The sequence below is a fragment of the Actinoplanes sp. DH11 genome, assembly GCF_020873875.1.
Taxonomy (GTDB): Bacteria; Actinomycetota; Actinomycetes; order Mycobacteriales; family Micromonosporaceae; genus Actinoplanes.
In genome coordinates this window covers 228,546-286,216 of sequence record NZ_JAHWGU010000003.1, presented here as the reverse complement: position 1 = coordinate 286,216, position 57,671 = coordinate 228,546, and the positions used below count along the sequence as shown (strand labels likewise).

The following is a 57,671-nucleotide window of genomic DNA, read 5'->3' as shown; positions in this document are numbered from 1 at the left end:
CGCTGTACCGCGAGCGCTCCCGCCGGTTCTTCCGGCGGCGCCCGCGCCGAGGCTGCCGCCCATGGTGCACAGCCATGATGATCAGGCATTCCAGAACCAGCAAGACGCCGCCGATTCCCAGCACAACGACGGGAACAAGGCCGGGCATCGCACCCATCAGCTTCCCCTTCCCCACTCGCTCCGACCGCTACCGTGGGTGGTAGCGAGGACACTGGAAAGCATGTTCTGATCGACATGGACCTATCGAGGGCCTGACCCGGACCTCTCGTGGACCTGTGGCGGACCTCTGGCGGACATCCGTTGAAGACCCGCCGCTTCGCGCGCGATGGTCGATACAAGGGAGTTCTTAGAAGAGGGGGAGAGCACGGTGGCCAGATCGCACCAGGAGCCCCGAACGCTGCTGGAGTACCTGATCCGGCAGCGGAACCGGACCTACGAGGAACTGGCAGCCGAGTTCTCGCAACACGACGGGCGTGCAGCTATCAGCGCCCGTCACCTCGGCCGACTCGCACGCGGTGAACGCGTGACGGCCGGAGCCGCTCCGGCGACACGTCGCGCCTTTCAGGCCATGTTCGGCCGGCCGCTGGACGATCTGCTCCGGCCATGGACTCCCGAAATCGAACCGTCTGCGCCGGGGACCGTCAGCTCGCTAACGCTGCCGTCCGGCGATGAGAGGAGCCTTCTCGCCATGGCCGCCGAACGCGCGCGTCGCTTCGCGATGCTGACCTCGGAAACCACCAGCCCTGAAGCTATCGACCAGCTCAGGGAAGATGTCCAGCGCCTATCGCTGGCATACCCCCAACGTCCACTGACCGAACTGCTCGGCGACCTGGTCGAGACTCAGGACACCCTCTTCGTGTTGCTGGAGCGCCGCCAGGAGCCACAGCAGTCGCGGCAACTGCACTTCCTCGCCAGCGTCACCTCCGGGCTGCTGGCGAAGGCCTCACACGATCTCGCGGACCCTCACGCCGCCATGCTCCAGGCGCGAACCGCGATCCTGTGTGCCGACCGCGCCGACCACAACGGCCTCCGTGCATGGCTCCGCGGCTTGCAGTCACTGGTCGCCTATTGGGCGGGCCGGCACGCCGAAGCAGCCCGGTACGCCGAAATGGGCATCCAGTTTGCAGAGCGGACCACAGGCACCACCTCGGTTTGGCTGCCGGTCAGCGCGGCACGTGCGTACGCCGCACTCGGCAACGCCGAGCGAACCCTCACCGCTATTCATGCGGCAGAAGACGCGTGGAACCGCGTCCAGCCCGACGAGATGGACGAGCTGGGCGGCATCTGCACGTTCAACCAGCCGCGAACGCTGTACTACGCGGCGGACGCACTCGCCTGGCTGCCCGACCAGGCGCGCGAGACGCAGGACTTCGCGACGCGAGCAATCGAGGCGTACTCCGACCGCACCGACCCGTCATGGGCCTTCGGCGATCAAGCAGGCGCGCACTCCGACCTCGCGATAGCCAGAGTCGCCGAACGGGACATCGAAGGAGCAGCCGAGGCCCTGACGCCAGTCCTCGAACTCGCACCCGACAAGCGCATGAATGGAATCGTGCACTCGGCCCAGCGAGTTCACCAGACTCTCACCCACACAGGCCTGGCGTCGGACGCACGAGATCTGATCAAGCACATCGAGGACTTCACCAGTACGCCGATGCGAGCGCTGCCCCGGTAGTGCAGGATCAGGTCATGTACCCCGTGACTCTCACCGGCCGCGTCGTCACCCTCCGAGAATTCCGGGAGGACGACGCGGCCTCTTCGTTGTCCGTCGTGGGAGACGACCGCGTTACTCAGTGGCTCTCATTCGACAGCCGAGGCCCAGCCGAGGCCGAGAAGATGATTCACGGGGCGGTCGCACGAGCCCGGCTCGAGCCACGCAGCGAATACTACCTGGCGGTCGAGCATGATGGCGAGTTCGTAGGCTTCGCACGCCTGGGCTTCAACGGCGTAAAAGCCGCCAAGCTGGGCTACGCGATACGGGCCGACCGGTGGGGCAAAGGGTTCGCTACCGATGCGGCCTGCACGATAATGGCGTTCGGTTTCAACAGGTTGGGCCTCCACCGAATCTCGGCCGCGATCGGCCCTGAGAACTTGGCGTCCGTTGCCGTGGTCGAGCGTCTTGGGATGACATACGAAGGCCGCATCCGCGACCACGTATTCACCAACGGCGCATGGCGCGACTCGTTGCTCTACTCGGTGCTGGAGAACGAGTGGATGGACACCGAGGCGACACCGGCCCCTGCTGTTTAGATTTCGGAAAACGAAGACAAAGCGCCGGCCACAAAGCTTGGGCGGGGGCGCTGAAGCGATACCAGGGGCCACCGAGAACCAGGAAGGCATCCGCAAATTCCGGTGACGGCACCGCGCCGAGGCGCGGACGACGAAGCTCCAATTGGATGCAGATCGGTCCTTCTAGAGCAAATGCCTGGTCGCATGCGACCAGACATTTGCCATTTTCGCACCGGTCAATCGCTATATCACATCGAGAACTCACAGTCACGGCCTGAGTAAAATTTCTGACAACACTCCAGTTAGGTGCGTCGATTGCAGGACAAGGGCGCGCTCGTTGCCCAATACTATAACGTCTGTCAGCTACTCCCACAGCCGCGACATGAAAGGCTGTCTTACCGATGAACGCGTTACCATCACAAGCCGAACGGTCAGCTGATGCGGCGACTAGGCTTGGCGCCTTTAGCTCCATCAACGTGACGAAGGTCCGGAGCGACGTAGCCGAGATCCTCGACAAGTTCGGCCGACTAGGCATTTTCGAGCAGTACACTAAGCATGACATGAGCCATGTCGACGGAATGCTGAAGCTCTACGACTGGCTTATACCAGATGGAACGCGACAAATTATGACGCCGGCTGAGTGGCTACTCCTAACGCTCGGCACATATTTCCACGATCTAGGCCTGATCGTCACTTCCGCCGAATATAGCCGACGATCGGAAACGGCGTTCCTTGACTATAAACAAGAGTTCGGAGACGCTGAGGATAGCCAGAGTAGTGACTATCGGGCACAAGTTAACCAGTTGCGAGGAGAAGTATTAGAACGCTTCCTGTATCAGGAGTTTGTCCGTACTAACCATGCCAAACGAATCCGCGGTTGGATTACGGGAAATCCCGACGCCACACTCGGCTTTGATCAGGGACTCGTCGATCATATATCAGCCACTTTTGCGGACATGCCAGCTGTTTTCGTGAAAGACTTGGCGCTCGTATGCGAAAGCCACCATTTAGATGACCTACACGCTACTTCGAAATATAAGGTCGACCGCCCTTATGGGTCTGATCCACAGGAGGCGGCCAACGTTCAGTATGCCGCCATATTGCTGAGGACTGCGGATTTACTTCACATTACCAGTGACAGGGCTCCATCTATCGCTCTGCGGCTAATCAACCCAACAGATCCCATGAGTCAGACTGAGTGGAGCAAGCAGAACGCAGTAACCGCAGTGCGACCAGCCATTGCTCTGATGGAGGACGGTCGCGCTGACAGGTCAGCTCCGCGCGACACGATCGAAGTTCACGCCGAATTCACCGACGAGAACGGGTTCTTCGGCCTTACTTCATACCTTCAGTACTCCGATAGGGAAATCGCGCAAAACTGGCGGTGGGCAGCAGCGTCAAATGCCGAATTGGATGTCCCACACGAATACCCGTGGCGGCAGGTCAACGCTGACCACGTGATCGCGGATGGCTTCATCGCTGAGCCCTTCGAGTTTCAGATCGACCAGTATAAAGTGCTCGAACTACTCACTGGCCACACTCTCTATAACGACACGAACGTTGTCGTGCGTGAGCTAGTGCAGAATTCTATTGATGCCGTGCGCCTGCAGGAGCATGTACTTAGCGATCCCCACTACCATCCCACAGTGGTTGTCAAGTGGGACCCTGAAGAGCGGACCATCGAAGTTTCGGACAATGGAACCGGTATGACACAGGGGATCATCGAAAACAATTTCCTAAAAGTGGGTGCCTCTCGCTACCAAGAACCGCAATTTATGCGGCGATACCCTGAGTTCAACTCTATATCCCGCTTCGGAATTGGAGTCCTGTCGGCTTTTATGGTCGCCGACGAAGTAAGAGTTGTCACAAGTCACCTTGACGAGGACCGAGCCCGCGAGTTGACCCTCCGATCAGTGCATGGTAAGTACCTTATTCGCTTACTCCCTAAGGATAGTTCGAACGTCTCGGATACGTGTAAACCTCACGGCACGTCGGTTCGTATGCGGATACGACCGAGTGCGGACCTCGAAGACGTCGAAAGAATTTTGGCGCATTGGGTGCAGATTCCTGGATGCCGGGTCCTATTCCAGAGGAAGGGCGGGGATCTGGTTTCCGTCGGATTTGAAAATGTCGATTCAGCTTTGGCCGCTCAAATAGGCGAGCCGCTTGTGCCTGGCAAGCTTGAGATTCGCACGGTTCGGCAAGAAGGCTTCGAAATAGCATACCTGGTCATGTGGGATCCCTGGTTCGAGGAATGGAATCTCGCCGTAGCATCGCGCCTCCAGAGTATTTATGAGGAGCCGCTAGAGGGAGGAATTTGCGTTGAAGGTATCCGGGTTACCTCAGTGGCTCCTGGATTTCGGGCGAATGGTTCTGGTGTACCAGCCATCGTCAATGTTGCAGGGGTAGGTAACCTGCGCACCAATGTGGCACGTACTGACATCGAGCCTTCGCCAGCCCTAGACGATCTCTACAGGTTTATTTATGGAGCATATGCCAAGCATATCAACCAAGAAGTCGCTAGGATGCAATCCAGCGGATACTCCGCAACCCGAGCCGGCACGGAAGCTAACCACCTAGTTTCTCCGATGGTTGGGAGCCTTCCTGCCAATGAACGAATGCTGGACGAGGCTGTCTCCTCCGTAGCTGCCTTCGTCGTAGAGACCGCAGAGCGGCGACGCCTACAATCACTGCAAGAGCTGGAGGTGCACGACGAGCTAATCTCTTTTGACGGTGTAATGACGCGGAACATAGAGAACTTCTTAGCATCGATTCCTTCAAGAGCCACGGCGCGAGATCTCCTTTCCTTCGCTCAGATCGACGTGGAGTTACCAACGACAGAAACACCCTATATTTGCAATTGGACTCCAGCGACAATTTTTGGCCGATGGTTTGCTGAACGATGGCACATTGACGACCTTTCCAGTGGCCTTGGAGGATCCACGGTTGAGTTGCACTGGCGTAGGAGTAGTAGGGAAAGTAGCGATAGCAAATGGATTAAAATCACAAAACGTAATGCGCCTCAGAGTCTACAGGGATCATTTGAAGTCGTAGCTCGTATCGCTCGGCAGGGCGGCTGGGGTGTCGACGAAATATGGGTTGCAGGGAAGAGATTTGAAAATCTGGGCGATTTCCCCTATGGCGGTGTCCGCATCGACGGTCTCTCGTTGATTTTCCGTGACACCATTGAAGGAATCGACTTTGAGACATATCTCGAAGGTCGAGAGCGCGACTTCCTGATTGGTTTAGTGTACTTCGTTATCTCTTACAAGAAGAGGGAACGGCGCTACACTTACTCACTTATGCAGGATAATGAGCGAGGGGCCTCTAACTCCTTCATTCGGGATGTCCTCGCCTATTTAGATGCGGCTGGAGTTATGCGCTTCGCCAGTACTGAAGAAATGATCAAGCTTATCGCTCAGCTCAGTATCAATCTGTATGAATCGTCCCGCGGCTATCGAGGCCCATGGTCTGGAGTTCCGTCATGACCCTTGGATCCGGCTCCTTGGAGCATGCGGAAGCTGATAAGGGTGAGGCGAGGACCGTGGATGACGGCCGGGACTTTGAGCTTGAGCGGTATAAGTTTATTCTACAGCAGCTGCACACGGTTAACGAGAATGTGCATCGATTCCTAGGGCTTTTTCAGGCCATCGCTACCGGGCTGCTGACAGTAGGCATAGCGCTTTTCGTTGGGTACAAGAAGTGGGATTTGGCACCTGACATCGCTGCAACAGGGATTGAAGCAGTGATGTGGCTGATTACCTTAACTGCCGGTTTCACTCTGTTGCTAGTGGTGGCTGGAGTCTTTAGCTGGATTGACTATAGGCGGGAGGAGTGCCAGCTACTTGAAAGACATGTCAGATTGAATGCGCGATCGGCGCCGCGCCTTAGCAACTTCTGGAGGTGGTACGAGACTTACGTAGTCTTGTTCATTCTTTTGGCTATTGTTTTTCTATGGTTCTACGTCAACGCTGTTATTTTACCAACAATCGTGAGCTCGGCGTAGGGGCGTGTCAGGGTATCGGCAAAGGCGGATTCAAAGTCGGTCAAGTTGAGAAAGGCCCCTATGATGCGCGACCTACTGGGGTGCCGCAGGGGCGACCCGGGAATCGACATACGCTTTAACGCTGTTTCCTTTCTACGACACCAGTCCGTGCATTCAGCGTCGTGCCGGGCGGGAGAGCTATGACTCAAGCTGAAGTTCCACCTTCGAGCCGGACACCTTGAAACCAGACAGTGGTCTGGGGGAAGGATGTCCGGGTGCCCCGCCCTTCGAAGTACTCCGAGGATTTCCGTCGGGACGCGGTCGAACTGGTCCGGTCCTCGGGCCGCACGCTGCGCGACGTCGGCCGTGAACTTGGTGTCAATCACGAGACCCTGCGCGGCTGGGTCAACGCCGGGCCGGTGAGAACTTTCTCTACGTCTTCAAGGCGGCCTTCGGCCGCACGTCGTCCGACCCTGCCAGCTCCGCCTTATGCCTTCGGCAACGGCGGGCCGGCAGTCGGACATACGGAAGCCCGCGCCGCTTGGAACTCGGCACGGGCTTCCGGGGACTCGGTTGTATCAGCCAGGCTCGGCGCTACGCGGAGTCGGTCGAGCCCGCGTCATCGCAGCGAAGGCGATCCTCTCAAGGCGACGCTGGATCGCGCTCGGCTGCCGCTCGAACTCCGCCGCAAGCTGGTCGATTGTGCGCCCGGCCAGGTAGGCCGCAGCAAGGTCAGCGTCGAGGCGAGGCGTCCACGGGTCGTACGCTTTGCGGTGGCGTTCACGGACTTCTGCGATACCTGGCCTTTCGGTGGCAGCGTCATACCCTGCGTCGGCATCCGGTCCGCGCGCCGCGTCGTAGATCCAATCGGGCGTGCCTGCGGGCTCTTTATCCCAATCAGGTTCATCCATGCTCATCAAATTACATCGCCCAGAGTATCCGTTCGATTGCTCACCGCTACGAGTGCGTGTCGGACACTGCCGAGCCTCCGGACGCAGACCGCGCCTCCGGCGGGCAGGATCTCCGACCCTGCACCCGGATATGGCCTCCGGCGGCCAGGGCTTCCCGCCCTGGACCTGGGCAGCTCTGGGATGCCCGAACCGGCACGACTTCCCCTCGCACACCGGAGGCGAGCCAGACCGGGCCTTGGCCGGGAAGGTCGTTCGTCCGGTGGGGCGCTCCACCTTCCCGGCCAAGGCCCGGCCCGGCTTGGGCGTGGCCTGCGCGACGGGATGCCGGAACCGGCTGGAGGGACGCCCCGTCACGTAGGAAAAGCGATCTCCGCTGGGCCGTCGCTGGGCCGTCCGGGCCGTGAGCGGGCCGTCAAACGCCGCCCGACACTGACTTACGTCGACTAGAACTGACGTATCAAACAGCAGGTGAACGCAGGCGTACACCACCCCCACCAGGCATGTGATCAAGCGCCGGGGAAGTACACCGCCTACAACCAGCCCCCGCACCCCAGCTTCTTCATCGGCGACGGCATGCGCACACCGCCCCGCCCCACCATCCGCCAACCCTGACCAGCACATCCGCCTCAGGCCCGGCGCGCTCCCACCAGGCGCGGGGCCTGAGGCGGTCCCATTAGGCGCCGGGCTTGGCGCGCTCCCAGCAGGCGTCGGCCTTTGGCGCGCTTCCAGCAGGCGCCGGGCCTGGCGCGGCGAACGGTTCCCAAGCTTCCCGCGATCCCCGGCCCTCATGGTCGCCAACCTTCGCGATCCCAGCTTCGCGATCCCAGCCTTCGAAGTCCCGGCCAGCCGAAACCACGACAGGTGATCGACTGGCAGCGGACCGCTACTCGGCCTTGGCAGAAGGGGCTCGCCTTCACCGCTCTTCGACGAGTCGCTCCCGCAGAAGAAGGCGACGTTGACGAATAGCGCTAAAAGCGGCAGAACCCTCGGCCGCCACCGGCGAGTAGCCGCGATTCGCGGCGCTGTTGATCTGCTAGCGCCACGAAATCGCTGTGATCATGGGGCTTAAACCGCGATTTCGCATCGCTAGCAGATCAACATGTCGACATGGACGGTGCTTCCGGCGCCACCGGGGGCCAGAACGGGGGCATGGGTGTTCGACGCCGGCAGCCACGTTATGCAGAGAACGACGTCGGGCCTGGCTCGGTCCCGGTCAGCGACCCGCGACAGGGAGACGGCCCGGCGACGTTCCGAGCCCGGTGACATCCCCCGTTCGACGATGCCCCCGGCTGCCCTGCGCGGGCGGCAGAAGGCGGGAAAGGACGGGTGATCGACACGCGCGCAGAGACGGTGCGCAGCGCGGGAAGACGGTGAGCAGCGCGGGAAGACGGTGAGCAGCGCGGGAAGACGGTGAGCAGCGCGGGAAACGGGGCGCAGCGCGGGAAGACGGTGAGCAGCGCGGGAAACGGGGCGCAGCGCGGGAAGACGGTGAGCAGCGCGGGAAGACGGTGAGCAGCGCGGGAAACGGGGCGCAGCGCGGGAGACGGTGACGGGCGGCCGGCGGCGTGATGATCAGCTGACGCGGAAGGTGGCGGCCTGGCGGCCGCCCGCGCTGGAATCCGGGCCGAACGGGTCGATGAGCAGCAGGCGGTTCGCGTGGCGCAGGTAGTGGTTCGGGGCGCCGCAGGACCGGACCGAGGACCGGGCGGCGTCGGCGAGCCAGGCCGCCGGCGCGGCCCGCTTCGGGTCAGCGGCCGGAGAGGACGACGAACTCGGCGCGGCCGCTGGCGGTGCCGGATTTCTGCACCACGACCAGGTCGGGGCGGGCGTCGGCGTCCCAGTCGGTGACCAGCAGCTCGTGCCGGTCGTCGGCGGCCACCGGGGCGCTGCCGCGCAGCAGCTGGCGCCGCAGGGCGGCGGCGCCGTCGAGGACGCGGATGTCGGTCGCCGCGCCCGACTTCTTCATCACGACCACGTCGGGCCGCTTGTCGCCGTTGAAGTCGGCCGTCGTCACGCGCAGGCCGTCGGCGGCGGGCTCGGACGTGGCCGTCACCGGCAGCAGCGCCTGCTGGAAGCCGGTGGCGCCGTCGAGCACCTGCACCTCGACCTTGCCGCTCGCCGTGCCGGTGGTCTGCGTCGCCACCAGGTCGGGGCGGCCGTCGGCGTTCCAGTCGGCGACCGAGAACTGGGTCCGGTCGTCGGTGGCCGGGAGGGCCGTGGCGGTGTCCAGCAGCAGGCTCCGGGAGAAGGAGGCCACGTCGGCGACGCGCACCTCAGTACGCCCGCTGGCCGTGCCGTTCTTCTGCACCACCATCACGTCGGGGCGGTTGTCGCCGTTGACGTCGGCGACGGCGTAGGCATGGCGCACGTCGGTGGGCGCGATCACGGTGGCGGTGCTCAGCAGCAGGGACGCGAAGTTCGTGGCGCCGCCCATGACGCGCACGTCGGTCTGGCCGGTGACGCTGCCGGAACCGTTGACGATCACCAGGTCCGGCCGGCGGTCGCCGTCCCAGTCGGCCATCGCCAGCCCGTGCCGGCCGTCGATGCGGCCCAGCTCGGTGCCGGCCCCGGCGAGAACCTTCTCGAACGGACCTGCCGGCTTCTTCGGCGGCGCGGACGAAGCCGGTGCGGACGAACCCGGTCCGGACGGAGCCGATCCGGGCACGGCTGATCCGGGCACGTCCGGAGCTGTCAGCGCGGGCTCACCCGCCGGCGTGCTGCCCGGCCGGGTCCACAGGTAGGCCACGATCTGCTGGGCGTCGTGCACCTCCGGCGCGTACGCCCGGGGGAAGGCCGACACCTGCACGCGCTGGCAGATGGCCGCGATGTCGCCGCTCATCCAGCTGTCGCGCGGGTATTTGCGGAGCATCGCGTCGAGGAACTTGTCGGTGGCGTAGCCGGGGTCGACCAGCTGCGCCGGCCGCCCCCACCCCTGCGACGGCCGCTGCTGGAACAGGCCCAGGCTGTCGTGGTCGAGGGCCACGGTGTGGTTGCTCAGCGTGCTCTCCGCGATCGCCGTGGTCACGGCGATGACGGCCGCGCGCATCGGCAGCCCACGGTCCCGGACCCGGTCGACGATCATGCGGGCGCAGGCGATCCGGCGGCTGTTCACGGCGGAGCCGAGGCGCCGGCCGTTCATCAGTGGCCGCAACGCGTCGGCGGCCTTGCGGTCGGCGGCCGTGGCGTTGGGCCGGCAGGTGTTCGACGGAACGGCGGCGCGGGAGGTCACCGGCTCGGCCGCCCGTGCGGACGCGGGCACGCCCAGCGACGCGGCGGCAACCGCCAGCGTGAGCAATAGTTGCGGCGTGTGCCGCCGGTGCGCCGACCCCACCCAGTCCGCTGCCATATGGTGTTGCAACCTCCGCTGACGCCCGACGTGCTGCCCCAATCTGTCACAGGTCCGGGTGCACGCGGAAGACGTGGTTCCTGCGATGTTCCTGAATTTCTTTCGAGTGCGGGTCGCGGGGACCGCTCAGACCTTGTCCCGCCTGCGGAGCACCCAGAACAGCCCGCCGCCGACGGCGAAGGTGACCAGGACGCCGAGGACGCCGGAGAGCCCGGTGGAGACGTACTCGTTGTCGATGCCCTTGATCCCGTAGTCCGCGAGCGGGCTGTCGCCGAGCTGGTGCTCGCCCTCCTGCTGGGCCATGCAGGTGCCGCCGGTGATGTTGTCGTCGGCGTCGAAGGTGCAGCCTTCGCGGGCGGCGTGGTCGAGGCCGTCCGGGCTGCCGGAGGCGAAGCTGGACACCACGCCGGCCAGCAGCAGGGCGACGAGCAGCCCGCCGATCAGGAACAGTCGCTTCCTCATGCGGTCACCTTCGCCGTCGTCGTCGCGGGCAGCTTGCGGAAGTGGCGCAGCGCGTAGACCAGGTCGGGACGGACCCGGGCCACGGTGACCACGGTGGTCGCGGCGATCAGACCCTCACCGACGCCGATCAGCACGTGCACGCCGGCCATGGTGGCGGCGATCCCGGTCAGGGAGAGCTCGGTGGTGCCGCCGAGCGCGTACTGCAGGACGAAGCCCATCGCGGCGACCACCACGCCGATGATCGACGCGATGAAGGCGGTGGCACCGAGCCCGCCCGGGTTCTTGGGCAGGATCCGCAGCAGGGCGGCGACCAGGACGTACGCGGCCGCGGTCCCGATCAGGGCCATGTTGGTGATGTTCAGCCCGATCGCGGTGAGCCCGCCGTCGGCGAAGAGCAGGCACTGCACGATCAGTACGGTCGACACGCACAGCGCGCCCACCCACGGGCCGACCAGGATGACGGCGAGGGTGCCGCCGAGCAGGTGACCGGAGACACCCGGCAGAACCTGGAAGTTGAGCATCTGCACGGCGAAGATGAACGCCGCGACCAGTCCGGCCATCGGTGCCAGCCGGTCGTCCAGGTCGGTCTTGGCCTTGCGCACGCAGACCGCCAGGCCGGCGACCGCCACCACCACGAAGATCGCCGAGACGGGACCGTTGATGATCCCGTTGGCGATGTGCATCGCCTGTGTGTCCATGTAGCCCTCCTGTGGCCTGCCGGGCGACGGACCCGCTCAGCGCAGCATAAGGACACTCTCAGGTTGTTGCCAATATTGTGCAACAGCACCGTGACGTGAAACCTAATTCCGATCTTCGGGCTGGGAAGAGCCGGGCTGGGAGGAGGGTGCGGACGCGGCGGCGAGGAATGCGTTGTACCGGGCCAGGTCGTCCTCCGCCCCGTCGGCCTCGGCACGGTCGGCGGCCCGGTCGACGCGGGCCTGTTCGCGTTCGTCGGAACGGATCCACTGCCGTACCAGAAGAAGCATGATGACCACCGCGGGGATCTCGCCGAAGGCCCAGGCCAGGCTCGCACCGAGATGCTGGTCGGCGAGCAGCGGCTCGGCCCACGGCGGATGGACGGCGGTGTACCAGCCGGCCGCGATCACCGTCGTCGACTGGAGCAGCACGAACCCGAAGAAGGCGTGCGCGACCATCGCCAGGAAGTGCACGACGACGAGCATCGCCGGATGCACCCGGCGGCGACCCGGGTCGACGCCGATCAGCACCCAGAACAGCAGGTACCCGGCGAGCACGAAGTGCCCGAGCATGGCGAGGTGCCCGAGGTGGGACCGCATCAGGGTGCCGAGCAGGTCGCTGAGGTAGAGGCCGTACAGGCTCGCCACGTAGATGCCGAGCGCGACGAGCGGGTGACTCAGGACCCGCAGCGGGCGGCTGTGCAGGACGGTCAGCAGCCACTCCCGCGCGCCGCGGACCTGCGGGTCCCCGGGCCGGCGCAGGGCACGCAGCGCCAGGGTGACCGGTGCGCCGCCGACCAGCAGGATCGGCACCGCCATCGACAGCACCATGTGCTGGACCATGTGGACGCTGAACAGCACGTAGGCGTACCGCGCCACCCCCAGCCCGGTGACCGCCCCGAGCAGCAGCATCCCGGCGAGGAAGGAGGCGGTGCGGGCGACCGGCCACGGGTGCCCGGCGCGGCGCATCCGCAGCACCCCGGCCAGGTAGGCGAGGATGCCGGCCACCACGACGGTCAGGAAGAACATGTCGGGCAGCGGGTCGCCCAGCATCCGGGTCGCGGTCGGCGGCCCGGGTTGCGCGAAGCCGAGCAGTTCCACCAGCGGATCCGGTTCCACGAGTTCCTGCGGCACCGGGGTGGGGCTGCGCGAGAGGCCGACGGCCAGCCCGATCGCCGCGCCGAGCACCACCAGTTCACCGGCGGCCAGGCGGAGGAAACTCCCGCGCCGGCCGGACCGCAACGCAGGCAGCGTGCGGCGGCGATGCGCCGCACCGAGCACGCCGACGAGCAGCAGGGCGAGGACCTTCAGGAGTACGAGTACGCCGTACCGCGAGCCGGCCAGAGCCTGCCAGGATCCCACCCGCACCGCGGCGCTGACGGTCCCGCTGATCGCGGTCATCGTGAAACAGGCGAGGGCGAGCCGGCTGTACCGGGCCGCCGTCTCCGCGAACCGGCGGTGCCGCCGGACCAGCAGCAGACCGGCGAGGCCGCCCACCCACAGGGTCGCGGCGAGCACGTGCAGCGCCAGGCTGCTGACCGCGATCTGGTGGTTGCCGGCACCCGAGGCGTGCCCGGTGAAGACCGGCGGCAGCACGGCGACGGCGGCGAGCACGGCGGTGACCGCGGCCAGGCTCCGGGACACCCCGCACCGGCTGAGCACCGCCACCGCACACGCCAGCCCGGCCTGCAGCAGCAGCGCCTGCCCCTGCGAGATGGAGAGCGCGAAGCTCAGCACGGCCGGCCGGCTCAGCTGCCCGACCGGGACGGCGAGCACGTCGGAGACGGTGAACACGACAAGCGCGATCGTGGTGGCCGCCCAGCCCAGCGCCAGCCAGGTGGCGCGCCGCAGCAGCAGCCAGCCGTGCGCGGCCACGCTGGGCCCGTCGCCGGGCAGCAGGAACGCCGCGGTGACGGTCACGCCGGCGGTCAGGACGCCGAGCACCCGGGACAGGGTGGTGAGCACCGGCAGCGTCCACTCGGTGACCGCGCCCGCACTCGGGATGCCGGGCAGCACGGTGTCGTCCACCGCCTGACCGAACCGCAGCGCCGCCACCAGGACCAGTCCGGCCGCGCCGGTCGCCGCCACGGCGACGGCCGGTGTTCTCCACTCACTTCGCACGCCCAACAGTCGGTCGCCGGGCCCGGTTGGTTCCCGGCGTGATCCATGCCTCGGGCAACCTTTTGGCGCCGGGGAGCCACTGAACTGTCGAACGCACACTATTCATCCATGGTCGTCTATATTGTGCGCACGGTCCGGCCTCCCACCCCAGAGGCAAGACCCGAATTGTTAGCGCTCACGGAATCGAAGGATCCCCATGTCCACATCCCCGCCCCATCCCCGCCGCCGCTGGCGGGCCGCCCTCATCGGCCTGGTCGTCACCGTGCTCGGCGGCGCCGGCGCGGCCGTCGGTCTCCAGCAGGCCGGCGCGGCCACCATCAACACCGCCGCCTGGTACGTCTTCGTCAACCGGCACAGCGGCAAGGCCATGGACGTCTACAACCTGGCCACCGGCGCCGGCGCCGGGATCGCCCAGTTCACCCGCAACGACGGCAACTGGCAGCAGTGGCAGTTCGTCGACGCCGGCAGCGGGTGGTACAAGATCAAGAGCCGGCACAGCGGGCTCATCCTGGAGATGCCGAACGCCACCGACGGCACCCAGCTGGTGCAGAACACCGACAACGGCACCAACCGGCAGCAGTTCACCCTCAAGGACTCCGCGAACGGTGACGTCCGGTTCATCAACCGGCACACCGGCAAGGCCCTCGACCTGTGGGAGTGGTCCACCGCCGACGGCGGGATCATCTCCCAGTTCGCCGACGCCGACGGCGCCAACCAGCGCTGGCAACTGGTCCAGGTCGGCACCGGTGGCGGCAGCACCAGCGGCTGCGGGACCGGCACCTTCCAGTCCGAGGTGACCGCCAGCGGCAGCACCTGGACCGCCCGCAACGCCGCCGGCAGCGCCGTCTACACCGGCACCGACTTCCGGGCCGCCGTGCAGGCCGGCATCGGCAGCCTCACCGCCGGTCGCACCTCGATGCAGCGCGTCGTGGTCCGCGGCAACGGCTCGATGACCGCCGGCAGCCGGATCTCGCTGGCCAGCTGGACGTCGCTGTCGGTCTGCGGAACGATCAACGTGACGGGTTCGGGCAGCGGCGACTACGCGCCGATCTACGCGCGCGGCGTCAGCAACATCGAGGTGCCGTACCTCAACCTCACCGGCGCCCCGATCTACGGCATCTTCCTGCGCAACGTGTCGAACGTGTGGCTGGGCCAGCTCGACATGCGGCTCAGCGGCGGCCTCGGCGTGCGGATCGACAACCGCGGCAACACCGCCGAGTGGACCCGCAACGTCCGGATCGACAACGTGTACGTCTCCGGCGCCGGCTCGCACGCGGTGGAGACGTACGGGGTCGACGGCATCACCATCGGCACCGTGACGGCCCGCGGTGTCGGCGAGTCGGGCCTGCTGCTCAACCAGACGATCAACGCGACGGTCGGCACGGTCGACGCGGAGAACGCCGGGACCGGCACCGGGTACGCGGCCTTCCGGATGGCCAACCGCAACGGGCGGGTCGGTGACGCGTACCCGAACAACATCAAGGTGGGCACGGTGAAGGCGCGTGGCGGTGGCCGGGGTGTCTTCTGCGTCTCGGAGAGCGGCGGCTTCACCATCGACCGGGTCGACATCGCCAACACCGGCAACAACGCCGTCCTGGTGGAGAACTGCTACAACGGCGTGCTCGCCGGGGTGTCCGGCACGGTCAGCGGCGGCGGCGAGATCCGGCTGTCGTCGCGCACCGAGTTCCCGGCGTCGAGCGGCATCCGGTTCCAGAACCTGTCGGTGAGCAACACCAACGTGACCTGGAGCCCGTGCACCGGCAGCAACAACACGATCAGCAACGTGACGCGGACGAACTCGTCGCTGAGCTGGTGCTGATCTGGCCTTGACCGGCGCGACATGACAACATGGTTGTCATGTCGACGGATCGCGGCACCGCCCTGTACGACGTGCTCCGCGAGGTCCGGCCACTCGTGCTCAACTCGGCACGAGTGGTCGAGGCCGCGCTCCGGCCCACCGGCGTCACCATCGGCATGCGGGCCGTGCTGGAAGTCCTCACCGAGCACGGCCCGGCGACCGTGCCGGCCATCGGCGACCGGCTCGACCTGACCCGGCAGGGCGTGCAACGGCACGTCAACGACCTGCTCGCACTCGGCCACGTGCGGACCCGGGAGAACCCGGCCCACCGGCGCTCGGTGCTCGTCGAACCGACTCCGGCCGGCGCCGCGCTCCTCGGCCGCATCCGGGCCGACGAACTGCGGCACCTGGGCTCGATGGCCGCCGAGTGCGGGCCGGCCGAGATCGCGGCCGCGCTCACCGTGCTGCGCGCGCTGAACCGGGACGTCCGGCGGCGGGCGGTGACGCCGTGATCCATGAGATGACCACGGCGAACCGTTTGATGATCGCCGACTTCCTGGACGGACTCGACGACCGGCAGTGGGCCGCACCCACCCTGTGCCAGGGGTGGACGGTGCACCATCTGGCGGCGCACCTCGTCCAGCCGATGCTCGTCGGTTTCGGCCGCTTCTTCGTCACCTCCCTGCGGTACCGCGGCGACACCGCCCGGACCGTCGACCACATCACCCGCCGGCTGGCCCGCCGGTCGCGCACCGAACTGACCGGCCTGCTCCGGTCACACGCCGGCGACCGGGTCGACCCACCCCGCGTCGGGCCGATGGGCCCGTTCGCCGACACGTGCCTGCACCTGCGCGACATCGCCCGCCCCCTGGGCCTGGCCGCCGACGTACCCCCGGACCACTGGCGCCTCCTGCTCGACCACCTGGTCTCCCCCGCCGTGGCACCGGACCTGGTGCCACCCGGCCGGCTGGACGGGCTGACCCTGACCGCGACGGATCTGGGATGGAGCAGCGGCCCGGCGGCCAGCGGCCCGGCGGGCGGGCGCGTGCCCACCGGCTCAGGCCAGGCGCCCGTGGGCACCGGCCCGGGCGAAGCGCTCGCGGCCACCGGCCCGGGCCGGCCGCTGGCGGTCATCGGTCCGGGCGAGGCGCTCGCGATGGCCGTCACCGGGCGGCGGGCCGCCCTCGCCGACCTGCGCGGGCCCGGAGTCGCTCGTCTCTCAGCCTCCTGACAGCTCGCGGCCACTACGGTCCGCAACCGTGAATCTCGCAGCCGTCCCCAGCCCGACCACGGCGGTGTGGCATCTGGGACCGTTCCCGGTGCGCGCCTACGCCCTGTGCATCATCGCGGGCATCGCGGTCGCCGCCGTGATCATGGAACGGCGCCTGCGCGCGTGGGGCAGGTGATCGGGCGGCTCGGCAACTGGTTCAACAACGAGGTGTACGGCCGGGTGACCACGCTGCCCTGGGGTCTCGAAGTGCACGACCTGCGCACCGGGTCAACTCTGCCGGGGTTGTACCACCCGGCCTTCGCGTACGAGGCGCTCTGGAACCTCGCTGTGGCGGCCCTGGTGTGGCGGCTCGACGCGCGGTTCCGGTTCCGGCGGGGCCGGGCGTTCGCGCTGTACGTGATGGGCTACACGGCCGGCCGCTTCTGGATCGAGTTGCTGCGTGCCGACGCGGCGAACACCATCCTCGGCATCCGGGTGAACGTGTTCACCGCCGCCACGGTGTTCCTCCTCGCCGCACTCTACTTCGCCACGACGGCCGATCGCCCCGGCGTCGCTCCGGGCGGCGGCGCGGTGACCCTCGATGAGGCTCAGTCCCGGAAACCACCACCCCCGTTGACACTCCACACCTGACCGCTCACCCAGCTCGTGTCGTCGCTGAGCAGGTAGGCGATGGTCGACGCCAGATCGTCGGGCACACCGAGCCGCGGCACCGTCACACCGGCGCGCATCTGCGCCTTGAACTCCTCGCTCATCATGGCCAGCGCGGTCTCGCTGAGAACCGCGCCCGGGCTGACCGCGTTCGCCCGGATCCCGTCCTTGCCGTAGGCACTGGCGATGTGCCGGGTGAGTGCGTTGATGCCGGCTTTGGACGCGGCGTACGCCGGACGCGTCGACTCACCCACCCACGAGGCACCGGACGTGGTGTTGACGATCGCGCCGCCGCCCGCCGCGATCAGGTGCGGGACGGCGTGCTTGCTGATCAGGGCGTACCCGATGAGGTTCGCCCGCAGGGTCTGCTCCCACACCGACGGGTCCATCTCGGTGACCGCGACGTCGTTGCCGAGCGTGGCCGGTGACAGGTCCGCCGCCACGTTCGCCACCCCGTCGAGGCCTCCGAGTTGCTTGACCGCCGACTCGACCAGCCCCGCCACCGACGCGGCGTCGGCCAGGTCGAACCGGCCGGCCGTGGCCGAACCCCCGGCGGCGTTCACCTCGGCAGCGATCTCCTGGACCCCGCTCTCGTTGAGGTCACCCAGATGCAGACGCGCCCCTTCCCGCCCGAGCCGCAGCGCGGTCGCCGCCCCGATCCCGGTGGCCGCGCCGGCGACCAGAATGCGTTTACCGTCAAGTCCCCGCACGCCACCCCTCCTGTCCGGCGCATCCAGCAGCCGGCGCCCGGCCGGCCGCGAACGCTCCGTCATCTGCTTGCACAGCAACGTACGCGTGCACGCCTACATCGGAAAGCGTCGATCTCAACGGCTTTCCCCGCGCGTTCATTGCGGCCGCGCCGCATGTCCTGTCAGCCGTACAGGAGATGCAGGATCATCCCCTGATCAGCGTGCGCGAGGTTGTGGCAGTGATTCGCCCACATCCCCGGGTTGTCGGCCCGGAACGCCACCTTCCATACTTCGCCGGGCCGGACGTCGAACGAGTCCAGCAACAGCGGACTCCCCCTCGCTCGCTCGCCGTCACGGGAGAGCACCAGGACGTGATGCCCGTGCAGATGCCACGGATGCACCACCAGCGATCGGTTGACAATCGTGAAGACGACGCTCTCGCCGCTGCGCACCACCTGCGGCGCGATGTCCGGGTCGGCGGCTCCGTTGACGGTGTGCGCATACCGGGGAAGAAACCCGTGCATGTCGAGCCCTCGGTCCAGTACGAGCGTGAACTCGCGGTCCGCCCGAGGCAGCGGATTCGGCACCGAGCCACCGTACGTGAGCAGGTCGAGCACCGGCCACGCCTGCGGGGGTACGGCCACCGGCCCGGTCGACCAGACCACGCGGCCGTCGACGAACAGCCCGACGGGCGTGGCAGGCGCGGTGAACGTCAGGTCGTAGCGCCCGCCGGCCGGGATCAGCACGGCGGTGTTCAGCAGGGCAGACGGCCGGTTCAGGTCGACGCCATCGACAGCGGCGACGCGGAAGGCGGCGCCGGTGAGCGCGTACCGGTGCGTCGTACTGTCCGTGTTGATCAACCGCAACCGCACCGGAGTCCCCGCATCCGCCGTGTCCTCCACCGCTTCGGGCAGCGAACGTCCGTCGAGCGTGTGGACCGGCACGATCACCTCGATCCCCGTACCGCGCGCAGCCGGATCCCTCACCTGCGTCCCGGATGGTTGGACGACAAGGGCGCCGTAGAGGCCTTTCCGCACACCGATGTCCGAGACGGCATGCGTGTGGTACCAGTACGTGCCGGCCTGGTCGGCCTGGAACCGGTAGACGAACTCCTCCCCCGGCAGCACCGCCGCCTGAGTCACACCCGGCACGCCGTCCTGGCTGTTGGGCACGTCGTAGCCGTGCCAGTGCAACGTGACACCGCGATCGATGTCCCGGTTCCGTAGCGTCACCTCGAGCACATCGCCGACGGTGGCGGTCAGCGGCGGCCCGGGAACCTGTCCGTTAAACGCCCACGCCTCGATCTCCCGGCCATCGGCCCGCACCGTCGCCGTTCCGGCCGTCAGCGTGAAACGCCTGGTCGGTTCGGCCACGGCGGGTTCTGCGACACTTCCGTGCGCATGCGGTACCGCTGGAGCAGGTCGCTGCGCCACGACGAGCACCAGGCCGGCGGTGATCACGGCAACGGTCACCACGACGGGCGCCCGCGACACCGCCCGGCCCGGCGGCGGCCCGGCCAGCCGCCAGGTGACCATGGTGGCCCCGCCGACTCCGCCGAAAGCGAGCAGCACGGCAGCGGAAGAGACCGGATAACCGTGCAGGACCGTGACGAGCACGGCAGCCGTTTGCGCATACCCCGCGAAGAGGAGAGCAACCACCGGCGGTCGCCCGCCCTTCACCCAGCGCACCACTCGCGGACCTGCGACAAGCAACGCGGCAAGCGCCAGAGGCCCGGCGATCAGAACCTTCTCCGCTGCGAACCACCAGCCGGCCCGGATCAGCACGATCGTCGTGACGACCCGCGCAAGGATGGCGATCACCGCGACGACAGCCAGCCCGATGGCGAGCCTCCGCCGGGAGGCTGTCCCCGCTCTGCCGTGATCTGCGGTATCCGCAGGCTCGGAGACGCCTGCGGCGCTGAGGGCTGTCGTGGCAGCCGTTGCGCCGGCCGCCAGCCAACTCGCGGCCGCCAGGACCGCAATGACGATGTCCAGGGCGATGATCGATCCGGTGGTCATGTGGTCGTGCCTGTCAGCACAGACCCGGGCACGGGCAGTTTCTGGGCCTCGCGCAGGACACCGACCACGACGTGCACCGCGATGATGCCGTTGAACGCATGCAGCCCCCCGATGATCAGCGACAGGGTCGTGCTGGAGCCGGACGCGTCGGTGAAGGAGTTCGCCAGCATCGCGATGAGCGCCTGCAGGATGACCAGTCCCAATGGGATCACTGTCATGCCGACGACCCGGCCGGGCGCACGCGCCAGCACCGCGAACAGGACGGTGAGCACGCAGAGCGCAGGGATGATCGCCATCCCGGTGACGCTGTGCAGCAGGTAGGCGCCGTCGCCCGCCGGCCTGGTGAACGCGCCGACCGCGGCGAACACGAACTGGAACACGAAGACTGCCAGCAGCACGGTCGTGACCACGACGAGTGCTTTACGCATGGTTCGCCTCCTCAGCGGTGTGCGGGTCGGCCGCCCGGGCGACATGGTCGGTCGCGGTGAACGCGCCGAAGGCAACGATGCGGACCAGGTCAGCGTCCGCCGGGTGGGACAACCGCCAGAGACCCACGTCGCCCAGAGTGATGGCGTCCGGCGCGAACGCGGCGAGCAGGGCGATCCGGGCACCGGGACGGTCGGCGGTTGGCAGGTCGCGGATCAGATCTTCGGCCCACTCCCGCGGCTGGCTCGGATGCCGGCCGTCCTCCCAGCGGACGGTGGCCTCGACGGTTTGCCGAGCCTCCGGGCCGAGCAGGTCGATGGCTCCGGTGGCGGCGTTCCGCAGGGCTGTCCACGCCGCGGTGACGGGGTCGTTGTCGCCGTCGTTCACACCGATCAGCGGCAGACTTCGCCCTGGATCGACTGATTTGCGGGTGGCACGGGCGTAGAGGCGGCCCCCTGCGGCGCGAACCGCCGGCAGACGTTGCAGACCCCCCGGCAACAGGTCCGGCATGAGGAGGGCGGAAACAACTCGGTTGATGAAGTGGAAGGCAAGCAGGGTGCCGACGTGATGTGGACCGTATCGGCCTGTCCATCCGGAGGCACGAGGGCTCCGGCTTGCCTCGGCCCAGAGCGTCAGCTCGGCGTGATCGGGCCGCTGGGGTATGCCGCCGCGGGCCATGGCCTCGGCCGGCTCGTGCGCTCCCAGCGCATGCAGCAGGGTGGCGTGGGCGTCCAGGCAGAACCGGCAGTGGTTGGCGCGGGAGACCGCCGCCGCCACGATCTCGCGCTCGACCCGGCTCGTCCCAGGCGTCACATCCGCCCGCGAATGCGCCGGGTGCGGCACGTCGGCGATCAGCGCCTCCCGGGTCAGCGCCCAGGTGGCGGCCAGTAGCTCCGGTGCCGGGGACAACGCCTGGAAGGTAGGTGCCGGGCCGAGGAAGTCCTCGCGCAACTGCTGGTAGACCTGCGCGGTCCGCCCGGTTGCGGCTCGGGGTGGAGCCGGTGTGAAGAAGCGGTAGGTCATGCCGTCGATGCTTGACCTGGGCCGCCGGAAAGGCGTCCTGCGGCGGAAGGCTCTTCCGGCTCGTCCGGTACTCCCGTGGTGGTACGGCTCGGCTACGCCAGCTGAGGGATGCCCCGCAGGAGCCACCGTCCTACAGTTCGCTCATGCGTCCGGACCTGCCCTACGCCCTCGGCGGCGTCACCCTCGGCGCCGTTCTGCTCGGCAACGCTGCCCTTGCGCCGGATGCCGGTCCGATCGGCGCGATCGACGTCGTCCTGGTCCTGCTGACGACCGTCGCGCTGGCGGCCGGCAGGCGCCTTCCCGTGGTGGCGCTGGGCGTGGTGACCGTGACCATGCTGGCCCTGCACGTCCGGGTGCACGCCGGGGTCACCGCGGCGTTCCCGGTCCTCGCCGTCGTCTACCTGGCCGCATGGCGGGGGCATCGGCTTCCCGCGCTGGTGTCCAGTTTGGTCTTTCTCGGTGGCTTCCTCACCTACGACATCACCGCCGCACCGGACGGCCTGCCCGCACAGCGACTCGTCGAGCGCACCAGCCTGCTGCTCGGCTGGTTCGTGGCGGCCAACGTGGCCGGGTTCGTCGCGCGCCAGCACCGGGCGTTCCTCGAGCAGGCACGGCAACGAGCGGCCGAGGCGGAGCGCACCCGTGACGAGGTGGCGTTGCGCCGGGCCGGCGAGGAACGGCTTCGCATCGCCCGTGACCTGCACGACTCCCTCACGCACAACATCTCTGTGATCAAGGTCCAGGCCGGGATCGCGGTGCATCTCGACCGTAAGCACGGCGCGGAACCATCGGCGGCGCTGCTGGCCATCCAGGAGGCCAGCAGCGCGGCGATGCGCGAGTTGCGGGCCACCCTGGCGGTGCTGCGCTCCACCGACGATCCGGATCGCGTCGGCCTGGCAAGAGTGGATGAGCTGGCCGAGCGGACCCGGGCCACCGGCGTCCCCGTCCAGGTCACCGTCGTCGGTGAACTTGCCGGCCTGCCGGTCGAGGTCGATCAGGCGGGCTACCGCGTCGTTCAGGAGGCTTTGACCAATGTGACCCGCCATGCAGGTTCCGCCAGCGCGCAGGTCCACGTCGAGTCAACACCGCTTGGCCTGACGGTCGCGGTGATCGATACCGGGCATGCCGGCGCGGCTGAGTCGGTCACGCCGGGAGTGGGCCTGCGCGGCATGCGTGAACGGGTGGACGGACTCGGTGGCACACTGCACACTGCGCGTCTGGACGACGGCGGCTTCACCGTGCGGGCCACCTTCCCCCTGGCCGGCGCAACGTGAGCACGTCCCGCCAGCAATCCGCTTTCTCGTGGCGGCGCACCGCCGACAGAAAACCAAAATTCCTGATGGTGGGCGACGCGACGTGATCCGGGTGTTGCTGGCAGACGATCAGTCGCTGATGCGGGCCGGGTTCCGGGCGCTGCTCGACGCGGAGGACGATGTGGAGGTGGTCGGTGAGGCTGCTGACGGCGCGACCGCTGTGAAACTGGCGCGCCAGCTCAGGCCGGACGTCGTGCTGATGGACGTGCAGATGCCCGGGCTCGACGGGATCGAGGCGACCCGGCAGATCGGCGCCGACCCCGACCTCGGCGGCGTGCGGGTGCTCATTCTGACGAACTTCGAGCTGGAGGAGTATGTCTTCGCCGCCTTACATGCCGGTGCCAGCGGTTTCCTGCTCAAGGACGCCGATCCAGCCGAGCTGCTGCAGGCGGTCGCCGTAGTCGCTCGTGGCGAGGCGCTGCTGGCACCGACGGTCACCCGTACTCTGATCAAGGAGTTCGTGACCGGACAGCCGCCGGGCGACCCGGCCGTGGGGCGCGACGTGTTGACCGCCCGGGAGCAGGAGGTCGTCGAGCTGGTCGGCCGCGGCCTGACCAACGACGAGATCGCCAAACGTATGGTGATCAGCCCGCTGACCGCGAAGACACACGTCAGCCGGGCGATGCTGAAGTTGCACTGCCGCGATCGGGCCCAGTTGGTGGTGTGGGCCTACGAATCCGGCCTGATCGCGCCGCGCCGCCGATAATCTCGCAGGAAGCCCCCGCTGGACCGATGCGCTGGGGCCGCGTCGACGAAGCCTTGTCTAGAGTCGGGCGGTATGAGCAGCGTGACCGTGGTCGGGGCCGGCGTCATCGGGCTGAGCGTGGCCCACGAACTGGCCGCGGCGGGCCATCGGGTTCGGATCGTGGCCGCCCGGGACGCGGCGGCCAGCGTGTCGGCGGTCGCCGCGGCGTTGTGGTACCCGCATGACGTTGCGCTGACCGGGGAGGTGCTGGGTGCGGCGCGGTCGACCTACGACCGGCTGGCGCGGCTGGCGCGGGACCCGGCCACGGGCGTACGGATGCGGGCCGGCACGGTGCTGTCCCGGCGGCCGGAACCCGATCTGTCCTGGACGGAGGCGTTGCCGCGGTACGAGACGGCCACGGACCTGCCGCACGGACCGGGCGTCGGCGGCGTGCGGTGCGTCGTCCCGGTGGCGCAGACCGACGTCTACCTGGCGTGGCTGCGTGCATCGGTGCTGGCCCTGGGCGTGACGATCGAGAGCGCCGAGGTCGGGACGGTCGGGGACGTGGGCGGGGACGTCGTGGTGGTGGCGGCGGGGCTGCGGTCGGCGGAGCTTCTCGGGGACGACGACGAGGCGTACCCGATCCGGGGTCAGGTGGTGCGGCTGGCTAACCCGGGGCTGACCGAGTGGTTCACCGACGGTGACAACCCGGCGGGGCTGACCTATGTGGTGCCGCGCGCGCACGACGTGGTGTGCGGCGGCACCGGTGAGGTGGGGTCCTGGGACGAGCGGGTGGATCCGGCGATCGAGAGCGGGATCCTGAGCCGGGTGCGCGAGCTGGTGCCGGCCCTGGCGGATCAGCCGATCCTGTCGCGGGCGGTGGGGCTGCGGCCGGGGCGGTCCCGGGTGCGGGTGGAGGCGGTCGCCGGGCACGGGCGGCCGGTGTTCGCCTGTTACGGGCACGGCGGCGCCGGCTTCACCCTGTCCTGGGGCACGGCCACCCGGATCGCCGAGCTGCTGCGGGCGGACGGCCACAACGGGGCGGACGGTCACAACGGGACGGACGGTCGCAAGGGGGCGCACGGTCACAACGGGGCGCACGGTCAGAACGCGGCGCAGGGCCAGAACGGGACGGACCGTCAGAACGGGACGCAGGCCAACTCGCTGTACAGGTAGTCGATCTGGTCGGGCTTCAGGCTGGCACTGCGGTACATCTTGTGCCGCGGCGTGCCGAGCGTGACCGCGAGCGCCGGCCGATGCCCGGCGAGACGCAGCTCCACCAGCGTCGCCGGCAGCCCGTGCCGGAGCAGCAGGTGGCGGCTGAGCTGCCGGAAGCCGCGCCGGAACACCACCTGGTCGCTGACGTGGATGATCGAGGCGAAGAGCGGCAGGTTCTTCGGGCGGTCCCGGCGGAAGACGACGTAGCACCACCGGTTCCCGTACCGCATCACCACGTGCCGTGCCGCGGCCGCCGCCCGATGGTCGCGGTAGAGCTGGCGTTCGGCGCCGGTCAGGGTTCGTTCGAGGACGCGCGGGTCGGAGCTGACCCGGACCCGGCCGGGCACCGCCGGCCAGGGCAGGTTCGGCACGGCCAGCAGCGTGGTGTCGAGCGTCTCGAACCCGAGCCGGGTGTTGATCGGGACGACGCTGCCGCTCGGCGACAGGTCGGTGAAGTGGTATCCGTCCTGGGCCAGGAGCGCTTTCAGCAGCCGTACGCTGTGGAATCGGTGTTCCGGCAGCACGCACCAACCGGCCAGGTTGCAGAACGCCGCCGGCTGCCCGTCGATGACGCGGTTCGCGTAGAACGCCAGGTACGCCCCGACCACCTCGGTGTCGTCGCGGATCAGCATGAAGCCGTGGTTGGGCGACTCGACCGGCCAGGGCGGGATGATGGATCGGGCCCAGGTGGCGGCGGAGAGCCGGTTGTTGAGGTGACGGTGCAGGAACTCGGCCACCCGCGGCACATCGACAGGCATGATCGGGACGACGCGTACGGTCATCCGGTCAACACTATCGAGGTTCCGGTCAGGACACCGCCAGGGTGAACCCAAGCTTCGGCAAAGGTTTCGATGGCATCCTGTGGCGGTGGACGTGTTGCTGGTCGAGGATGACGACGCCATCGCCGATCCGCTGATCACCGGTCTGGCGCGGTACGGTTTCGCCGCCACCCGGGTCCGCACCGGCGCCGCCGCCCTGTGCGCGGAGCCGGCCGACATGGTGCTGCTGGACCTGGGGCTGCCCGACATGGACGGCATCGACGTATGCCGCCGCCTGCGGGAACGGTCCGCCACCCCGATCATCATGATCACCGCCCGGGGCGAGGAGACGGACCGGGTCGTCGGCCTGGAGCTCGGCGCCGACGACTACCTGTCGAAACCGTTCGGCCTGCGGGAACTGGTGGCCCGGATGCGTGCGGTGGCCCGGCGCAGCGGCACGGCGGGCAGCCGGCCGGGCGCCGGCGGCGAGCAGGTGCTCGGCAGCGTACGCATCGATCGCCGCACCCGCCAGGTCCATGTCGGCGGCGCCCCCGTGGCCCTGTCGCCGAAGGAGTTCGACCTGCTCGCCGTGCTCGCCGAAGACCCGGGTGCCGTCTACTCCCGCCGGCATCTGCTCGACACCGTCTGGGATCCGCACTACTTCGGGCCCACCAAGACCCTCGACGTGCACATCGCGGCGCTGCGCCGCAAACTCGGTGATCCGGCGCTGATCGAGACGCTGCGCGGCATCGGTTTCCGGATCGGCGGCGGCAGCGGCACGGGTACGCGGTGACCCGCCGCATCCTGGTCAGCTACCTCTCGCTGACCCTGCTGATCCTGCTCGCGCTCGGTGTTCCGCTGGGCACCATCTACGGCCGGCACGAACGGGACGGTTTCGCCGCCGACGTGGAGCGCGACGCGGTGATCCTCGCCGAGCAGGCCGAACCGGACATCGCCGCCGGCCGGCCCGCGCCGGTGCTCGCGCTCGCCGGCCGGTACGCGGCGTCCACCGGCGCCCGCGTGCTCGTCGCCGACGCGGGCGGGCGGCTGATGGCGTCCACCGCGGCCCGGCCACCGCCGGCCGACCCGGCCGTCGCGGAGGCGCTGACCAACCGGCACGCGGTGGGGTACCGGCGGGCGTCCGGCGGCGGGACGGAACTGTACGTCGCCGTGCCGGCACGCACCGGCGGAAACGTGCAGGGTGCGGTGCTCCTCACGTACCCCGCTGGCCTGGTCGATGCCCAAGCCACCCGCTTCTGGCTGGCGCTCGCCGCACTCGGCACCCTCACCCTGGGCGTCGTCGCCCTCGCGGGTCTGCTGCTCGCCCGCTGGATAACCCGCCCGATCCGGGTTCTCGAGGACGCCGCCGCCGCGATCGGGCGCGGCGCCGACCTGTCCACCGCCCGCATCGGCCCGCCGGAGCTGCGCCGCCTCGCGGACCGGCTCACCGAGACGTCACGCCGCCTGCACCGGTTGCTCACCGCGCAGCGCTCGTTCGCCGCGGTCGCCTCGCACCAGCTGCGGTCGCCGCTCACCGCGCTGCGGCTGCGCCTGGAGAACCTGGAACCGGGGTTGCGCCCGGCCGGCCCGGAGCCGGGGTTGCGCCCGGACCCGGAGCCGGGGTTGCGCCCGGACCCGGAGCCGGGCGCACGCCTCGCGGCTCCGCGATCGGATGCCGCGCCGGACGCCCGTGCTGATCTTGACGCTGCCATCGCCGAGGTGGACCGGCTCACCGACCTGGTGCAGGGTCTGCTCTCCCTGGCGCACCTGGAGAACACCGTCGCCGACCGCGCCCCCGTCGACCTGGACGCCCTGGTCACCGCGGGTATCGACGGCTGGTCCGCCTACGCCGCCGAGCAGGGCGTGACAGTGGCCCGCTCCCCCGCCCGGCTGGGCACGGCGCTGGCCATGCCCGGCGCGGTCGAGCAGATCCTCGACAACCTGCTGTCCAACGCGGTCCGCGCGGCGCCGCCGGGCACCACGATCACGGTGGGTGCGGCACCGGACCACCACGACCCGGCCACCGTCGAACTCCATGTGGTGGACGAGGGTCCGGGTCTGAGCGAGACCGAGAGGGTACGGGCCTTCGACCGTTTCTGGCGAGCACCCGAGTCCCCTCCGGACGGCTCCGGCCTGGGCCTGAGCATCGTCCGTCAGCTGGCCGAGGTCAGCGGCGGCGAGGCCACCCTGCGGGCCGCGGCCGGCGGCGGCATCGACGCGACGGTCCGGCTGCCCGCGGCCCATGGTGGAGACTGAGCACGCCGCAGCCGCGCCGACGAACGGGGAGACTGATGACCGGACCGGAACCCGACGGCCCCGACCCCGCCCCGGTGGCGGTCGGCGCGGCCGATCAGCGGGCCGTGCGCGCGGCGATGTGGGCGACCGTGCCCCGGCTGCTCGCCGAGCATCGGTACGTCGTCCTCGGCACCGCCGACGAGCGGGGCCGGCCGTGGGCGACACCGGTGTTCTACGCGCCCGACGGTGACCACCGGATCCTGTGGGTCTCGGCGCCCGGCAGCCGCCATTCCCGCAACATCGGCGCGCGACCCGAGGTGGCCCTCACGGTCTTCGACTCGCACGCACCCATCGGCGGGGCGGAGGCGCTCTACCTGGAGGCGACCGCGGCACCGGTCGACGGCGACGCCGCCGCCGCGGCCCTCGCCGTGCTTAACACCCGCCTGCCGGACGATCGGCGGCTGGCACCGGACGACCTGGAACCGGCGGGGACGCTGCGTCTCTACGAGGCCATCGTCAGCAGGCACTTCGTCCTCGTCCGCGGCGGCGACACCCGTTTCGACAACGTCACCGACGGCCGCCTCCCGGTCACCCCGCCCGACCCGGACCACCCTGCGGGCTGACCGACCTTGACGGTCCGGGATGCGGGACCAATCATCGATCGGATGGCACGTTCCCCGTACACGCTCGAAGGCGCGCGCGAGATCCTGTCCGGACCGGACGACACATGGCTGAAGGCGCTGGATTCGCTGCTCGGGGTGGGCATCCTGGCCACCGGCCCGTTCGGCTTGGCCGCCTGGGGATGGGTCGACCAGAAGAACGAGCTGATCACCCTGCTCGGCAAGCTGACCTCGGCCGGGCGGGAGCGGCTGGGCGGGCGGCACTCACCGGAGCGGTACGACGTTCTCGCGGCCACCCACACGGCGCTGGTCCACGGCGCCTTCTTCGCCGCTCTCCGGGAGGTCGCCGGTCCCGCCGTCACGAAGATCGGACTCACCGACGACGAGAAGAGCCGCCTCGTCGAGGGCGCGCAGCCGGAGACCGCGCGGGACGGGATCCAGCGGGCGCTGGCGAGTTCCCGGATTCCGCTGCCGTGGGCGGGGTGCGGGTTCAGCGTCAACCGGGACACGGTGGTGCGGCGGTTCTACGAGGACCTCACCCTGCGCTGCGTCGGCTTTTTCCAGCACTTCGAGGCCTGGCACCGGGTGGACTCGGTCCGGCACACCGACCCCCTGGTGCGGGACGTCGTCGATCGGGCGCTGCGCCGGTACGAGGCCGAGTACAAGGCGCTCGCCGCGGAGGTGCCCGAGTTCGGCATCTGGGCCTCGCTCGGCGAGATCGAGGGCACCCGGTCGGAGGCCCGGCGGGCGGGTGAGTCCCTGAGCCGTCTGGAAGACCTGATGATGTCGCTGTCCGGGCGGGCGGACCGGCCGACGAACCGGGTACGGGACGTCAGCGCCGCCGTCAACCGGGCCGTCCTGGAGGATCCGCTCTTCGCCACGGACGCCACCGACGACCTGGCCGGCCTGCGGATCCCGACGGTGCAGGAGGGCTACCTGACACCGAGGTTCCGCTGGACGGTCATGGCGGAGGACTGCCGGCCCGCGGACGACGACTGGTGGGAGACCGCTCACCGGGGCAACGACCTGGACACCTTCCTGGCGGCCTACTTCGCCGCACCGCAGAGCCACCAGCGGCCGCTTGTCGTGCTCGGTCTGCCCGGTGCCGGCAAGAGCATGTTCACGAAGGTCTGCGCGGCGCGCCTGTCCGGAAGTGACGCCTACGCCGTCGCCCGGGTACCGCTGCGCCAGGTCCCGGACCCGACCGCCCCGATCCACCAGCAGGTCTCCGGTGTGCTCGACAAGGCGACGAACGGCCGGGTCTCGTGGACCGAGCTGAGCGAGGCGTCCACCGACGCGACCCGCGTGCTCCTGATCGACGGCTTGGACGAGTTCATGCAGGCCTCCGGCCATGCCGAGTCCAACTACCTGCAGAACGTCGTCGAGTTCCAGCGCGTCGAACACATCGCCGGCCACCCGGTCTCGGTCGTCGTCACCTCGCGCACGCTCGTCGCCGATCTGGCCCGCATCCCGGTCGGCTGCCTGGTCCTGAAACTCGACAACTTCAGCCCCGAACAGGTCCACGCCTGTCTGGACGTCTGGGACGGCGCCAACCCGGGCCAGCCGTCCCGCATCCCGCCGGCCGAGGCCGTGCTGTCCTACGGGGAGATCGCCCAGCAGCCGCTGTTGCTGCTGCTGCTCGTCCTCTACGGCGCCACGACCGGCCTGCCGGCGGTGGAGAGCGACTCGACGCCCGCACAGATCTACGGTGGCATCCTGCGCCGGTTCATCAAGCGGGAACTGCGCAAGCCGGCCGGTTCCGACCCGGCGGACGCGGACGAACCGCAGGTCCGTGCCGAGCTGTGGCGGCTGGGAGTCGCCGCCTTCGGCATGTTCAACCGGGGCCGGCACTACATCGAGGAGGCCACGCTGCTGGCCGACCTGGACGCGCTGGAGCAGGCGCCACGGCAGCGCACCGTTCAGCGGCGGACCGGGGCACTCACCGCGGCCAGGCGGGTCCTCGGCAAGTTCTTCTTCATCCACGCCGCCGAGGTGGACGAGGGTTTCGAGGGGCGCAGCTACGAGTTCCTGCACGCCACGTTCAGCGAGTACCTGATCGCCTCGCTCACCCTGGGCGAGATCGTCGAGCTGTGGGAGACGCAGAACCGCCCGTCGTCGCAGAACTGGGACGACGACCGCCTCTACGCCCTGCTGTCGCACCAGCTGCTGGACTCCGGTGGCGCCGCCATCCTGCCGTTCGTGACGCAACTGCACGCGACGTTGCCCGAGCCGGTGGGCCGAGGGGTCCGCGAGATGCTGCGAACCCTGCTGCGGCAGTCGGAGGAGAGGTGGGACAGCGGGCGGTTCGCCGCCTACTCACCGTCGGCACAGACACCGCTTCAGCGTTTCGCCGCCTACACGGCGAACCTCGTCATGCTGCTGCTCCGCGTCGACGCCGAACCGGTGACCCTGTCATCCATCGCGCCCGCTGAGCAGGAGCCGACGACGTGGTGGCGAAAAATGGTCGGCGTCTGGCGGGGCTGCCTCGACATCTCCCTGGAGCAGATCGAACCTCTGATCGAGCCAGAGCCAGCGATTCAAAGGGTCACCCACAGTGGTTCTCAACCAATCGTGCACGAGGAGCGGTTGCGGTTCAACAAATTCGAGGCCATGGTGCTGAATGCAGGATTCGGTGTCATCAGCAACCGTTACTTCATCGGCAGCGACGATCGGGAAATCTACTTCGCCGGGTACGCGGCGCGCGCGCTCCTGCACCAAGATCAAGCGTATTTGATTTCCGGAACCGCCACAGCCATGCTGCGATCGAACTTTCTAGAAGTCCGTCCTGATCTACGGCAAATGCTTGTTGCACATGCCGTGAGAAATCCTGAGGGATTCAGTCGAGATGATGCAGTAACACTGCTTAGCTTCACTCATGGAGAACCTTCCAGTCAGACCTGGACGCAGTCCCTCCTCATGGCGCAGTATCCCGCATTGACGAGCGACGCCTATATTTCCGTTCATCTCGCCGCCGACGGGAGCGCCGCCGTCAAGCTCGCCCCCTTGCTGGCCGGCATGTTGATCTGGGATGACGACCGCATGCCGGTGCGCAACATCTTCGACCGGCTGCCGGAGGACCTGCGCAACCGGATCGAGGAGTGTGGCGCCGCCGTCGCTCCCCTACATCAGTCGATCGATCGCCGCCGCCTGGTGCTGCTGGTGGCGGACCTCCTCCTCCCCCTGCTCGAAGCAGCCGACCTGGGCGACATCACCAGACAACTCGGGGTGATCGATCAAGTGTGATCACCAGGTCTCCAGGGTCCGACGCAGGGTGTGGTCGGGTGGCAGGGTCGCGCCGGCGATCGTCAGCGCCCACGCCACCGCCCGGCTCGACTCCGCCGCGTCACCGAGTTTCTCCGCCACGACCGCGATGTTGATCAGTGTTCGGATCAGTTCCGGGTGGTCGGGGCCGAGGCGCGCCGACTTGATGCGTACCGCTTCGGTCAGTCGTTCCAGTGCCAGCGGCAGGTCCCCGCGCTCGGCCGCCAGGGCGCCCAGGTTGGTCAGCGCCACCGCCACCTCGTAGTCGTCGGCGCCCAAGCGTGACCGGAAATGGTCAAGCACGTGCAGGAGCAGGCCCTCGGCGGCGTCGCATTCGCCCGCGGCGAGCAGGATCGGGGCGAGGTTGCCCTCGTCGTACAGGACCGACAGGTGGTCGGCGCCGGCTGTGCGGCGGCGCAGGTCGAGCCCCTCGCGGCCCCAGGTGGCGGCCGCCGCCAGGTCACCGAGGACGAACTCGATGCCGGCCAGGTTGTGGTGCAGCGTCGCCACGTCGTCGGCGTACTCGTCGCCGAACGCGGCGGCGATGGCGAGCGCCTCGAGGTAGCGGTCCCGGGCCTCGGCGTAGCGGCCGGTCGCCTTCAGCAGCAGGCCGTGCGAGTTGCGGACGCGCGCCGCCGCGATCGAGGCCCTGCCGCATTGCCGGTCGACCCGGGACACGAGCGGTTCCAGGACGGCTTCGGCGTGCGGGTAGCGGCCGCGTTCGCGCAGTTCGTCGGCGCGGAGCAGGGCGTCGTCAAGGCTGAGCGTCAACGGGTGCCTCCCCGGGCCGGGCGTAGCACAACAGGAACGCGGCGACGGCGGCGAGCGCGACGGCCCCGTACAGGATCGGGGTGATCCGTCCGCTCGCGGCTGTCGCCGAGGTGAGCAGCGGGCCCACCGCCATGCCGGTCGTCAGGGACAGGCTGGAGAGCGCGTTGTAGCGGCCGCGCAGGTCGTCCGGCGCGATCGCGTTGACCAGGGTGGGCAGGGCGCCGGCGAGCAGGAGTTCGCCGGCGCCGACGAGGACGGCGGCGCACGTCAGCTCGGCGCGGATCGGCAGGGCTTCGGGGATGCAGACGGCCCACGCCAGCGCCCACAGACCGGCCGTGGCCAGCAGGGCGGTGCGGGCGGGGAGGCGGGCGGTGAGACGCCAGGCGATCGGGGCGCCGGCGATGATGGTGACGCAGTTGGCGACGCTGAGCCAGGACAGCGCGGCGGGATCGCCGGCGGCGATGGCGAGCAGCGAGGGTGCGGCGTTGAACAGGCCGTAGCCGACGGTGGAGAGCAACGCGGCCGCGCCGAGCAGGAGCAGCAGGTAGCGGTCACGCAGCGCCTCCCGGTAGCCGCCGGCGGTCCGGCCCTCGACGGGAACGGGCGCGGTCGCTGACCGGCCAGTTATCAGCACCAGTCCGATGCTGATCAGGCAGAACAGGGCTGCTGCCAGCCAGAGCACCGGCATGCGCGGGCCCAGGAACAGCGCGCCCAGCCCGGCGCCGGCGGCCATGCCGATGTTGAACATGACGAACTGAAGGGTGTAGACGCGCTGGTGCCGGTCCGGTGGGGTGAGCACGGCGAGCCGGGTGGCGAGCGCCGGGATCGAGATGGACCAGCCGAGACCGGTCACCGCCACGCCGGCGGCGGCGGCGAACAGGCCGGGGGTGGCGGCGAGCAGGAGCATACCGGCGGCCGCGATCATGAGGCCGAGAACCATGACGGTACGCCCACCGAAGCGGTCGATGAGCACCCCGGCGAGCGGGTTGCCGAGCAGGCTGGTGATCGCTGCCAGCGACACGACGCCGGTCGCCAGTGCCAGGGCGATGCCGCGATGGGAATGCAGCAGGACGATGAGGTACGGCTGGGTGAGCCCGATGCCGAAGGCGGTGGTGAGTTCGCTCGCCAGCAATGTCCGGACACTGCCGGGAAACCCGCTCGGGCTTCCCGGCAGTCGCGTCTTGAGATCGCTCATTTCCCGGCGCGACCGGGAATTCCGGCGCGTCCCAGAACGGCCTCGGAATGGTTGAGCGAAGCGCCCCGGCGGAGCAGCGCCTCCGTGTGGTTGAGGTCCCGGCCCCGGCCGAGAAGCATCTCCGTGTGGTTGAGGCTCCACCCCCGGCGGAGCAGGACCTCCGTGTGGTTCAGCTCCCGGCCCCGGTCCAGGACGACCTCGGAATGGTTGAGCGAGGCACCCCGGCGGAGAACCGTCTCGGAATGGTTGAGCGAGGCACCCCGAACAATTTGAGCAGCCATTTTCTTTGCCTTTCATCGAGACGTCCGATCGATTTCTGGTTCCCACCATAACCAGCGGATCGGACTCTCGAATGCCCCGTTGGAGTGGCCCCCGGAATGGTGAGCGCGGAACGGGTGGCGGTTCACCCCGCCGGGGTCGGCCCGGGATGAGGATGAATGAAACCGAACGGCGGAGGTGGCTACCCCAGCCGCAGGGGATCAGTGCCGGTCGCCGGGGGTCAGTGCGGGCGGCGGGCGTTGAGCCGGGCCGCCTGGCGGGTCAGGTGGTCACGTTCGGCGAGGTTGGAGGCCTTCGTGGCCGCTTCCGCGTAGAGCCGCGCCGCCGTCGACAGGTCGCCGTCGCGCTCGTGCAGGTACGCCGCGACGGCCGTGTAGCGGGGCAGCGACCCGTCGAGGCCGGCCAGCGCGGCCAGGCCGGCACGCGGGCCGTCGGCCTCACCGACCGCGACCGCCCGGTTCAGCCGCACCACGGGGCTGTCGGTCAGCCCGGCCAGTTCGTCGTACCACTCCACGATCTGCACCCAGTCGGTCTCGTCCGCGGTGGGCGCGTCGGCGTGCAACGCCGCGATCGCGGCCTGGGCCTGGAACTCGCCCAGCCGGTCCCGGAACAACGCGGTCTGCAGGATCGTGACGCCCTCGGCGATCAGAGCGGTGTCCCAGCGGCCGCGGTCCTGCTCGGCCAGCGGCACCAGACTGCCGTCGGCCGCGGTGCGGGCGGCGCGCCGGGCGTGGTGCAGCAGCATCAGGGCGAGCAGGCCGTGCACCTCCGGATGGTCGATGACGGCCGCCAGCTGCCGGGTCAGCCGGATCGCCTCGGCGGCCAGGTCGACGTCACCGGAGTAGCCCTCGTTGAACACCAGGTAGAGCACGCGCAGCACGGTGGCGACGTCGCCGGGCTGGTCGAACCGGACATCGGCGACGGTGCGCTTGGCCCGGCTGATGCGCTGCGCCATCGTCGCCTCCGGCACCAGGTAGGCGTCGGCGATCTGCCGGGTGCTCAACCCGCCGACGGCGCGCAGGGTGAGCGCGACCGCCGACGACGGCGTGAGCGACGGGTGCGCGCACAGGAAGTAGAGCCGCAACGTGTCGTCGCGCGCCGCCGCCGGACCGGCCGGCGGCTCCTGGTCGGCCAGGTCCTCGCGCCGCCGGCGCGCCGCGTCCGCCCGGGTGGCGTCGACGAACCGGCGCCACGCCACCGTGACCAGCCAGCCCTTCGGGTCCCGTGGCGGGTCCGCCGGCCACACCCGGACCGCTTCCACCAGGGCGTCCTGCACGGCATCCTCGGCCGCCGCGAAGTCGGCTCCGCGGCGGACGAGGATCCCGATCACGCTCGGGGTGAGCTCGCGCAGGTTCATTCCGTGACGGTCGGCGGCATCGTCAGGAACGGCCGCAGCTCCAGCCACTCGTGGATCGGCTTGCCGCCCGCGCCGGGTGCGGCGGACAGTTCCCCGGCGAGTTCCACCGCGCGGTCGTGGCTGTCCACGTCGATCACCATCCAGCCGGCGATCAGGTCCTTGGTCTCGGCGAACGGGCCGTCGGTGATCGGCGGGCGGCCCGGGCCGTCGTACCGCACGAAGGTTCCCTCCGGGGCCAGCGCCTCACCTCCGGCGTACTCGCCGGTCTCCTCCAGGCGGGCCGCGAAGTCGTTCATGTACTGGATGTGCGCGGAGATCTCCTCCGGCGTCCACTTCTCCATCGGCACGTCGTTGACGGCCGCCGGCGCGCCACGGTAGTGCTTGAGCAGCAGGTACTTCGGCATGGTGGAACTCCTCCGCTTCGTACGACCCATTGTGGCCGCGGTCGGTCTTCGTCTTCCGCAGCGGGGACGGAGCCGGGTCCCGGTTCTCGACATCCCGGCCGGAAAAAGATTCCGGCGATGTCGCTGATCACTGTCACGGCTGGTTGGCGGCGGGTCCGGGTGGGCAATCCGGGGGCGTACGCCCTCGTCTGTCGCCGTCGAAGGAGACCCGCCATGCGTTCCCTACTGATCGCCCTCGGTGTCGTCGCCGTGGTCCTGATCCTGCTCGGGCTCTTCCTCAAGGCCGTGAAGTGGCTCTTGATCATCGGCGTGATCGCCCTGCTCGCCACGATCGTCCTCGGCATCGTGAAGGGCCGCCGCACCCTGCGCTGAGCTGCCGCGTTCAGCAGTGCTGCGGACCCGGCTCGCTCGGCGGCGAGCCGGGTCTCGCCGTGAGCAAGGCTTCGCGATGGCCGCACGGGCCGGCTGACCGCGATCAGAAGCGGCCACCGCCGCCCCGGCGCCCACCGCCACCGCCGCCGCCCGAGCGGCGGGCCCGTGATCCGCTGCCGCCGAAGCCGCCGCCACCCCAGCCGCCGCCACCACCCCAGCCGCCGCCGGACCGCACCCCGCCGGCAACGATCCCACCCAGCACCGCGCCCGCGAACGAGCCCGCGTCGAAGCCACCGCCGTGCTGCCCATAGGGACCGGCGCTGCTCCACGCCCGCACGTCGGCCTGCGCGGAATGCCCTGCCGCGGCCGCCAGGTCCCGGGCCTGCTGGGCCTCCCGCATCGCCGCCGCCGGATCAGTTCCGGACAGCTGCTCCGCCAGGGCGAGGTGCCGGTGTGCCTCGGCGAGCCGGACCCGCGCGTCCGGGCCGACCGCGCCGCGCCGGGTGGCGACGAAGTTCTCGGTCGCGACGACCTCGGCGCGGGCGACGGGCAGGGTCTGGGCGAGGAGCGTACGGGCGTGGGCGTCCCGCTCCGCCTGCGCCTGCACGGCCTCCAGCGCCGTGTCCAGCATCGCGTCGGCGGTCTGCAGCCGCGCCACGATGGCCACCGGGTCGGGCCGGGACACCGCGGCGGCCGTCCGCGCCTCCGCCACCGCCTGCTCCCCCGCCGCGACGGCCGCGGCCAGGCCGGGCGGAACGGTCCCGCCGGGCGCCGGAGCGTGCAGCGCGGCCCGGCCGGCCGCCATCTCCCCTTCGATCTCGGCGATCAGCGCGTCCACCGCGACCCGCGCGGCCGGCAGGTCGGCGGCGGCCTTGTCGACCGCCGCCACCAGCTGCCGCGCCTGCTCGATCGCCTGCTCGGCGGCCCGGACCGCGAGCGCCGCCTCGGCCCGCCCGGTAGCCGCTCCGTCCGCGCCTGCCCCGCCCGCAGCCGCCGCGCCCGATGCGCCCGCACCGGAAACGGGAGCCGCGTCCGACGATCCCAGCGCCGCCCGCGCCCGCCCCAGCGCGTCCCCCGCGAAGGCCAGCCTCTCCCGCGCCTGCTCGACGTTGCCCTCGACCGCGGTGACCGCCGCACCGCTGTACCGGGCCACCAGATCCGCGACCCGGCCCTCCGCGACCGGCAGACTCGCCGTCATCGCGGACAGTTCCCGGTCCAGCTCCGCGGCCACCTCACCGGCCCGCCCTTCGAGGTCCCGCAGCCGGTCGAAGGCCTCCGACTCCGCGTCGAGGCGGGCGTCGGCGTCCCGGCACAGGTCGATGATCCGGGACAGGGTCTCGCGGCGGGTACGCTCGTCCGGCGCCGGTTCCTCCTCCAGGGTCATCCGCAGCCGGAACGCCTCGGCGACGTTGCCGCGCGCCGCGGACAGGGCGGCCTGGAACCGCTCGGTGGCCGCGGCCCCGTACTGTGCGGTCGCCAGCTCCGCCTCGCTCGCACTGGCCCGCAGGTCGTCGTCGAGGTCGATGAGCAGGGCGTTCGCCTGGTTCGTCAGGTCTTGCAGGCTGGGCCCGGCCGGGGTGGGTGCCGCGGCGGGCGTGCGGCGGCGCCGGCGCAGGATGACCCAGACCAGGGCACCGATCAGGATCACCGCGAGGACGAGTACGGCGCCGAACAGCCCCGATCCTCCGTCGCCACTGCCGCCGCCGGCCGCGTCCGCCAGGCCCCGGGCTCCGGCGACGACCGCGCCGGACCAGTCCTGCCGGGCGAGGGCCGGTTCGATGTCGTCGGCGGCGACGCCCGCGAGTTCGCGGTCGCTGATCCGGGAGTCGTCGGGGAAGGAGTACGCGTACGCCCGGTCGGTGGTCGCGACCGCCAGCAGCGCGTCCCGGTCGCCGAGGTCGCTGAGCCGGGCCGTCTCGTCGGTCCACTGCTGGGCCGGTACCCCGCCGAAGGTGCCGACGAAGACCACGAACAGCTGGATGCCGGTGTCCTGCTGCAACTGCCCGAGTGCCGCTTCCACCCCGGGCCGGTCGTCGAGGACCCCGGCCGGGTCGGTGACCTGGGTGGCGAGCCGCCCGGGCGCGTCGGCTCTCGCCGCGGCCGGCAGCGCGAGCAGGCCGGTGAGCAGGACGACGAGCGGCAGGACCACGGTCCGCCAGGGCTGCACAGTCACCCTGTCAACCTAGAACACCGGGCTCCTACCGGCTCGGCGGCGCGACGTCAGGCAGAAATGTGCGCGTTAACATCCCCGTACCCCTGGAAAGCGCCGCGACCCGCTGGTTCGCGTTAACAAAGGTCCGCCGGGCCCCTCCCGCCGTCCGGGGTGTCTGCGGTAGAAAATGACGATGAACGACACACAGGCACGGCCGGCGGCCGACATTCGTAACATGATCGACACGGGCCGGACGGCGATCGGGATCGAGCTGGGCTCGACCCGGATCAAGGCCGTGCTGACCGGCCCGGACCACGCGGCCGTCGCGGCCGGCAGTCACGACTGGGAGAACCAGTTCGTCGACCGGGTCTGGACCTACTCCCTGGAAGCGGTCCACGAGGGCCTCCAGGCTTGCTTCGCGGCGCTGGCCGAGAACGTGCGCCGGCGGTACGGCACCGAGCTGCGCACCACCGGCGCGCTCGGCGTCTCCGCGATGATGCACGGCTATCTCGCGTTCGACGCCGACGGCGAGCTGCTCACCCCGTTCCGCACCTGGCGCAACACCAACACCGGTGCCGCGTCCGAGGCGCTGAGCGACACGTTCGGCTACAACATCCCGCACCGCTGGAGCATCGCCCACCTCTACCAGGCGGTGCTCAACGAGGAGGAGCACGTCGGGCGCCTCGCCCACCTGACCACGCTCGCCGGGTACGTGCACTGGCAGCTGACCGGCCGGCAGGTGCTCGGTGTCGGCGACGCCAGCGGCATGTTCCCGATCGACATCGCCACCGGCGGCTACGACACGCGCCGGCTCGCCCAGTTCGACGAGCTGGCCGCCGGCCGGGTGCCGGTGAAGCTGGCCGAGCTGCTCCCGGCGGTGCTGCCCGCGGGTGCGGCCGCCGGCACCCTCACCGAGGCCGGCGCGCGGCTGCTCGACCCCAGCGGCACCTTCCAGCCCGGCGCCGTGATGTGCCCGCCCGAGGGCGACGCCGGCACCGGCATGGTCGCCACCAACTCGGTGGCCCGCCGCACCGGCAATGTCAGCGCCGGCACCAGCATCTTCGCGATGATCGTGCTGGACGGCGAGCTGAGCCGGGTGCACCCCGAGATCGACCTGGTGACCACGCCCGCCGGTGACCTGGTGGCGATGGTGCACTGCAACAACGGCGCCAGCGAACTCAACGCGTGGGCCGGGCTGTTCGCCGAGTTCGCGGCCGCGCTCGGCGTCGACAAGGACAGCAACACGATCTTCGAGACACTGTTCCGGTCGGCCCTGGACGGCGCCCCGGACGGTGGCGGCCTGATGGCGTTCAACAACCTGTCCGGCGAGCCGATCACGAAACTGCACGAGGGCCGGCCGCTCTTCTTCCGTACGCCCGGAAGTTCGCTCGATCTCGCCGGCTTCATGCGCACCCAGCTGTACGCCGCCCTGGCCACCCTGCGGATCGGCATGGACGTGCTGCAGAAGTCGGAGTCCGTCCGGCTGGACCGGATGTTCGCGCACGGCGGCCTGTTCAAGACCGAGGGCGTGGCGCAGAAGCTGCTGGCCGCGGCCATCGACACGCCCGTCTCGGTCGGCGACCTGGCCGGTGAGGGCGGCGCCTGGGGCATCGCGGTGCTAGCCGGCTTCCTGCGCGACCGGCAGGAGGGGCAGAGCCTCGACGACTTCCTCACGGGTACGGTCTTCGCCGGCGCGCGGCTCGACACGGCCGAGCCCGACCCGGCCGACGTGGCCGGTTTCACCGCGTTCATGGAGCGTTACGTGGCCGCCCTGCCGGTGCAGCAGGCCGCCGTCGACAACAGCTGACGCCGTGCGGATGCCGGCCGGGTTGATCGCCCGGCCGGCACTGTCACGCCTGGCGGGAGGCCAGTTCCACGACGGTGATGTCGGAGGGCGCGCCGACCCGCACCGGCGGGCCCCACGCGCCCGCGCCCCGGCTCACGTAGAGCTGGGTGTCGCCGTACCGTTCCAGCCCCGCGTTCGTCGGGTTCGCCAGCTCCGCGATGTAGTTCCCCGGCCACATCTGCCCGCCGTGCGTGTGCCCGGACAGCTGAAGATCCACACCGTGCTCGACGGCCTGGTGGATCGTGACCGGCTGGTGGGACAGCAGCACCGAGGCGCGGGACGGGTCGCGGTCGCCGAGCGCCGCACCGAAGTCCGGGCCGGCACCGTCGTCCTCACCCGCGATGTCGTCCACGCCCGCCAGGTCGAAGCCGGGCAGCTCCACCCGGGTGTTCCGCATCGGCTGCATGCCCAGCTCGCGGACCTTGGCGACCCACGGTTCGACACCGGAGATGTACTCGTGGTTGCCGGTCACGAAGAACGTGCCCATCCTCGACCGCAGCCCCCGCAGCGGCTCCACCGAACCGGCCAGGTCCGCCACGTCCCCGTCGATCAGGTCACCGACCACCGCGATCAGGTCCGGCTGCGTACCGTTGATGGTGTCGACCACCCGCCGGCAGAAGTCCGCGCCCAGGATCGGACCGAGGTGCACGTCGCTGACCACGGCGATGCGCAGGCCGTGGGCGCTGCGCGGCAACTTCGCGAGCGGCACGGTGATCCGCTTCACCGACGGCCCGTTCAGCACCCCGAACGCGCCGGCGCCGACGGTGCCCAGCGCCGCCGCGGCGGCCGCGCCACCCGCGATCCGGGAGACGAAGACCCGGCGGGAAAGAACCTTCGCGGGTACGCCCTCCGGCGCGCCCCCGGCCGCCGACCCGTTTCCACCGTCCCGGCCGTCGTCGCCCGTCCCACCCGCGACGCCGCCGGACATTCCCGCCGATACCATCTCGCCGCTGGCGTTCACGCCCGCCCGGACCCCGTCGCGGCGGCTCGCCAGCCAGCGGCTCAGCAGCGGACGCACCACCTCGCCGGCGACGACGCCGAGGAACAGGTAGAGCAGGAGGGCCAGCCACAGGTATCCCGGCCAGGCCACCACCCGCGCGGCAGCATGCGGCAAGCCGGCCTGCTCGCCGGCGAGCGCGCCGACGGCGAGGACCGGGCCGGCCACGAAGACGACGGTGCCCGCGCGTCGCCACGGGCTTCCGGGTGCGGTGGTGTCGCGGACGAGCCGGCGCCAGACGTACCAGTGTGCAGTTCCCAAGATTGCCAGCACGACGGCCAGCACCAGCACGAATACCAGGATCACCCGCCGAGGTTATGCGTTTCTTGACGGATCAACCAGGTTCTCTCAGTCCCCCCTCAGCTGCGGGCGTGTCCCTGGATGAGTAGCCGCGGTAGGTGGGTCCGCGTGGCGGTGTTGATCTGCTAGCGATGCGAAATCGCGGTTTCAACCCCATGATCACAGCGATTTCGTAGCGCTAGCAGATCAACATCTGTCAGGCGTCGGCGCGGCCCGGGGTCCAGCCGGAGACGTCGCGCAGGCGGCCCCGCCACAGCCGCCCGGTCACGCCGGTGGCCTGGCCGGGCCGGGAGATGCGGGCGTCGCGCAGGTGGATGTACCTGGTGGGCACGGAGAGCGCCTGGTACTGCCGGAACGAGATCTCCTCGCCGATGTCGCGCTTCTTCACCGCGGTGTGTGCGAGGTCGGACAGCTCCTTGACGTATTCGGCCATACCCACGTAGTAGGCGTCCTCGTGGTCGTTGAGTTCGCTCAGTTCGGCGAACCACTGCCACTGCGGGATCAGCTCGCCGTCCACGACGAGCCCGCCCACGGTGAGGGTGAACGGGGTGCCGGGGTCGACGTGCTCGACCAGCTGATCCGTGAGGGAGACGTAGTTGGCGAGGACACCGTCCGGTTCGGCCCAGTCGGCGCGCATCGTGATGGGGTCCAGCATCGGATCAGACATAGCCCCAATCTAGGACAAGTCCGGCTCGATCTCAGGAGATCGTGGCGGCCCGCTCCTCGGCCTTGGCAATCAGGTCACGGACCAGTTTCTCGTCGCCACCCAGGTTCTCCCAGCCCAGGTCGGCCACCACGACGACGGCGTCACCGACGCGGGACATGGCGGCGTAGTGGCTGACCGTCGACGGCGCCTCGTCGGCGTAGCTGAAGCGTTCGTCGATGCGTACCACCATCGAGTCGTCGTCGGCGTCGAGGACTGCCCACTTCTTCTCGTCCTCGCCGAGGCCACCCGGGCATCTGTCCAGCGCCGCGCCGATCTCGGCGAACTGCTCGGCCGCTCCCCCTGGCCTGTGGCGGCCGACGAACTGCGCGACCACGGTGGGCGTGGAGCCTTCCTGGGTGTTCTCGACGATGTACCGCATCGCGACCGCGTCGACCCGTGACTCGTCGCTGGCGTAGGGGGCGTCACCGCAGGGCCGCAACGGGCGGACGTGGGTGACCTCGCCCTGCTCGAAAGGCTGTCCTTCGGCGTCGCGCACGTCGCCGGGCTGCAGCAGCGCACTGGCCGGGATGCCCTCGGCAGCACTGGCGGAGGCGGCCGGCGAGCCACTCGGTGCGGCGTCCGAGGACGGGTCCGGACCGGCACCGGCCGGCGCGGCCGCCGCGCTCGCGCTCGACGGGGCCGAGGGCGCCGAGGAGGCACCGGAATCGCATGCGGCAAGCGACAGGGACAACAGGCCGGCGCCTGCGGCAAGGCGAATCACCGTGGTCTGCATGCCCGAATCACTGCCCGTTCGGGCCGCCGTTCACACCGATCGCCCCGATAAGGATCGATACACAGCGTGCTTCAGCACGAAGCCGTGCTCGCCCATGTGGGCGAGCACGGCTCACGGCGGCGGTACGGATCAGGCGCCGGCCAGCACCCAGCGGCCCCGGCCCTGACGCTTGGCCTCGTACATCGCCATGTCCGCGGTGCGCAGCACGTCGCTGTCACCCGCCGGCACCTCCGGACCGTAGGCCGCGATGCCCACGCTCGCGCCGATGTCGAGGACCGCGGTGCCGAACCGGATCGGCTCGGCGACCTCGGTGAGCACCCGCTCGGCGAGCCGGACGGCCTCCGCCTGCGGCAGGTCCGGGCAGAGCAGCACGAACTCGTCGCCGCCGAGGCGGACCGCCAGGTCGGTGCCGCGGACGGTACGCGACAGCCGCTCCGCCACGGTGGTCAGCACCAGGTCGCCGGCCTCGTGGCCGTACTCGTCGTTGACCTGCTTGAAACCGTCCAGGTCGAGGTAGAGCACGGCGACCGGGCCGGAGCGCTGCGGGATGACCCGTTCCAGTTCGCTGGTGAGCACGGCCCGGTTCGCCAGCCCGGTGAGCGCGTCGTGCCGTGCCTGGTAGCTCAGCTGCGCCTGGGCCTTCTCCTGCTCGCGAACCGCGATGGTAAAGCGGGTGAGCACGAAACCGGTGCTCAGCGCGGTCGCGGCCAGGGCGATGACCGCGTTGCCGCGCAGGCCGTTCTCCAGCAGGGTCAGCGTCGGCGCGGTCAGGAACGCCAGGCCGAGGAAGAGCACGCGGGACGGGTGCAGCGCGTCGACCTGCTGCCCGGGGCGGGTCAGCTCGCCGCGGCGCGGGTGCAGGCAGGCCGCGATCAGCATCGCGTTGCCCAGCATGATCAGCGGGCCGATCCGGGCCACCAGCTCGTAGTCGACGAAGTACGGGGCCACGTTGTAGGTCACGTCGATGGCCAGGTAGAGCACCACCGCGCCGAGCAGCAGCCGGGTCGGCGCCGCGCGGTCACCGGGCGAGAGCGCGATGAACAGCACCGCGGCCAGCAGGACCACGTCGGCCAGCGGGTACAGCGTCGGCACGATCGTCTCGGCCATACTCAGCCCGGTGCCGAGGGTCGGCAGGATCAGGAACTGCCAGCTGGCCAGGGCGGCGGCAACGGTGAGGGTGAGACCGTCCAGCACGGCGCTGCGCAACCGGCCGGGCGCGCGACGTCGGGCCATCATGATCAGGGCCACCGCGATCAGCGGGTACCCGGCCAGCCAGGCCGCGTCGGCCAGCCCGACCGGCGGCACGCTGGACCGGTAGTAGTAGACGAGCTCGATCGTGTCGCCGAGCAACCACAGCGACTGCGCCGTGGCGAACAGGACCCACGGCCGGCGCTCCGGACCCCGCGGGATCCGAATCACGGCCAGCCACGCCAGGGCACACAGCGCCACATAGGTGACCATGTAAAGAATGTCGCCGCGAGTCGTGCCGTACGTGACGGCCGACCCGGCGACGGCCACCGCGGCGATGCCGAGGAGGAACCAAACCCTGCGCGTTGCCATGCGGGGACAGTCGGCCTCCCGGGGCCCGAGCTTCGGTCCCCGCCGGGTGGGCTACGTCACACGGCGGCCGCCGGACCCGTGCCGGAAGATCCCGTGGCGCGCAGGTGCAGCGTGTGGTCGGCCAGAGCCGCCTCCGCGTCGTCGTGGCTGGCCACGACCACGGCGGCGCCGGCCTGGACCCGGGACGTGATCAGGTCGTGGACGCGGGCCCGGCTGGCAGCGTCCAGGTTGGCGGTGGGCTCGTCGAGGACGTAGACGTCGGCGTCCTGGGCGAACGCCTGCGCGACAAGGGTGCGCTGGCGCTGGCCGCCGGAGAGTTCGCGCAACCGGCGGCGAGCCAGGTCGGCGAGGCCGAGCCGGGCCATCACCTCGGCGACGGCGGCCCGGTCGTGCCGGGTGAGGCGGTGCAGCAGGCGGCCGGGGGTGAAGCGCCCGATCCGGACGCACTCGGCGACGGTCAGCGGCAGGGCGTCGATGTCGCCGGTGCGCTGTGGCAGCAGGGCGACGCGGCAGCCGGTACGCCGCCGGATGCGGCCCTCGGCGGGCTGCTCCACGCCGGCGAGCAGGTGCAGCAGCGTGCTCTTGCCGGTGCCGTTCGCCCCGGTGACGGCGAGCATCGCGGCCGCCTCGACGCGCAGGGTGACGTCGTGCAGGACCGGGACGCCGGCGTACCGGAAACCCACGCGATCGACCGTGATCATCAGCAACACCCCTAACGGTAATGATTTTCAGTTGCAGTATATTCGGCGAGGTGATGTCGTTCCTGGCCGAGCCGTTCACCGTCTCCTTCGTCCAGCGCGCCCTGCTCGGCGGCGTACTGCTGGCCGCCGTCTGCGCCCTGGTCGGCGTCTGGGTGATCGCCCGCGGGATGACCTTCCTGGGCGAGGCGATGAGCCACGGGATGCTGCCCGGTGTCGCGGTCGCGTCGATCGTGGGCGGCAACCTGGTCGTCGGCGCCGCCGCGAGCGCCCTGGCCATGACGGCCGGGGTGAGCGCGCTGCGGCACAGCCGCGAGTTCGGCCGGGACACCAGCATCGGGCTGCTCTTCGTCGGCATGCTGTCGGCAGGCGTGATCGTGGTGTCGCACTCGCGGTCGTTCGCGACCGACCTGACGGCGTTCCTCTTCGGTGACGTGCTGGCGATCCGCGCGCCGGACCTGGCGTTGCTGGCCGCTGCGGGCGCCCTGGTCGCGGTGGTGTCGGCGGTGTGCCACCGGCCGTTCCTGGCGCTCACCTTCGACCCGCGCAAGGCCCGCACCCTGGGCCTGCGGCCCGGCCTGGCGAACGCCGTGATGCTGGTGCTGCTCACCGTCACGATGGCCGTCGCGTTCAGCGTCGTGGGCACCCTGCTCGCCTTCGGCATGCTCATCGCGCCATCGGCGGCCGCGATGCTTGTCGCCCGCCGGCTGCCCGCGGTGATGCTCACCAGCTTCGTGATCGGCTCGGCCGCGACGGTGGCCGGGCTGTGGATCTCCTGGTACGCCGCGACCGCCGCGAGCGCCACCATCGCCGCCACGGCCGTCCTGATCTTCTTCGCCCTGCTCGCAGCCCGCCGGACCGCCCAGCTCGCAGCGCGCCGAGCGAGCCGGCTCGGAGCGCGCCGAGCCGGCCTGTCCGGCGCGCGCCGCATCAGCGACGCCGTGCTCCGGCGCCGCGCGCCCGTCCCCCCACCGGAAGGAAGTTCGTGATCAAGAGAACACTCGCCGCCACCCTGGGTGTGGCCCTGACGATGTCGGCCTGTGGCTCCGGCGACGCGCGGGGCGAGGAGCCCGCCGAGCCGCCGCACGGCTACGTCGCCGGCGCCGAGGAGTTGCCCGAGGCCGCGTCCGCGATCGCCTACGCGGCACGCGGCGGGCAGCGGCTGCACCTGCTGGATCTCGCGACCGAGCGGCAGAAACAGCTCGACCTGTCGGTGCCCGCGCGGCAGCTCACCGACGACGGCCGGTTCGTCTACGCCGGCGACGGCGACCGGCGGCTGGAGATCGTCGACGCCGGGGTGTGGACGGTGGACCACGCCGATCACGTCCACTTCTACCGGGCTCCGGCACGCACGATCGGCACGCTGACCTTCGACGCCGCGGTGGTGACGGTCGCCGGCAACGCGGCGCACACCACGGTGGGCACCGCGGACGGCCGGATCCGGGTCCTCGACCGCCGGCAGCTGGAGACCGGCACGGTGGCCGAGGTGAGCCGGATCGACTCCCGCAGTTCCACGCCGCTGGCGGTGCCGTACGCCGGGAATCTGATCGTCGCCACGGGTGACGATCCCGCCCGGCCCGCGCACCGCCTGGTCGCGATGGGCCCGGACGGGCGTGCGACGGGCGCCTTCGAGGCCCCCTGCGAGGCGCCCCGCGGGTGGGTGGTGCTGCGCGGCGGCGCGCTGATCGCCTGCGAGGACCATCTGGTACGGGTCAAAGAGGACTCCGGCACCCTGACCGCGACCGCCGTCCCGTCACCCCGCAAACCCGTCCCGGGGACCGCTTTCGGTCACCGCCCGCGCAGCAACGAGGCAGCGCTCGCCGGCACCGGCGGCATCTGGTCGGTGAACGCGCCGAAGGCGGCCGTCCGGCACCTGGCCGCGAACGGCCGCGACCTGGTGGCCGCCGCGTCACCGGCCGACGCCGCGACCGTGCTGGCGCTGGACAGCGCGGGAACCCTGATCAGTTACGACCTGGAGTCCGGCAAGGTCCTGGCCGAGGCGCCACTGAAGGCCACCACCCTGACCCTGGACGTCAACCGCGCCTACCTGGCCGACCCGGAGCAACGGGTCGTCCACGAGGTCGACTACCGCGACGGGCTGCGGACCGCCCGCACCCTGCGCACCGCGGACCGCCCGGACCTGGTTGTCGAGGTCGGCCGGTGAGGGCCCGTCGCCTGGTGGCGGCCCTGACCGCGGCGGCGGCCGTCCTGACCGGCGGCGTGGCCTGCTCCGCGCCGGACGAGGCGCACATCGTGGTCACCACCAACATCCTCGGTGACGTGGTCCGGGAGATCACCGGCGATCAGGCGAAGGTCACCGTGCTGATGAAGCCGGACGCCGACCCGCACTCGTTCGCCGTCTCGGCCCGTGAGGCGTACACCATGCAGACCGCCGACCTGGTCGTCTACAACGGCCTGGGCCTCGAGGAGGGTGTGCTGCGGCACGTCGAGTCGGCGCGGGCGGAGGGCGTCCCGGTGATGGAGGTGGGCGCCCGGGTCGACCCGCTGGAGTATCGGGACGGCGACGCGGCCGGGATGCCGGACCCGCACTTCTGGACCGACCCGGGCCGGGTGGGCGCGGCCGTGCGGCTGCTCACCGAGGAGATCGTGGCCCGGGTGGACGGCGTCGACGCCGGTGCGGTGCGGGAGCGCGCGGACGCGTACGCCCGGGAAGTGGCCGATCTGGACGCGCAGCTCGCGGCGCGTTTCGCAGGCCTGCCCGCGGATCGCCGCGTGCTCGTCACCAACCATCACGTGTTCGGGTACCTCGCCGACCGCTACGACTTCACGGTGGTCGGCGCCGTCCTGCCGAGCGGGACCACCCTCGCCTCGCCGAGCGCCGCCGACCTGGCCTCGCTGGTCACCGCGATCGAGAGGCACCGGGTGCCGGCGATCTTCGCGGACACCGCGCAACCGGCGCGTCTCGCCGAGGTGCTGGCCGCCGAGGCGGGCGTCGAGGTGCGCGTGGTCGGGCTCTACTCCGAGTCGCTGGGCGGCGCCGGCAGCGAGGCCGCGAGCTACCTGGACATGATGCGGTTCAACGCCGACGCGATCATCGGCGGGCTCACCGCCTGAGCCCCGCTCGCCGGGCTCACCGCCTGGACCCCCCGCTTCCCGGCCCGGGGACCACCCTGTACGTTAAATGAAAATGATTGTCAGTTGCATTTGGGGAGGACATAGTGAACCGACGCATGACGGGCAGCCTGGCCGCGCTGGCCACCGCCTCGCTGGCGCTCGCCGCCTGCGGATCCGGATCGGCCGGCGGCACCGAGCCGGCGGCCGCACCCGCGACCTCGGCCTCGGCGGCCGCCCCGGTGACCGATCCGATCGCGGTCACCTTCGAGGGCGGCATCCACGTGCTCGACGGCGAAACTCTGAAGGTGGCGCACACCGTGCCGCTCGACGGGTTCAACCGGATCAACCCGGCCGGTGACGACGCCACCGTGGTGGTCTCCACCGCGACCGGCTTCGAGATGCTCGACGCCACCGCGGGCCGGCTGACCGGCGTCAGCTACCCGGGTGCCAAGCCGGGCCACGTGGTGCGCCACGGCGACCGGACCATTCTGTTCACCGACGGCACCGGCGAGATCAACAGCTTCGACCCGGAGCAACTTGCCGCCGGCAAGCCGCAGGGCCGGCAGTACAAGGCGGCGACCGCGCACCACGGCGTCGCCGTCGAACTCGCCGACGGGACGATGATCGTCACGCTCGGCACCGAGGAGAAGCGCTCCGGCGCGATCGCCGTCGACGCAACCGGCAAGGAGACCGCCCGCAACGAGCAGTGCCCCGGCGTGCACGGCGAGGCCGTCGCCAAGGGTGACGTGGTGGCGCTGGGCTGCGAGGACGGCGTGCTGCTGTTCAAGAACGGCACCTTCGTCAAGGTGCAGAGCGACCTGGAGTACAGCCGGATCGGCAACCAGGCGGGCAGTGACGCCTCGCCGGTGCTGCTCGGCGATTACAAGATCGAGCCGGATGCGGAACTCGAGGCCCCGAAGCAGTTCTCGCTGATCGACACGGTCGCCGAGAAGATCACGGTGGTGCCGATGCCGGCGGGTGTCAGCTACAGCTTCCGCTCGCTGGCCCGCGGGCCGCAGGGCGAGGGCCTGATCCTGGGCACCGACGGCAAGCTGCACGTCATCGACCCGGCCGCCGGGAAGATCACCGCGTCCTGGCCGGCGGTCGGCGCCTGGACGGAGCCGCTCGACTGGCAGCAGCCGCGCCCGGCCGTGTTCGTCCGCGGTGCCGACGCCTACATCACCGAGCCGGCCACCAAGAAGGTGCACCAGCTCGACCTGACCAGCGGCAAGGTGGTCACCTCGGGCACGCTCGACGCGACCCCCAACGAGATCAGCGGCACCCTGTCCGGCCACTGAGCCCGGCCGCCGGCCCGGTGGTGCGCCAGACGCGCCGCCGGGCCGTTCAGGCGAGCTCGGCCAGGGCTCAGGCCAGCTCGGCCAGGGCTCAGGCCAGCTCGGCCAGGGCTCAGGCGAGTTCGACCAGGGCTCAGGCCAGCTCGACCAGCGTGAACGGGGCGTTCAGCACGCCCTTGCCGGTGCGCACCTGGTAACGGGTGCGGCCGCGCTTGACGACGGTGCCGACCAGTCCCCCGTACTTCCCGCTGCCGGTGAGCCGCACCCGGTCACCCACCTGGAACACGTCGGCCGGCGCCGGGCGCCCGCCGCGGATCCGGGTCAGCTCGGCGACGTAGCCGGGGTGCATCGGCGCGGGGATGCCCCGGTACGTCCAGGCGAACACCGCCGAGCGGTCGAACGCCGGCGAGCACTTCGAGCAGGACCGGACCCGGGTCGGACGGCGGTGCACGGTCGTCCGGTGACCGGCCGGGCAGATGCCCTCCCACGGGCCCTCGACGCGGGGCACGTCCTCCGGCACGCAGCGGGTGCCGGAGGCGCCGATCCGCACCGCGACCGCCCGCCACACCCCGTCGTGGCCGTGTGCGGCGCCGGCGAGCGCGTGCGCGATCTCGTGCAGCACCGTCTCGGTGACCTGCTCGGGGGTGTAGAGGCGGATCAGCGGCCGGGACAGCCCGATCTCCTTGCGGGCCGGGCGGCAGATGCCGGCCCGGGTCTTCGCGTCGTCGAAGGTCAGGCGCCAGCCGGCGAGTCCGTGCCGGGCCATCAGATGGGTCGCGAGGTCCCGTGCTTCGATCTCGTTCATCACCTCCATGATGACCGCGTGTCAGGCGTCACCCATGACCAGGCCCTCGATGGTGTGCTTCTGGGTGATCGGGGTGAGCCGGTCGACGATCGGGCAGTCCAGGTGGTCGCGCACCGCGGCCGGCAGCGCCGCCCAGTACTTCTCGGTGACGGCCAGGTCGTGCTTGTCGCTGTTGGTGGCGTCGGCGGCGTCGACACCGAGGACCAGCACCGGGCGGGAGACCTGCGAGTGGTTCTTGGTGCCGCGGTGGATGGTCAGCGCCGAGCGCGCGGAGATGTCGCCGCGCTGGGGGTACTTGCGCACGGCCAGTTCGTCGTAGCGGCCGTACCGGGTGCGGGGCGGGAACATGCCGTGCCCGAAGTCGGGCTCGTCGTCGAACTGGGTGCCCGGCGCGATCTCGAACGGGCCCATCTCGTCGGTGGTGTCGACGCCGGTCAGGTTGAAGGCGAGCGAGTCGAGCCGGCCCTCGGTGCGGGTGACCTCGGGCATCGGGAAGTCGCGGTGCCACGGCTGGTTGACCGCGCCGGCGAACGGGATGTCGAAGCCCAGCTCCACGATCTTGTAGTCGGCGCCAAGCACCGCCGTGCAGACGGCCGTCACCCACGGGTGCGTGACGAGGTCGACGAAGCCGCTCATCTGCTCCGGGTGGATCTCGACGTACCAGCGGTTCGGCCCGCGGCCCACCGCTCCGCCCAGCCGGGCCTTGGCCTCGGCGAAGGCGGTCTCGATGTCGGCACGCATCCGGTCGGCCCAGGCCACGTCGAACGCGCCGCGCAGAGCGGTGATGCCGTCGGTGTAGATGGCTTCCCGGGCCTTCTGCCCGGCTTCCGCATCGATGAGAGTCGTCATGAGCTCCATGTTGCAACGTTGCATGCCACGTTGCAAGTGGGCGGTAGCATTCTGGTCGTGGCTGCCAATCTGCGTCAGGTCGCCGAGCGGGCCGGCGTGTCCGTCCGCACGGTGTCCAACGTCGTCTCCGGTTTCCCGCAGGTCGCCCCGGAGACCCGCCGGCGGGTCCAGCAGGTCCTCGACGAACTCGGGTACCGGCCCAACGCGGCCGCCCGCCACCTGCGCGGCGGACGCTCCGGCATGATCGCGCTGGTGATACCGGAGATCGCGTCGCCCTACTTCGGGGAACTCGCCGGCCACCTCGCGGACGAGGCCGAGAAACGCGGCTGGACGCTGCTGGTCCAGCAGACCGGCGGGGACGCGCGGCGCGAGCGGGAACTGCTCGACGGCGTACGCGGCCAGGCCGTCGACGGACTCGTGATGAGTCCCTGGGCCCTCTCCCCCGCCGACCTGCGCCGCCGCCCCGACGCCGCGCCGCTGGTGCTGCTCGGCGAGCAGGACGCCGACGGGCTGCTCGACCACGTCGCGATCGACAACGTGGCCGCCGCCCGCGAGCTGACCCGGCACCTGATCGAGACCGGACGGACCCGGATCGCCGCGGTCGGACTCCAGCCGCACCTGCTCAACGGCACGGCGGCCCGGCGGCGCGACGGCTACCGGCAGGCGCTGGCCGAGGCCGGCCTGCCGCACGACCCGGCGCTCGAGGTGCCGGTCGACCGGCTGCACCGGGCCGACGGGGCGGCCGCGATGCGCGTGCTGCTCGGGGCCGGCATCCGGGTCGACGCCGTGTTCTGCTTCAGCGACCAGCTGGCACTCGGTGCCCTGCACGCCGCGACCGGGCACGGGCTGCGGGTGCCGGCCGACCTGGCGGTGGCCGGCTTCGACGACGTGGAGGACGGCCGGTACGCGAATCCGCCGCTCACCACCGTGGCACCGGACAAGGTGGCGATCGCCCGGGTGGCGCTGGAGCTGCTCGCCGGGCGGCTGTGCCCGGACGGCGACCCGGAACCGGCCCGGCACATCGTCGCGCACCACCTGGAGGTCCGCGCCAGCACGGCCCAGCCCGCCTAGATCTTCTCGGTGCGCACCTCACCGGCCCGGTGCAGCAGGAAGCCCGCGATCACGCCGGCGACCAGCACCGCCGCGAACAAGCCGACGGTCAGCACGGGTGACAGGTCGAGCAGCACGACCAGCAGGACCAGCGGCACACCGGTGCCCGGCCACAGCAGCGCGCCGCGCACCCGCCGGCCGAGGTGGCCCTGCATGAACGCGGCACTCAGCAGGTAGACCGCGGTGGCGATGCCGAGCGTCCAGCGGGTGCCCGCGGACAGGTGATCGTCGGCGCCGTGCAGGACCGCGTGTTCCAGACCGACCGCCACCGCGGCGAGCGAGACCGCCAGCGGCAGGTGCACGTACACGTAGAAGTCGTGCACGCCGTGCTTGGTGATCTCCTCGTCCTCCGAGGTGAGCCGCCGTTTCGCCGCGCCACCGGACAGGTCGAAGTAGACCCACCACAGTGCCGCGGCCGCCACGAACGCCGGCACGGCGGTGGCGACCACGAGCGGCTTCCAGTCGCCGTCGTGGACGCCTGTCACGACGCCCGCCACCGACTCGCCGAGCACCAGGATGATGAAGAGCCCGAAGCGTTCCGGCAGGTGCTCCAGGTGCAGCGGGACGGCGTCCTTGAGCCGGGCCGCCGCGGTCGGCCAGACCACGTCCACGAGCACGCCCAAGCCCCACAGCCAGTACCGCACCGGCGCCGGGAAGGCGAGTGACACCAGCCAGAACGTGGCGCCGAGGGTGTGCCCGATAAGGTAGAGCCGGGCCGTCGAGCGGGCTTCCGGCACATGCCACCAGGCCCGCGCGTACCCGGCGATCAGCACCAGGCGGATCATCACGTAGCCGATGGCGAACCAGTGCCCGGCCGACTTGCCGACCTGGTCCACCGAGGCCGCCATCACCACCACACCGGCCATCCCGGAGAGCGTGAGCAGCCGGAAGATCGCGTCGTCGGTGTCGAACCGGTTGGCGTACAGCGTGGTGCTGGCCCACGCCCACCAGCCGATCGTCAGGATCGCGGTGAAGACGAGCGCGCCGTGCCAGGTCTCGTCCTTGGCGAGCAGGTCGGCGCAGCGGGCCACGAACAGCACGAACGCCAGGTCGAAGAAGAGTTCCAGGCGGGTCGCGGACCGGTCCGAGTCCTGGTTGAGGTCCGGTGGGCGTACCGCCTCCACCTGTTCGGCCTCGCCCTCGTCGAGGTCCTGCTCGCCGTTGCCGAGACGGTCGCGTGCGTCGGTCACCAGTAGCGCCTTCCGATCGGCCGCGGCGTTCCGGACGAGGGACGACCCGGCCGCGGTGCTTCTGCCGCAAGGACTACCCGCCCCGCCGCCGCCTCACTCGCGAACCGGCCGGGCACGGGTGACCGGCGCGACGATGCTCGCGACGGTCACCCGTACCCCAGAGGTCAGCGAGCCGCCGTGACCGGCTCCCCGGGCTGGTTCGTCTCGGTGTGGTGGGTGACGACCGGGTGGCTGCGCTCCAGCGCGGCGCCCTCCACGTCGACGTTGGGCAGGATCCGGTCCAACCAGCGCGGGATCCACCAGGCCGACTTCCCGAGCAGGTGCATGATCGCCGGGATGAGCAGCATCCGGACCAGGAACGCGTCGGCGAGCACGCCGAACGCGAGCCCGAAGCCGAGCGACCGGATCATCGTGGTGTGGGAGAAGATGAACCCACCGAAGACCGAGATCATGATGATCGCGGCGGCGGTCACCACGGTACGGCCGGCGTGCAGGCCCTGGCGTACGGCGAGCCGGGCGGGAGCGCCGTGGGCGTACGCCTCGCGCATGCCGGAGACCAGGAACAGCTGGTAGTCCATCGCCAGGCCGAACAGGATGCCGATCAGGATGGTCGGCAGGAAGCTCAGCACCGGGCCCGGGTCGTGCACGCCGAAGACGCCACCCAGCCAGCCCCACTGGAAGATCGCGGTGACGCCGCCGAACGTGGCGAACAGCGACAGCACGAAGCCCAGGGTCGCGGTGAGCGGCACCAGGATCGAGCGGAACACCACGATCAGGATGAGCAGCGACAGGCCGACCACGACACCGAGGTAGAGCGGCAGCACGTCGGAGAGCTGCTCGGAGATGTCGATGTTGCCGCTGGCGCTGCCGGCGACGCCGAGGGTGACGTCCCCGTCGAGCGGCGACAGGTCACGCAGGTCGCGGACGAGCTGCCCGGTGGACTCGCTGTTCGGGCCCTCGGCCGGCACCACCTGGAAGGCGATCAGCTCGTTGTCGCTGGACTGGCCGACCGGCGCGACGGCCGTCACGTTCTCGGTGGCGAGGATGCGGGAGCCGATCCGGGCCTGTTCGGCGAGCGCGGCGTCACCGGTGACCGCCTCCGGCAGCTCCGCGACGACCAGCAGCGGGCCGTTCACGCCGGCGCCGAACTTCTGCTCGATCAGCTGGTACGCCTGGTACTGCGTGGAGTCCTCGGCCTCGGACGAGCCGTCCGGCAGGCCGAGCCGCATGGAGAGCGCCGGAAGTGCGACCACGACGAGCACGGCGAGGCTGGCGACCGCGGTGAGCACGGCCCGGCCGGTGGACATCGGGCTGGACGGCACCGCCGCCGCGTGCGCCTGCCCGATGCTGGCGCGGGCCTTCTTGGTGAGGATCCGGGTGCCGAGCAGGGAGAGCAGGGCCGGGGTGAGCGTCACGGCGATGATCACGGCGACGGCCACACAGATGGCGCCGACCGTACCCATCATGCCGAGGAACCCGATGCCGGTGACGTTGAGCGCGAGCAGCGCGACGAGCACGGTGGCGCCGGCGAAGACGACGGCGTTGCCGGACGTGCCGTTGGCGAGCGCGATGGACTCGCGGAGTTCGACGCCGGCGAGCAGCTGACGGCGGTGCCGGTTGAGGATGAACAGGCAGTAGTCGATGCCGACGGCCAGGCCGAGCATCACGCCGAGCACCGGGGTGATCGACAGCATGTCGACCGCGCCGGACAGCGCGAGCGAGGCGGTGACGCCGACACCGACGCCGACCAGGGCGGTCACCAGCGGCAGGGCGGCGGCGACGAGCGCGCCCAGCATGACCAGCAGGGTGATCGCCGCGACGACCAGGCCGGCGACCTCGCCGACACCGAGGATCTGCGGCACGCTCTGGGTGATCTCGTTGGAGAAGTCGGCCTCGACACCGGCCGGCACGCCGTCGGTGACGTGGTCGATGACGCCGTCCTTGGTCTCCGGCGTGACGTCCATCTGCGGCTTGTCGAAGACGACTGACGCGACCGCGGCGGTGCCGTCTTCCGACACCATCCGGATCTTCGAGGACATGTCGAGCAGCTGCTGCGACACGTCCAGCTTGGCGGCCTGCGCGTCGAGCTGCTGCCGCTGCTCCTCGGGCAGCGCGTCCCGGTTCGCCAGCGCGGCCTCGAGCTGCTGCTTGCCGCCCTGCAGTTGCTGGGCCTGCTGGGTGAGCTGCTGCTGGGTGGTGAACGGGTCGGTGGTGGCGGTCACCCCGTCCAGCTCACCGGTGCTCTTGAGCAGCGCGCCGACCGCGGCCTGCTGCTGTTCGGTGAACGCGGAACCGTCGGCGGTGTGGAACACGATGGTCCCGCTGCCGCCGCTGGCACTGGGGAACCGTTCCGCGAGCTGGTCGGTGACCTTCGCGGTGGCCGTGCCCGGAATCGTCACCTGCGACGACAGGGTGCCACCGAAGGCGAAGTAGGCGGTGACGGACAGTCCGAGGACCACCAGCCAGGTGATCAGGACGGCCCAGGCGCGCCGGGCACTGAAGCGCCCCACGCGGTACAGCAACTCAGCCATGTGTTCTGTGCTTCCTCAATCGAGAGATCGGTAGCCGGTTCGGACACTGTCGATGAGCCGGTCGAGCAGTTCGTTCCACAGCACCCGGGCGGGCTCGTCGGTGGCGGCGCCGGTGGCCGCCAGCCAGTGCTCCGCGATCACTTCGGTGCCGTGCATCAGCGAGCTGACCAGCAGTTCCGCTTCGAGCGGGTCGAGGTCGGCGTTACGTTCGGACAGTTCGCGCGCCAACTCGGTGGTGATCCGGGAGAACGTCGCCTGGAAGATCTGCCGCGGGCGTGGGTCGCCCTTGTCGAGACCGCCGAGGGCCCGCCACAGGAAGGCCAGCAGTCCGGGCACGTCGGTGACGCGCAGCGCCTCGGTGAGGGTCGCGAACGCGGCCGCCCGGGTGCCCGGCCCGACCGGCTCGGTCGTCACCACCTGCCGGAAGTGGTCGATCACGACGCCGAGGACCTCGCTGCACACCGTGGTGGTGACGTCGTCGATCGACGCGAAGTGGTTGAAGATCGTGCGCCGCGAGACGTCGGCGCGCTCGGCCAGCTGGTCGACGCTGAACCGCGCCGCCGGCCCCTCGGTGATCAGCGCCTTGGCCGCGTCGAGGATGGCCCGCCGGTGACGGGCCTTCAGCGCCGCCCGGCGGTCGGGCGGCAGGGCGTCCAGCTCCATGCTCCTACACTAAGTGCATCGTTGCACCGAGTGCAGGCAGGACGGTGGAGTGCGACAGCGGTCACAGCCACCCGACGTCACACCTGCTCGAACGGGCGCGGGTCGAACCGGCCGTTGCGCTCCCGGAACGCCGTCGCGGTGCTCGGCCACAGCAGGGTCAGCCGGCCGCTGCGCTTGTCCACGTACCAGCTGGTGCAACCGCCGCGCAGCCACACCGTGCGGGCCGCCATCGCGTCGATGTCCCGGGTGTACTCGTCCTGCGCGCGCGCCGTCACCTCCAGCGGCCCCGGGTGCGCGGCGAGGTGGTCGAGGGCGCCGGTCAGAAAGGCCAGCTGGCTCTCGATGACGTGCACCGCCGAGTTGTGGCCGAGGGCGGCGTTGGGGCCGTCCAGCACGAACATGTTCGGGAAGCCGTGCACGACCGTCGAGGCGTGCGACACCATGCCCCGCTCCCACGCCTGCGACAGGCGCACGCCGCCGCGGCCGGTGACGCGGTGCGCGTACGGCTGCTCGGTCGAGTGGAACCCGGTCGCGAACACCAGCACGTCCAGGTCGGCGCGGTGCCCGTCGGCGGCGAACGCGACCGGCCCGTCCAGCCGGTCCAGGGCGCCGGCCAGGTCGACGTCGGGCCGGCCCATCGCCGGGTAGAACGTGTCGGACAGCAGCACCCGTTTGCAGCCGACCTCGTAGTCCGGGGTGAGCCGGGCACGCAGCACCGGGTCCGGCACCTGGGCGGCGAGGTGGTCCAGAGCCCGGGAGCGCAGCTCGGCCAGGGCGACGGGTTCGCGGCGGCGGGCGGCGATGCCCCGTTCCATGCCGGTGAAGACCTCCTCCCGGACCCGGAGGATCTCCGCCGGGTCGACGGCGGTCTGTGCCCGGTCGTCGCGCGGGATCACGTAGGGCGCACTGCGCGCGAAAACCGTCAGCCGCCGGGCGCGACCCGCCAGCTCGGGGATCACCTGGATAGCCGAGGCGCCGGTGCCGACCACCCCGACGCGGGCGCCGTCGAGGTCCGCCGTGTGGTCCCAGCGGGCGGTGTGGAACATCGGACCGGTGAAACCGGACATCCCGGCGACGTCCGGGATCCGCGGCTCGGTGAGCCGGCCGGCGG

Annotated in this window: 48 protein-coding genes and 3 pseudogenes (1 of these 51 only partly in view); 24 read left to right on the top strand and 27 right to left on the bottom strand. The window is 70.2% G+C overall.

Annotated features, from left to right (window positions below):
• Positions 1–367: 367 nt before the first annotated feature.
• From LPA41_RS06370 to LPA41_RS43215, 5 genes and pseudogenes are all read left to right on the top strand, one after another.
• Positions 368–1,675 carry a hypothetical protein gene (locus LPA41_RS06370; RefSeq protein ID WP_229068995.1) on the top strand — a complete coding sequence of 436 codons (1,308 nt, stop codon included), beginning with the start codon at positions 368–370 and terminating at the stop codon, positions 1,673–1,675.
• 14 nt (positions 1,676–1,689) lie between these two features.
• Entirely contained in the window at positions 1,690–2,250 is a 561-nt protein-coding gene (locus LPA41_RS06365; RefSeq protein WP_229068994.1) for a GNAT family N-acetyltransferase, read from the top strand.
• 455 nt (positions 2,251–2,705) lie between these two features.
• Positions 2,706–5,717 carry an ATP-binding protein gene (locus LPA41_RS06360; RefSeq protein WP_229068993.1) on the top strand — a complete coding sequence of 1,004 codons (3,012 nt, stop codon included), beginning with the start codon at positions 2,706–2,708 and terminating at the stop codon, positions 5,715–5,717.
• Entirely contained in the window at positions 5,714–6,235 is a 522-nt protein-coding gene (locus LPA41_RS06355) for a hypothetical protein (protein WP_229068992.1), read from the top strand. The genes LPA41_RS06360 and LPA41_RS06355 overlap by 4 nt, the downstream gene beginning before the upstream one ends.
• A 230-nt stretch (positions 6,236–6,465) precedes the next feature.
• Positions 6,466–6,612 (top strand): annotated as a pseudogene (locus LPA41_RS43215) (transposase); the annotation flags it as partial.
• Between the two features lie 180 nt (positions 6,613–6,792).
• On the opposite strand, the gene LPA41_RS06350 reads toward LPA41_RS43215, so the two are convergent.
• Entirely contained in the window at positions 6,793–7,125 is a 333-nt protein-coding gene (locus LPA41_RS06350) for a hypothetical protein (RefSeq protein WP_229068991.1), read from the bottom strand.
• Between the two features lie 468 nt (positions 7,126–7,593).
• Here LPA41_RS06350 and LPA41_RS43210 point away from each other — a divergent pair, with 468 nt between their 5' ends.
• Entirely contained in the window at positions 7,594–7,737 is a 144-nt protein-coding gene (locus tag LPA41_RS43210) for a hypothetical protein (protein WP_374238117.1), read from the top strand.
• A 960-nt stretch (positions 7,738–8,697) separates the two neighbouring features.
• Here LPA41_RS43210 and LPA41_RS06345 read toward each other — a convergent pair.
• The 5 genes and pseudogenes from LPA41_RS06345 to LPA41_RS06325 all read right to left on the bottom strand — a co-directional run.
• Positions 8,698–8,832 (bottom strand): annotated as a pseudogene (locus LPA41_RS06345) (AbfB domain-containing protein); the annotation flags it as partial.
• Positions 8,833–8,872: 40 nt separating this feature from the next.
• Positions 8,873–10,471, bottom strand: coding sequence for a VCBS repeat-containing protein (locus LPA41_RS06340; RefSeq protein ID WP_229068990.1), 1,599 nt, complete (start codon positions 10,469–10,471; stop codon positions 8,873–8,875).
• Between the two features lie 126 nt (positions 10,472–10,597).
• Complete coding sequence (locus LPA41_RS06335; RefSeq protein ID WP_306469479.1) at positions 10,598–10,933, bottom strand: PDGLE domain-containing protein; 336 nt, start codon at positions 10,931–10,933, stop codon at positions 10,598–10,600.
• The gene (locus LPA41_RS06330) at positions 10,930–11,631 is read right to left on the bottom strand and encodes an energy-coupling factor ABC transporter permease (protein WP_229068989.1); all 702 of its coding nucleotides are present in this window, start codon (positions 11,629–11,631) and stop codon (positions 10,930–10,932) included. The genes LPA41_RS06335 and LPA41_RS06330 overlap by 4 nt, the downstream gene beginning before the upstream one ends.
• A gap of 102 nt (positions 11,632–11,733) precedes the next feature.
• A complete protein-coding gene (locus LPA41_RS06325) occupies positions 11,734–13,749 on the bottom strand; it encodes a cytochrome c oxidase assembly protein (protein WP_229068988.1) in 2,016 nt (671 codons plus the stop codon).
• A gap of 196 nt (positions 13,750–13,945) precedes the next feature.
• On the opposite strand from LPA41_RS06325, the gene LPA41_RS06320 reads away from it, so the two are divergent.
• From LPA41_RS06320 to LPA41_RS06305, 4 genes and pseudogenes are all read left to right on the top strand, one after another.
• Positions 13,946–15,568, top strand: coding sequence for an RICIN domain-containing protein (locus LPA41_RS06320; protein ID WP_229068987.1), 1,623 nt, complete (start codon positions 13,946–13,948; stop codon positions 15,566–15,568).
• Between the two features lie 38 nt (positions 15,569–15,606).
• Positions 15,607–16,059 carry a MarR family winged helix-turn-helix transcriptional regulator gene (locus LPA41_RS06315; RefSeq protein ID WP_229068986.1) on the top strand — a complete coding sequence of 151 codons (453 nt, stop codon included), beginning with the start codon at positions 15,607–15,609 and terminating at the stop codon, positions 16,057–16,059.
• A complete protein-coding gene (locus LPA41_RS06310; protein WP_229068985.1) occupies positions 16,056–16,778 on the top strand; it encodes a maleylpyruvate isomerase family mycothiol-dependent enzyme in 723 nt (240 codons plus the stop codon). The genes LPA41_RS06315 and LPA41_RS06310 overlap by 4 nt, the downstream gene beginning before the upstream one ends.
• Before the next feature lie 28 nt (positions 16,779–16,806).
• Positions 16,807–17,303 (top strand): annotated as a pseudogene (locus LPA41_RS06305) (prolipoprotein diacylglyceryl transferase family protein); the annotation flags it as partial.
• A gap of 62 nt (positions 17,304–17,365) precedes the next feature.
• Here LPA41_RS06305 and LPA41_RS06300 read toward each other — a convergent pair.
• The 4 genes from LPA41_RS06300 to LPA41_RS06285 all read right to left on the bottom strand — a co-directional run bounded on the left by LPA41_RS06300 (position 17,366) and on the right by LPA41_RS06285 (position 21,582).
• Complete coding sequence (locus LPA41_RS06300) at positions 17,366–18,136, bottom strand: SDR family NAD(P)-dependent oxidoreductase (RefSeq protein ID WP_229068984.1); 771 nt, start codon at positions 18,134–18,136, stop codon at positions 17,366–17,368.
• Positions 18,137–18,297: 161 nt separating this feature from the next.
• Positions 18,298–20,133 (bottom strand): multicopper oxidase family protein, encoded by a 1,836-nt coding sequence (locus LPA41_RS06295; RefSeq protein ID WP_229068983.1) that lies wholly within the window; start codon positions 20,131–20,133, stop codon positions 18,298–18,300.
• The gene (locus LPA41_RS06290; protein WP_229068982.1) at positions 20,130–20,561 is read right to left on the bottom strand and encodes a DUF6220 domain-containing protein; all 432 of its coding nucleotides are present in this window, start codon (positions 20,559–20,561) and stop codon (positions 20,130–20,132) included. The genes LPA41_RS06295 and LPA41_RS06290 overlap by 4 nt, the downstream gene beginning before the upstream one ends.
• Positions 20,554–21,582 carry a carboxymuconolactone decarboxylase family protein gene (locus tag LPA41_RS06285; RefSeq protein WP_229068981.1) on the bottom strand — a complete coding sequence of 343 codons (1,029 nt, stop codon included), beginning with the start codon at positions 21,580–21,582 and terminating at the stop codon, positions 20,554–20,556. Before LPA41_RS06285 ends, LPA41_RS06290 begins: the two co-directional genes overlap by 8 nt.
• A 143-nt stretch (positions 21,583–21,725) precedes the next feature.
• On the opposite strand from LPA41_RS06285, the gene LPA41_RS06280 reads away from it, so the two are divergent.
• The 3 genes from LPA41_RS06280 (at position 21,726) to LPA41_RS06270 (ending at position 24,756) form a co-directional block, all read left to right on the top strand.
• A complete protein-coding gene (locus LPA41_RS06280) occupies positions 21,726–22,856 on the top strand; it encodes a sensor histidine kinase (RefSeq protein WP_229068980.1) in 1,131 nt (376 codons plus the stop codon).
• A gap of 82 nt (positions 22,857–22,938) precedes the next feature.
• Positions 22,939–23,601, top strand: coding sequence for a response regulator transcription factor (locus LPA41_RS06275; protein WP_229069130.1), 663 nt, complete (start codon positions 22,939–22,941; stop codon positions 23,599–23,601).
• Between the two features lie 72 nt (positions 23,602–23,673).
• Positions 23,674–24,756, top strand: a complete 1,083-nt coding sequence (locus LPA41_RS06270; protein ID WP_229068979.1) for an FAD-dependent oxidoreductase — start codon at positions 23,674–23,676, stop codon at positions 24,754–24,756.
• On the opposite strand, the gene LPA41_RS06265 is transcribed toward LPA41_RS06270, so the two are convergent.
• Complete coding sequence (locus LPA41_RS06265) at positions 24,720–25,580, bottom strand: hypothetical protein (RefSeq protein ID WP_229068978.1); 861 nt, start codon at positions 25,578–25,580, stop codon at positions 24,720–24,722. The two genes, LPA41_RS06270 and LPA41_RS06265, sit on opposite strands and share 37 nt — an antisense overlap.
• A gap of 85 nt (positions 25,581–25,665) precedes the next feature.
• Between LPA41_RS06265 and LPA41_RS06260 the strand changes: the two genes are divergently transcribed.
• The 4 genes from LPA41_RS06260 to LPA41_RS06245 are packed head-to-tail and all read left to right on the top strand — an operon-like array spanning position 25,666 to position 31,654.
• Positions 25,666–26,349 (top strand): response regulator transcription factor, encoded by a 684-nt coding sequence (locus LPA41_RS06260; protein ID WP_229068977.1) that lies wholly within the window; start codon positions 25,666–25,668, stop codon positions 26,347–26,349.
• A complete protein-coding gene (locus LPA41_RS06255; RefSeq protein ID WP_229068976.1) occupies positions 26,346–27,812 on the top strand; it encodes a HAMP domain-containing sensor histidine kinase in 1,467 nt (488 codons plus the stop codon). Before LPA41_RS06260 ends, LPA41_RS06255 begins: the two co-directional genes overlap by 4 nt.
• Positions 27,813–27,847: 35 nt before the next feature.
• Positions 27,848–28,414 carry a pyridoxamine 5'-phosphate oxidase family protein gene (locus LPA41_RS06250; RefSeq protein WP_229068975.1) on the top strand — a complete coding sequence of 189 codons (567 nt, stop codon included), beginning with the start codon at positions 27,848–27,850 and terminating at the stop codon, positions 28,412–28,414.
• A 42-nt stretch (positions 28,415–28,456) separates the two neighbouring features.
• Complete coding sequence (locus LPA41_RS06245) at positions 28,457–31,654, top strand: NACHT domain-containing NTPase (protein ID WP_229068974.1); 3,198 nt, start codon at positions 28,457–28,459, stop codon at positions 31,652–31,654.
• Here LPA41_RS06245 and LPA41_RS06240 read toward each other — a convergent pair whose 3' ends face one another.
• From LPA41_RS06240 to LPA41_RS06225, 4 genes are all read right to left on the bottom strand, one after another.
• The gene (locus tag LPA41_RS06240) at positions 31,655–32,443 is read right to left on the bottom strand and encodes a tetratricopeptide repeat protein (RefSeq protein WP_229068973.1); all 789 of its coding nucleotides are present in this window, start codon (positions 32,441–32,443) and stop codon (positions 31,655–31,657) included.
• Positions 32,427–33,575 (bottom strand): MFS transporter, encoded by a 1,149-nt coding sequence (locus LPA41_RS06235; protein WP_229068972.1) that lies wholly within the window; start codon positions 33,573–33,575, stop codon positions 32,427–32,429. Before LPA41_RS06235 ends, LPA41_RS06240 begins: the two co-directional genes overlap by 17 nt.
• Positions 33,576–34,137: 562 nt before the next feature.
• Positions 34,138–35,274, bottom strand: a complete 1,137-nt coding sequence (locus tag LPA41_RS06230) for an RNA polymerase sigma factor (RefSeq protein WP_229068971.1) — start codon at positions 35,272–35,274, stop codon at positions 34,138–34,140.
• Positions 35,271–35,678, bottom strand: coding sequence for a YciI family protein (locus LPA41_RS06225; protein ID WP_229068970.1), 408 nt, complete (start codon positions 35,676–35,678; stop codon positions 35,271–35,273). Before LPA41_RS06225 ends, LPA41_RS06230 begins: the two co-directional genes overlap by 4 nt.
• Positions 35,679–35,891: 213 nt before the next feature.
• Here LPA41_RS06225 and LPA41_RS06220 point away from each other — a divergent pair, with 213 nt between their 5' ends.
• Complete coding sequence (locus LPA41_RS06220) at positions 35,892–36,050, top strand: hypothetical protein (RefSeq protein ID WP_229068969.1); 159 nt, start codon at positions 35,892–35,894, stop codon at positions 36,048–36,050.
• 103 nt (positions 36,051–36,153) lie between these two features.
• On the opposite strand, the gene LPA41_RS06215 is transcribed toward LPA41_RS06220, so the two are convergent.
• Positions 36,154–38,223 carry a TPM domain-containing protein gene (locus tag LPA41_RS06215; protein ID WP_229068968.1) on the bottom strand — a complete coding sequence of 690 codons (2,070 nt, stop codon included), beginning with the start codon at positions 38,221–38,223 and terminating at the stop codon, positions 36,154–36,156.
• A gap of 214 nt (positions 38,224–38,437) precedes the next feature.
• Here LPA41_RS06215 and LPA41_RS06210 point away from each other — a divergent pair, with 214 nt between their 5' ends.
• The gene (locus LPA41_RS06210; protein WP_229068967.1) at positions 38,438–40,009 is read left to right on the top strand and encodes a xylulokinase; all 1,572 of its coding nucleotides are present in this window, start codon (positions 38,438–38,440) and stop codon (positions 40,007–40,009) included.
• Between the two features lie 43 nt (positions 40,010–40,052).
• Here LPA41_RS06210 and LPA41_RS06205 read toward each other — a convergent pair whose 3' ends face one another.
• The 5 genes from LPA41_RS06205 to aztA all read right to left on the bottom strand — a co-directional run bounded on the left by LPA41_RS06205 (position 40,053) and on the right by aztA (position 45,045).
• Positions 40,053–41,351 carry a metallophosphoesterase gene (locus LPA41_RS06205; RefSeq protein ID WP_229068966.1) on the bottom strand — a complete coding sequence of 433 codons (1,299 nt, stop codon included), beginning with the start codon at positions 41,349–41,351 and terminating at the stop codon, positions 40,053–40,055.
• Positions 41,352–41,541: 190 nt separating this feature from the next.
• Positions 41,542–42,012 (bottom strand): hypothetical protein, encoded by a 471-nt coding sequence (locus LPA41_RS06200; protein ID WP_229068965.1) that lies wholly within the window; start codon positions 42,010–42,012, stop codon positions 41,542–41,544.
• 31 nt (positions 42,013–42,043) lie between these two features.
• A complete protein-coding gene (locus LPA41_RS06195) occupies positions 42,044–42,784 on the bottom strand; it encodes a hypothetical protein (RefSeq protein WP_229068964.1) in 741 nt (246 codons plus the stop codon).
• Between the two features lie 129 nt (positions 42,785–42,913).
• Positions 42,914–44,344, bottom strand: coding sequence for a GGDEF domain-containing protein (locus LPA41_RS06190; RefSeq protein ID WP_229068963.1), 1,431 nt, complete (start codon positions 44,342–44,344; stop codon positions 42,914–42,916).
• 56 nt (positions 44,345–44,400) lie between these two features.
• On the bottom strand, positions 44,401–45,045 hold the full coding sequence (gene aztA, locus LPA41_RS06185) for a zinc ABC transporter ATP-binding protein AztA (RefSeq protein WP_229068962.1): 645 nt from the start codon (positions 45,043–45,045) through the stop codon (positions 44,401–44,403).
• Between the two features lie 53 nt (positions 45,046–45,098).
• On the opposite strand from aztA, the gene aztB reads away from it, so the two are divergent.
• The 4 genes from aztB (at position 45,099) to aztD (ending at position 49,415) form a co-directional block, all read left to right on the top strand.
• Positions 45,099–46,031, top strand: a complete 933-nt coding sequence (aztB, locus tag LPA41_RS06180) for a zinc ABC transporter permease AztB (protein WP_229069129.1) — start codon at positions 45,099–45,101, stop codon at positions 46,029–46,031.
• On the top strand, positions 46,028–47,206 hold the full coding sequence (locus LPA41_RS06175) for a hypothetical protein (RefSeq protein ID WP_229068961.1): 1,179 nt from the start codon (positions 46,028–46,030) through the stop codon (positions 47,204–47,206). Before aztB ends, LPA41_RS06175 begins: the two co-directional genes overlap by 4 nt.
• A complete protein-coding gene (aztC, locus tag LPA41_RS06170; RefSeq protein ID WP_229068960.1) occupies positions 47,203–48,117 on the top strand; it encodes a zinc ABC transporter substrate-binding protein AztC in 915 nt (304 codons plus the stop codon). The genes LPA41_RS06175 and aztC overlap by 4 nt, the downstream gene beginning before the upstream one ends.
• A gap of 104 nt (positions 48,118–48,221) precedes the next feature.
• The gene (gene aztD, locus LPA41_RS06165; protein WP_229068959.1) at positions 48,222–49,415 is read left to right on the top strand and encodes a zinc metallochaperone AztD; all 1,194 of its coding nucleotides are present in this window, start codon (positions 48,222–48,224) and stop codon (positions 49,413–49,415) included.
• Between the two features lie 130 nt (positions 49,416–49,545).
• On the opposite strand, the gene LPA41_RS06160 is transcribed toward aztD, so the two are convergent.
• Positions 49,546–50,217, bottom strand: coding sequence for a SprT-like domain-containing protein (locus LPA41_RS06160; protein WP_229068958.1), 672 nt, complete (start codon positions 50,215–50,217; stop codon positions 49,546–49,548).
• 21 nt (positions 50,218–50,238) lie between these two features.
• Entirely contained in the window at positions 50,239–51,066 is an 828-nt protein-coding gene (locus LPA41_RS06155) for a phytanoyl-CoA dioxygenase family protein (RefSeq protein WP_229068957.1), read from the bottom strand.
• 57 nt (positions 51,067–51,123) lie between these two features.
• On the opposite strand from LPA41_RS06155, the gene LPA41_RS06150 reads away from it, so the two are divergent.
• Positions 51,124–52,137 carry a LacI family DNA-binding transcriptional regulator gene (locus LPA41_RS06150; RefSeq protein WP_229068956.1) on the top strand — a complete coding sequence of 338 codons (1,014 nt, stop codon included), beginning with the start codon at positions 51,124–51,126 and terminating at the stop codon, positions 52,135–52,137.
• Here LPA41_RS06150 and LPA41_RS06145 read toward each other — a convergent pair.
• The 4 genes from LPA41_RS06145 to LPA41_RS06130 form a co-directional block, all read right to left on the bottom strand.
• Positions 52,134–53,366, bottom strand: coding sequence for a low temperature requirement protein A (locus LPA41_RS06145; protein WP_229068955.1), 1,233 nt, complete (start codon positions 53,364–53,366; stop codon positions 52,134–52,136). The two genes, LPA41_RS06150 and LPA41_RS06145, sit on opposite strands and share 4 nt — an antisense overlap.
• A gap of 164 nt (positions 53,367–53,530) precedes the next feature.
• Positions 53,531–55,897 (bottom strand): MMPL family transporter, encoded by a 2,367-nt coding sequence (locus LPA41_RS06140; protein WP_229068954.1) that lies wholly within the window; start codon positions 55,895–55,897, stop codon positions 53,531–53,533.
• Between the two features lie 15 nt (positions 55,898–55,912).
• Positions 55,913–56,560: a TetR/AcrR family transcriptional regulator gene (locus LPA41_RS06135; protein WP_229068953.1), complete on the bottom strand. Its 648-nt coding sequence runs from the start codon at positions 56,558–56,560 to the stop codon at positions 55,913–55,915.
• Between the two features lie 77 nt (positions 56,561–56,637).
• On the bottom strand, positions 56,638–57,671 hold the 3' portion of the coding sequence (locus LPA41_RS06130) for an NAD(P)/FAD-dependent oxidoreductase (protein ID WP_229068952.1). Its footprint extends 391 nt past the window's final position; the window shows 1,034 of its 1,425 coding nt (coding positions 392–1,425); its start codon lies off the right edge, out of view — the gene reads right to left on this strand; the stop codon is at positions 56,638–56,640.

What these genes read in the sequence shown, in the direction of transcription:
- LPA41_RS06365 (WP_229068994.1), top strand. Translation starts at nt 1,690, where the DNA reads ATGTACCCCGTGACTCTCACCGGCCGCGTCGTCACCCTCCGAGAATTC.
- LPA41_RS06355 (WP_229068992.1), top strand. Translation starts at nt 5,714, where the DNA reads ATGACCCTTGGATCCGGCTCCTTGGAGCATGCGGAAGCTGATAAGGGT.
- LPA41_RS06350 (WP_229068991.1), bottom strand. Translation starts at nt 7,125, where the DNA reads ATGGATGAACCTGATTGGGATAAAGAGCCCGCAGGCACGCCCGATTGG.
- LPA41_RS06340 (WP_229068990.1), bottom strand. Translation starts at nt 10,471, where the DNA reads ATGGCAGCGGACTGGGTGGGGTCGGCGCACCGGCGGCACACGCCGCAA.
- LPA41_RS06335 (WP_306469479.1), bottom strand. Translation starts at nt 10,933, where the DNA reads ATGAGGAAGCGACTGTTCCTGATCGGCGGGCTGCTCGTCGCCCTGCTG.
- LPA41_RS06330 (WP_229068989.1), bottom strand. Translation starts at nt 11,631, where the DNA reads ATGGACACACAGGCGATGCACATCGCCAACGGGATCATCAACGGTCCC.
- LPA41_RS06320 (WP_229068987.1), top strand. Translation starts at nt 13,946, where the DNA reads ATGTCCACATCCCCGCCCCATCCCCGCCGCCGCTGGCGGGCCGCCCTC.
- LPA41_RS06315 (WP_229068986.1), top strand. Translation starts at nt 15,607, where the DNA reads ATGTCGACGGATCGCGGCACCGCCCTGTACGACGTGCTCCGCGAGGTC.
- LPA41_RS06295 (WP_229068983.1), bottom strand. Translation starts at nt 20,133, where the DNA reads ATGACCACCGGATCGATCATCGCCCTGGACATCGTCATTGCGGTCCTG.
- LPA41_RS06290 (WP_229068982.1), bottom strand. Translation starts at nt 20,561, where the DNA reads ATGCGTAAAGCACTCGTCGTGGTCACGACCGTGCTGCTGGCAGTCTTC.
- LPA41_RS06285 (WP_229068981.1), bottom strand. Translation starts at nt 21,582, where the DNA reads ATGACCTACCGCTTCTTCACACCGGCTCCACCCCGAGCCGCAACCGGG.
- LPA41_RS06280 (WP_229068980.1), top strand. Translation starts at nt 21,726, where the DNA reads ATGCGTCCGGACCTGCCCTACGCCCTCGGCGGCGTCACCCTCGGCGCC.
- LPA41_RS06270 (WP_229068979.1), top strand. Translation starts at nt 23,674, where the DNA reads ATGAGCAGCGTGACCGTGGTCGGGGCCGGCGTCATCGGGCTGAGCGTG.
- LPA41_RS06265 (WP_229068978.1), bottom strand. Translation starts at nt 25,580, where the DNA reads ATGACCGTACGCGTCGTCCCGATCATGCCTGTCGATGTGCCGCGGGTG.
- LPA41_RS06250 (WP_229068975.1), top strand. Translation starts at nt 27,848, where the DNA reads ATGACCGGACCGGAACCCGACGGCCCCGACCCCGCCCCGGTGGCGGTC.
- LPA41_RS06245 (WP_229068974.1), top strand. Translation starts at nt 28,457, where the DNA reads ATGGCACGTTCCCCGTACACGCTCGAAGGCGCGCGCGAGATCCTGTCC.
- LPA41_RS06230 (WP_229068971.1), bottom strand. Translation starts at nt 35,274, where the DNA reads ATGAACCTGCGCGAGCTCACCCCGAGCGTGATCGGGATCCTCGTCCGC.
- LPA41_RS06225 (WP_229068970.1), bottom strand. Translation starts at nt 35,678, where the DNA reads ATGCCGAAGTACCTGCTGCTCAAGCACTACCGTGGCGCGCCGGCGGCC.
- LPA41_RS06220 (WP_229068969.1), top strand. Translation starts at nt 35,892, where the DNA reads ATGCGTTCCCTACTGATCGCCCTCGGTGTCGTCGCCGTGGTCCTGATC.
- LPA41_RS06210 (WP_229068967.1), top strand. Translation starts at nt 38,438, where the DNA reads ATGATCGACACGGGCCGGACGGCGATCGGGATCGAGCTGGGCTCGACC.
- LPA41_RS06200 (WP_229068965.1), bottom strand. Translation starts at nt 42,012, where the DNA reads ATGTCTGATCCGATGCTGGACCCCATCACGATGCGCGCCGACTGGGCC.
- LPA41_RS06195 (WP_229068964.1), bottom strand. Translation starts at nt 42,784, where the DNA reads ATGCAGACCACGGTGATTCGCCTTGCCGCAGGCGCCGGCCTGTTGTCC.
- LPA41_RS06190 (WP_229068963.1), bottom strand. Translation starts at nt 44,344, where the DNA reads ATGGCAACGCGCAGGGTTTGGTTCCTCCTCGGCATCGCCGCGGTGGCC.
- aztA (WP_229068962.1), bottom strand. Translation starts at nt 45,045, where the DNA reads ATGATCACGGTCGATCGCGTGGGTTTCCGGTACGCCGGCGTCCCGGTC.
- aztB (WP_229069129.1), top strand. Translation starts at nt 45,099, where the DNA reads ATGTCGTTCCTGGCCGAGCCGTTCACCGTCTCCTTCGTCCAGCGCGCC.
- LPA41_RS06160 (WP_229068958.1), bottom strand. Translation starts at nt 50,217, where the DNA reads ATGAACGAGATCGAAGCACGGGACCTCGCGACCCATCTGATGGCCCGG.
- LPA41_RS06155 (WP_229068957.1), bottom strand. Translation starts at nt 51,066, where the DNA reads ATGACGACTCTCATCGATGCGGAAGCCGGGCAGAAGGCCCGGGAAGCC.
- LPA41_RS06140 (WP_229068954.1), bottom strand. Translation starts at nt 55,897, where the DNA reads ATGGCTGAGTTGCTGTACCGCGTGGGGCGCTTCAGTGCCCGGCGCGCC.
- LPA41_RS06135 (WP_229068953.1), bottom strand. Translation starts at nt 56,560, where the DNA reads ATGGAGCTGGACGCCCTGCCGCCCGACCGCCGGGCGGCGCTGAAGGCC.